Annotated in this window: 59 protein-coding genes (2 of these 59 only partly in view); 18 read left to right on the top strand and 41 right to left on the bottom strand. The window is 64.1% G+C overall.

Annotated elements, in window-relative coordinates; translation table 11 throughout:
- The 13 genes from FCS99_RS00945 to folK all read right to left on the bottom strand — a co-directional run.
- Window positions 1–258: the 5' portion of a hypothetical protein gene (locus tag FCS99_RS00945; RefSeq protein ID WP_138509617.1), read on the bottom strand. 138 nt of this gene lie to the left of the window's left edge; the window shows 258 of its 396 coding nt (coding positions 1–258); its start codon is at window positions 256–258; its stop codon lies off the left edge, out of view.
- Entirely contained in the window at window positions 251–694 is a 444-nt protein-coding gene (locus FCS99_RS00940; protein ID WP_138509615.1) for a helix-turn-helix domain-containing protein, read from the bottom strand. The genes FCS99_RS00945 and FCS99_RS00940 overlap by 8 nt, the downstream gene beginning before the upstream one ends.
- On the bottom strand, window positions 681–1,160 hold the full coding sequence (locus FCS99_RS00935) for a hypothetical protein (RefSeq protein WP_138509613.1): 480 nt from the start codon (window positions 1,158–1,160) through the stop codon (window positions 681–683). The genes FCS99_RS00940 and FCS99_RS00935 overlap by 14 nt, the downstream gene beginning before the upstream one ends.
- Before the next feature lie 150 nt (window positions 1,161–1,310).
- The gene (gene recO, locus FCS99_RS00930) at window positions 1,311–2,039 is read right to left on the bottom strand and encodes a DNA repair protein RecO (protein ID WP_138509611.1); all 729 of its coding nucleotides are present in this window, start codon (window positions 2,037–2,039) and stop codon (window positions 1,311–1,313) included.
- Between the two features lie 206 nt (window positions 2,040–2,245).
- Complete coding sequence (gene era, locus FCS99_RS00925) at window positions 2,246–3,190, bottom strand: GTPase Era (RefSeq protein WP_138509609.1); 945 nt, start codon at window positions 3,188–3,190, stop codon at window positions 2,246–2,248.
- Entirely contained in the window at window positions 3,183–3,869 is a 687-nt protein-coding gene (rnc, locus tag FCS99_RS00920) for a ribonuclease III (RefSeq protein WP_138509607.1), read from the bottom strand. The genes era and rnc overlap by 8 nt, the downstream gene beginning before the upstream one ends.
- Window positions 3,862–4,290 carry a holo-ACP synthase gene (acpS, locus tag FCS99_RS00915; protein WP_138509605.1) on the bottom strand — a complete coding sequence of 143 codons (429 nt, stop codon included), beginning with the start codon at window positions 4,288–4,290 and terminating at the stop codon, window positions 3,862–3,864. The genes rnc and acpS overlap by 8 nt, the downstream gene beginning before the upstream one ends.
- Complete coding sequence (locus FCS99_RS00910; protein ID WP_138509603.1) at window positions 4,287–4,658, bottom strand: hypothetical protein; 372 nt, start codon at window positions 4,656–4,658, stop codon at window positions 4,287–4,289. Before FCS99_RS00910 ends, acpS begins: the two co-directional genes overlap by 4 nt.
- The gene (locus FCS99_RS00905; protein ID WP_138509601.1) at window positions 4,658–5,422 is read right to left on the bottom strand and encodes a pyridoxine 5'-phosphate synthase; all 765 of its coding nucleotides are present in this window, start codon (window positions 5,420–5,422) and stop codon (window positions 4,658–4,660) included. Before FCS99_RS00905 ends, FCS99_RS00910 begins: the two co-directional genes overlap by 1 nt.
- The gene (gene pyrE / locus FCS99_RS00900) at window positions 5,419–6,003 is read right to left on the bottom strand and encodes an orotate phosphoribosyltransferase (RefSeq protein WP_138509599.1); all 585 of its coding nucleotides are present in this window, start codon (window positions 6,001–6,003) and stop codon (window positions 5,419–5,421) included. Before pyrE ends, FCS99_RS00905 begins: the two co-directional genes overlap by 4 nt.
- Window positions 6,004–8,235 (bottom strand): RelA/SpoT family protein, encoded by a 2,232-nt coding sequence (locus FCS99_RS00895; RefSeq protein WP_138509597.1) that lies wholly within the window; start codon window positions 8,233–8,235, stop codon window positions 6,004–6,006.
- A 6-nt stretch (window positions 8,236–8,241) separates the two neighbouring features.
- A complete protein-coding gene (gene rpoZ / locus FCS99_RS00890; protein WP_138509595.1) occupies window positions 8,242–8,613 on the bottom strand; it encodes a DNA-directed RNA polymerase subunit omega in 372 nt (123 codons plus the stop codon).
- 45 nt (window positions 8,614–8,658) lie between these two features.
- Window positions 8,659–9,219, bottom strand: coding sequence for a 2-amino-4-hydroxy-6-hydroxymethyldihydropteridine diphosphokinase (gene folK / locus FCS99_RS00885; protein ID WP_138509593.1), 561 nt, complete (start codon window positions 9,217–9,219; stop codon window positions 8,659–8,661).
- 33 nt (window positions 9,220–9,252) lie between these two features.
- Between folK and FCS99_RS00880 the strand changes: the two genes are divergently transcribed.
- Together FCS99_RS00880 and FCS99_RS00875 are read left to right on the top strand one after the other, a co-directional pair.
- Window positions 9,253–9,792, top strand: a complete 540-nt coding sequence (locus FCS99_RS00880) for a LabA-like NYN domain-containing protein (RefSeq protein ID WP_138509591.1) — start codon at window positions 9,253–9,255, stop codon at window positions 9,790–9,792.
- Between the two features lie 8 nt (window positions 9,793–9,800).
- The gene (locus FCS99_RS00875; RefSeq protein WP_138509589.1) at window positions 9,801–10,463 is read left to right on the top strand and encodes a uracil-DNA glycosylase; all 663 of its coding nucleotides are present in this window, start codon (window positions 9,801–9,803) and stop codon (window positions 10,461–10,463) included.
- A gap of 135 nt (window positions 10,464–10,598) precedes the next feature.
- Here the strand turns inward: FCS99_RS00875 and FCS99_RS16365 are convergent, their stop codons facing one another.
- On the bottom strand, window positions 10,599–10,808 hold the full coding sequence (locus FCS99_RS16365) for a glutathione S-transferase (RefSeq protein WP_138509587.1): 210 nt from the start codon (window positions 10,806–10,808) through the stop codon (window positions 10,599–10,601).
- A gap of 67 nt (window positions 10,809–10,875) precedes the next feature.
- Here FCS99_RS16365 and FCS99_RS00865 point away from each other — a divergent pair, with 67 nt between their 5' ends.
- Window positions 10,876–11,901, top strand: coding sequence for a GlxA family transcriptional regulator (locus FCS99_RS00865; protein ID WP_138509585.1), 1,026 nt, complete (start codon window positions 10,876–10,878; stop codon window positions 11,899–11,901).
- On the opposite strand, the gene smpB is transcribed toward FCS99_RS00865, so the two are convergent.
- Entirely contained in the window at window positions 11,902–12,372 is a 471-nt protein-coding gene (gene smpB, locus FCS99_RS00860) for an SsrA-binding protein SmpB (protein ID WP_138509583.1), read from the bottom strand. It lies immediately after the preceding gene.
- A gap of 6 nt (window positions 12,373–12,378) precedes the next feature.
- On the bottom strand, window positions 12,379–13,266 hold the full coding sequence (gene dapA, locus FCS99_RS00855; RefSeq protein ID WP_138509581.1) for a 4-hydroxy-tetrahydrodipicolinate synthase: 888 nt from the start codon (window positions 13,264–13,266) through the stop codon (window positions 12,379–12,381).
- 145 nt (window positions 13,267–13,411) lie between these two features.
- Between dapA and FCS99_RS00850 the strand changes: the two genes are divergently transcribed.
- Window positions 13,412–15,472 (top strand): lytic transglycosylase domain-containing protein, encoded by a 2,061-nt coding sequence (locus FCS99_RS00850; RefSeq protein ID WP_138509579.1) that lies wholly within the window; start codon window positions 13,412–13,414, stop codon window positions 15,470–15,472.
- 3 nt (window positions 15,473–15,475) lie between these two features.
- On the opposite strand, the gene FCS99_RS00845 is transcribed toward FCS99_RS00850, so the two are convergent.
- Complete coding sequence (locus FCS99_RS00845; RefSeq protein WP_138509577.1) at window positions 15,476–16,468, bottom strand: threonine ammonia-lyase; 993 nt, start codon at window positions 16,466–16,468, stop codon at window positions 15,476–15,478.
- Between the two features lie 181 nt (window positions 16,469–16,649).
- On the opposite strand from FCS99_RS00845, the gene FCS99_RS00840 reads away from it, so the two are divergent.
- Complete coding sequence (locus FCS99_RS00840) at window positions 16,650–18,293, top strand: long-chain-fatty-acid--CoA ligase (RefSeq protein WP_138509575.1); 1,644 nt, start codon at window positions 16,650–16,652, stop codon at window positions 18,291–18,293.
- A gap of 63 nt (window positions 18,294–18,356) precedes the next feature.
- Here the strand turns inward: FCS99_RS00840 and FCS99_RS00835 are convergent, their stop codons facing one another.
- Window positions 18,357–19,124, bottom strand: coding sequence for an SDR family NAD(P)-dependent oxidoreductase (locus FCS99_RS00835; RefSeq protein WP_138509573.1), 768 nt, complete (start codon window positions 19,122–19,124; stop codon window positions 18,357–18,359).
- A 155-nt stretch (window positions 19,125–19,279) separates the two neighbouring features.
- On the opposite strand from FCS99_RS00835, the gene FCS99_RS00830 reads away from it, so the two are divergent.
- From FCS99_RS00830 to FCS99_RS00820, 3 genes are all read left to right on the top strand, one after another.
- Window positions 19,280–20,164: an AraC family transcriptional regulator gene (locus FCS99_RS00830; RefSeq protein ID WP_171036191.1), complete on the top strand. Its 885-nt coding sequence runs from the start codon at window positions 19,280–19,282 to the stop codon at window positions 20,162–20,164.
- Between the two features lie 129 nt (window positions 20,165–20,293).
- Window positions 20,294–20,488, top strand: a complete 195-nt coding sequence (locus FCS99_RS00825; protein WP_233352611.1) for a superinfection immunity protein — start codon at window positions 20,294–20,296, stop codon at window positions 20,486–20,488.
- A gap of 332 nt (window positions 20,489–20,820) precedes the next feature.
- Window positions 20,821–22,554 (top strand): alpha/beta hydrolase family protein, encoded by a 1,734-nt coding sequence (locus FCS99_RS00820; protein WP_233352610.1) that lies wholly within the window; start codon window positions 20,821–20,823, stop codon window positions 22,552–22,554.
- Window positions 22,555–22,622: 68 nt separating this feature from the next.
- Here FCS99_RS00820 and FCS99_RS00815 read toward each other — a convergent pair whose 3' ends face one another.
- From FCS99_RS00815 to hutI, 13 genes are all read right to left on the bottom strand, one after another.
- Complete coding sequence (locus FCS99_RS00815) at window positions 22,623–23,105, bottom strand: hypothetical protein (RefSeq protein WP_138509567.1); 483 nt, start codon at window positions 23,103–23,105, stop codon at window positions 22,623–22,625.
- Between the two features lie 67 nt (window positions 23,106–23,172).
- Window positions 23,173–23,847, bottom strand: a complete 675-nt coding sequence (locus FCS99_RS00810) for a nitroreductase family protein (protein WP_233352609.1) — start codon at window positions 23,845–23,847, stop codon at window positions 23,173–23,175.
- Between the two features lie 2 nt (window positions 23,848–23,849).
- On the bottom strand, window positions 23,850–24,878 hold the full coding sequence (gene tdh, locus FCS99_RS00805; protein ID WP_138509565.1) for an L-threonine 3-dehydrogenase: 1,029 nt from the start codon (window positions 24,876–24,878) through the stop codon (window positions 23,850–23,852).
- Between the two features lie 32 nt (window positions 24,879–24,910).
- Entirely contained in the window at window positions 24,911–25,741 is an 831-nt protein-coding gene (locus tag FCS99_RS00800; protein WP_138509563.1) for a hypothetical protein, read from the bottom strand.
- A gap of 71 nt (window positions 25,742–25,812) precedes the next feature.
- Window positions 25,813–26,991, bottom strand: coding sequence for a hypothetical protein (locus FCS99_RS00795; protein ID WP_138509561.1), 1,179 nt, complete (start codon window positions 26,989–26,991; stop codon window positions 25,813–25,815).
- Window positions 26,992–27,189: 198 nt separating this feature from the next.
- Window positions 27,190–27,576, bottom strand: a complete 387-nt coding sequence (locus FCS99_RS00790; protein ID WP_138509559.1) for a membrane protease subunit — start codon at window positions 27,574–27,576, stop codon at window positions 27,190–27,192.
- A gap of 145 nt (window positions 27,577–27,721) precedes the next feature.
- Window positions 27,722–28,846, bottom strand: a complete 1,125-nt coding sequence (locus tag FCS99_RS00785; protein ID WP_138509557.1) for an NAD(P)/FAD-dependent oxidoreductase — start codon at window positions 28,844–28,846, stop codon at window positions 27,722–27,724.
- Window positions 28,847–28,899: 53 nt separating this feature from the next.
- Window positions 28,900–30,102, bottom strand: coding sequence for a glycine C-acetyltransferase (gene kbl, locus FCS99_RS00780; RefSeq protein ID WP_138509555.1), 1,203 nt, complete (start codon window positions 30,100–30,102; stop codon window positions 28,900–28,902).
- A 131-nt stretch (window positions 30,103–30,233) separates the two neighbouring features.
- The gene (locus tag FCS99_RS00775) at window positions 30,234–30,656 is read right to left on the bottom strand and encodes a hypothetical protein (RefSeq protein ID WP_138509553.1); all 423 of its coding nucleotides are present in this window, start codon (window positions 30,654–30,656) and stop codon (window positions 30,234–30,236) included.
- A 646-nt stretch (window positions 30,657–31,302) separates the two neighbouring features.
- Window positions 31,303–32,970 carry a urocanate hydratase gene (hutU, locus tag FCS99_RS00770; protein WP_138509551.1) on the bottom strand — a complete coding sequence of 556 codons (1,668 nt, stop codon included), beginning with the start codon at window positions 32,968–32,970 and terminating at the stop codon, window positions 31,303–31,305.
- Entirely contained in the window at window positions 32,970–33,785 is an 816-nt protein-coding gene (hutG, locus tag FCS99_RS00765) for an N-formylglutamate deformylase (RefSeq protein ID WP_138509549.1), read from the bottom strand. Before hutG ends, hutU begins: the two co-directional genes overlap by 1 nt.
- The gene (hutH, locus tag FCS99_RS00760; protein ID WP_138509547.1) at window positions 33,785–35,308 is read right to left on the bottom strand and encodes a histidine ammonia-lyase; all 1,524 of its coding nucleotides are present in this window, start codon (window positions 35,306–35,308) and stop codon (window positions 33,785–33,787) included. Before hutH ends, hutG begins: the two co-directional genes overlap by 1 nt.
- Window positions 35,305–36,513, bottom strand: a complete 1,209-nt coding sequence (hutI, locus tag FCS99_RS00755; RefSeq protein ID WP_138509545.1) for an imidazolonepropionase — start codon at window positions 36,511–36,513, stop codon at window positions 35,305–35,307. The genes hutH and hutI overlap by 4 nt, the downstream gene beginning before the upstream one ends.
- Before the next feature lie 80 nt (window positions 36,514–36,593).
- On the opposite strand from hutI, the gene FCS99_RS00750 reads away from it, so the two are divergent.
- Complete coding sequence (locus tag FCS99_RS00750) at window positions 36,594–37,958, top strand: formimidoylglutamate deiminase (protein WP_138509543.1); 1,365 nt, start codon at window positions 36,594–36,596, stop codon at window positions 37,956–37,958.
- Complete coding sequence (hutC, locus tag FCS99_RS00745) at window positions 37,958–38,698, top strand: histidine utilization repressor (protein WP_171036190.1); 741 nt, start codon at window positions 37,958–37,960, stop codon at window positions 38,696–38,698. The genes FCS99_RS00750 and hutC overlap by 1 nt, the downstream gene beginning before the upstream one ends.
- 6 nt (window positions 38,699–38,704) lie before the next feature.
- Here hutC and FCS99_RS00740 read toward each other — a convergent pair whose 3' ends face one another.
- From FCS99_RS00740 to FCS99_RS00700, 9 genes are all read right to left on the bottom strand, one after another.
- Entirely contained in the window at window positions 38,705–39,637 is a 933-nt protein-coding gene (locus FCS99_RS00740; protein WP_138509539.1) for a hypothetical protein, read from the bottom strand.
- A 149-nt stretch (window positions 39,638–39,786) separates the two neighbouring features.
- A complete protein-coding gene (locus FCS99_RS00735; protein WP_233352608.1) occupies window positions 39,787–40,983 on the bottom strand; it encodes a serine hydrolase domain-containing protein in 1,197 nt (398 codons plus the stop codon).
- A gap of 4 nt (window positions 40,984–40,987) precedes the next feature.
- Window positions 40,988–41,626 (bottom strand): bifunctional phosphoribosyl-AMP cyclohydrolase/phosphoribosyl-ATP diphosphatase HisIE, encoded by a 639-nt coding sequence (gene hisIE / locus FCS99_RS00730; RefSeq protein ID WP_138509537.1) that lies wholly within the window; start codon window positions 41,624–41,626, stop codon window positions 40,988–40,990.
- Window positions 41,623–42,390 carry an imidazole glycerol phosphate synthase subunit HisF gene (hisF, locus tag FCS99_RS00725; protein ID WP_138509535.1) on the bottom strand — a complete coding sequence of 256 codons (768 nt, stop codon included), beginning with the start codon at window positions 42,388–42,390 and terminating at the stop codon, window positions 41,623–41,625. Before hisF ends, hisIE begins: the two co-directional genes overlap by 4 nt.
- Entirely contained in the window at window positions 42,372–43,106 is a 735-nt protein-coding gene (gene hisA / locus FCS99_RS00720; RefSeq protein WP_138509533.1) for a 1-(5-phosphoribosyl)-5-[(5-phosphoribosylamino)methylideneamino]imidazole-4-carboxamide isomerase, read from the bottom strand. Before hisA ends, hisF begins: the two co-directional genes overlap by 19 nt.
- 4 nt (window positions 43,107–43,110) lie before the next feature.
- Window positions 43,111–43,704, bottom strand: coding sequence for an imidazole glycerol phosphate synthase subunit HisH (gene hisH / locus FCS99_RS00715; RefSeq protein ID WP_138509531.1), 594 nt, complete (start codon window positions 43,702–43,704; stop codon window positions 43,111–43,113).
- Window positions 43,701–45,608, bottom strand: coding sequence for a histidinol dehydrogenase (gene hisD, locus FCS99_RS00710; RefSeq protein ID WP_199288117.1), 1,908 nt, complete (start codon window positions 45,606–45,608; stop codon window positions 43,701–43,703). Before hisD ends, hisH begins: the two co-directional genes overlap by 4 nt.
- Before the next feature lie 4 nt (window positions 45,609–45,612).
- Window positions 45,613–46,497 carry an ATP phosphoribosyltransferase gene (gene hisG, locus FCS99_RS00705; RefSeq protein ID WP_138509529.1) on the bottom strand — a complete coding sequence of 295 codons (885 nt, stop codon included), beginning with the start codon at window positions 46,495–46,497 and terminating at the stop codon, window positions 45,613–45,615.
- Entirely contained in the window at window positions 46,494–46,811 is a 318-nt protein-coding gene (locus tag FCS99_RS00700; RefSeq protein WP_171036189.1) for a YerC/YecD family TrpR-related protein, read from the bottom strand. The genes hisG and FCS99_RS00700 overlap by 4 nt, the downstream gene beginning before the upstream one ends.
- A 144-nt stretch (window positions 46,812–46,955) precedes the next feature.
- Here FCS99_RS00700 and FCS99_RS00695 point away from each other — a divergent pair, with 144 nt between their 5' ends.
- Window positions 46,956–47,252: an ArsR/SmtB family transcription factor gene (locus tag FCS99_RS00695; protein ID WP_233352607.1), complete on the top strand. Its 297-nt coding sequence runs from the start codon at window positions 46,956–46,958 to the stop codon at window positions 47,250–47,252.
- Here the strand turns inward: FCS99_RS00695 and FCS99_RS00690 are convergent.
- Window positions 47,249–47,659 (bottom strand): rhodanese-like domain-containing protein, encoded by a 411-nt coding sequence (locus FCS99_RS00690; RefSeq protein ID WP_138509527.1) that lies wholly within the window; start codon window positions 47,657–47,659, stop codon window positions 47,249–47,251. The genes FCS99_RS00695 and FCS99_RS00690 overlap by 4 nt on opposite strands.
- Before the next feature lie 137 nt (window positions 47,660–47,796).
- Here FCS99_RS00690 and FCS99_RS00685 point away from each other — a divergent pair, with 137 nt between their 5' ends.
- The 7 genes from FCS99_RS00685 to FCS99_RS00655 form a co-directional block, all read left to right on the top strand.
- Complete coding sequence (locus FCS99_RS00685) at window positions 47,797–48,666, top strand: MBL fold metallo-hydrolase (RefSeq protein ID WP_138509525.1); 870 nt, start codon at window positions 47,797–47,799, stop codon at window positions 48,664–48,666.
- Window positions 48,656–50,422, top strand: coding sequence for a SulP family inorganic anion transporter (locus FCS99_RS00680; protein WP_138509523.1), 1,767 nt, complete (start codon window positions 48,656–48,658; stop codon window positions 50,420–50,422). The genes FCS99_RS00685 and FCS99_RS00680 overlap by 11 nt, the downstream gene beginning before the upstream one ends.
- Before the next feature lie 61 nt (window positions 50,423–50,483).
- Window positions 50,484–51,446: a GAF domain-containing protein gene (locus FCS99_RS00675; protein ID WP_138509521.1), complete on the top strand. Its 963-nt coding sequence runs from the start codon at window positions 50,484–50,486 to the stop codon at window positions 51,444–51,446.
- A 143-nt stretch (window positions 51,447–51,589) separates the two neighbouring features.
- Window positions 51,590–53,110 (top strand): aldehyde dehydrogenase, encoded by a 1,521-nt coding sequence (gene adh, locus FCS99_RS00670; protein WP_138509519.1) that lies wholly within the window; start codon window positions 51,590–51,592, stop codon window positions 53,108–53,110.
- A gap of 74 nt (window positions 53,111–53,184) precedes the next feature.
- Entirely contained in the window at window positions 53,185–53,547 is a 363-nt protein-coding gene (locus FCS99_RS00665) for a DUF779 domain-containing protein (RefSeq protein ID WP_138509517.1), read from the top strand.
- 59 nt (window positions 53,548–53,606) lie between these two features.
- Complete coding sequence (gene acs, locus FCS99_RS00660; RefSeq protein ID WP_138509515.1) at window positions 53,607–55,562, top strand: acetate--CoA ligase; 1,956 nt, start codon at window positions 53,607–53,609, stop codon at window positions 55,560–55,562.
- Window positions 55,559–55,817: the beginning of a hypothetical protein gene (locus tag FCS99_RS00655; RefSeq protein WP_138509513.1), read on the top strand. The gene runs 269 nt beyond the window's last position; the window shows 259 of its 528 coding nt (coding positions 1–259); the start codon lies at window positions 55,559–55,561; its stop codon lies off the right edge, out of view. Before acs ends, FCS99_RS00655 begins: the two co-directional genes overlap by 4 nt.

Below are 55,817 nucleotides of genomic sequence, written 5' to 3'. Positions count from 1 at the left end.
GTTTGCGTGCTCCAACTCCATCTGCCCTTGAGCATGAACTTCTAGCGGGGCATCGTTAATTCGACATCGGAATTTCACCTCAAACTTAGCCTCCACCAACCCCCTAAAAGTTACAAAAGCGCTTAAATTGACCGTTTTAGGCAAACTATCAAACCCAACAGCTTCTGGATAAACTCCAACCAAAACGTGCTTTCCAGACTTCTCCTCACGAATATCATCGCAAAACACTGCATCTTTAAATTCAATACTGCTAGCCATGTTCTGCTCCCAGTTCGCCTTTAAAGAATTTACTAGACGTCATAACGACATCGCTACGACGAACCAAGTCGTCACGATAACTGGTTTTCACAACTACAATTGATCTGGAAGAAACTTCCGTCCATTCTGGCCCTGAATAATTTCGAATAGTCTCATCAAAAATCGACCGAGAATTTGGAACGATTTCTTCAGCGCAAATTCCAAGCAAGAGTTCCTGAATAGTTTCAATAGTCCAGTTCCCAGGCGCACTTAGTATCCTGGAAATCTGCTCAGGCCTCTTCCCAATCCTTCTCGCCAACTCAGCCTTCGTCAGCCCATCAGATTCAGCTTTGGCAAATCGCTCGAGAATATAATTAGACCAAGCATTTCTAGCACGTTGCCCGAAATAAGCTTTGTCCACCTTTGACAGCGTTTCAATTGCTTCATCTTGCGGCATCTAAACACCTAGACAGGAACTCATTGAGTTCCGCTCCCTTTAACTTCTCGTACTGGTGGAAATGCCTAACCCACCACCTCACAGTGCGACGAACTTCATTCCGCCATGAACTGATAAAACCATGTTCTTCCAGAAAATTTCCGAGCCAGTCTCTGGGCACAACATGCAATGCGACAAAAACGTCCACCTTCGCAAATGCTCCAAATATGCGATAGCCGGGACTTGGCGCTAAGCACCTGATGCACCAAACACCATCCCCCTCCGGATAGACCCTCGCAATAAAGCATTCCCGGCTTTTCTTGAGCGGCTTGAGACTTGCCAATACCACGTTGCCGGCCACAAAACCTTCAAGATCAGCCCGCAAACGCGCTCGCTTCTCGAGCTCAAACTCATCAACTTCAGCATTCAAAAATGCTTCAACTTCCGGCGACATTAACAGAGTTCGCTCAACGCGATCATAGGGCATTCTCGGGTCAAGCCGTACAAGTCTCCCTGCTCCGCATTCCTCCGCGATTTGGTCTTCTATTGACATATAAGTCAACTCAATAATTTCAATAGGCTTAACGCTGATGATCTAGGAAAGCGAGCATACCAACCACTTTCAAATCAAGGCAATCTACAACGCCCCTACCCGCTCCAACTCGCTGATCAGCCGCGTCCTGGCTTCCGGCAATTGCTTGTCGACGGGCCATAGCACGCGGCGTTCCAGGAAATACCCCGTCAGCTCCAGACCCATCGCGATATCACCCTTTTCGATCGCTCCGCGCCCGCGCATGAAACCGGGCAGCTCCAGGAGTTTGGCGGCATAGGGCGCGGCTTCCTCGCGGCAGACAGCGCGGCCGGTGCGGGGGGAGACATGGGTGAGGTCCTCGGTCTCGCCGGTGACGACACATTTGGCGAGATCGAGCCCATAGCCCAGATCGGACAACACGCCGGCTTCCCAGCGCACATAGATGGCCGGCCAGAGATCCGGGTCCTCGAAAGCCTGCAGCAGGAGCTGGAAACCGGCATGGACGGCCGGATGGGCCTCGCGTTCCGGCAAAGCCATCACGGCCAGGGCACAGGCGGAATTGAGCCCGGCCAGGGCGGTCCGGTCTTCCATCACGGCACCGGCACCCAGATCATCGGCCTCGATCTGGAACATGCCCAGATGCTCCGACAGGCGCGCCCGCCAGGTCGCCAGCACCTGATTGCCCGGCTGCAGCACCGGTCGCATGGCGCGCGAGCGCGCGCCCTTGACCAGTCCGGCATGCCGGCCCTGCGTCTCGGTCAGGATATCCACGATGGCACTCGTCTCCCCGTGCGGCCGCACCTGGAGGACAATGCCGCGATCACGCCATTCCATGAGGGTGTTATGCCTGAGTCTCGACGGTACTGATATGGGATGTCAGCGGGCTATGAGCGGTGCTTCCCCCCTCTCCCGCCCCTTCGGGGCACCCTCTCCCCAGGGAGAGGGAGTGCCATTAGTGCCGATGGTCGTCCTTCTCCCTTGGGGAGAAGGTGGCCTGAAAGGCCGGATGAGGGGGAAATCCCGGTGTCCGGGATCAGCCTTCAATCCGCATCAAAGTCCAGGCCGACATCCTTGTAGTGCGAGCGGCGCGCCATCCACTTCGCGTCGACTTTCACATTGAGGAAGAGATGGACCTTGCAGCCCAGCACGGCTTCCATCTCCTTGCGGGCCGCCTCGCCGATGGATTTGACGGCGGAACCGCCCTTGCCCAGCACGATCGGTTTTTGCGTGTCGCGTTCCACGATGATGGATTGCTCCACGCGCAGCGAGCCGTCGCGCAGCTTCTTCCAGACCTCGGTCTCGACCATGGAGGAGTAGGGCAATTCCTCGTGCAGGCGCAGATAGACCTTCTCGCGCGTGATCTCGGCCGCCAGGATGCGCGAGGGCAGATCGGCGACCTGGTCTTCGGGATAGTGCCAGACACCTTCCGGCATCTGTTCGGCGAGGAAGCTCTTGAGCTGTTTAACGCCCGAACCGGTCTTGGCGGAAATCATGAAGACATCGGAATAGACGCCGGTTTCGAACAGGGCCTGGGACATGGCCAGAAGCTTGTCGCGGGAGATCAGGTCGACCTTGTTGAGCGCCAGAATCGCCTTGCGGCCGGCCTTTTCCAGGCCCGCTGTGACTCGGTTGTCATCGTCCACCATGAGCCGGTCGCCACTCTTGGGCGTGCCGTCTTCCAGGCGCGAACGCGCGCCGGCATCGATGACATGGATCACCGCATCCGCATCCTCGGCCCCGGCCCACGCAGCGGCGACCATGGACTTGTCCAGGCGGCGCTTGGGCGCGAACACGCCGGGCGTGTCGACGAGGATGATCTGGCTGCCCCCCTCCAACGCCACACCGCGCACGGCAAAGCGCGTGGTCTGGACCTTGTGGGTGACGATGGAGACTTTCTCGCCGACCAGCGCATTGGTCAGGGTGGATTTGCCGGCATTGGGCGAACCGAGAATGGCGGCGAAACCGCACCGGGTTTGATCAGACATGCTGTCCTTCACGTTTCAAAAGCGTCGTGGCGGCGTGGCGTTCGGCCGCCTGTTTGGAACCGCCCTCGCCCACCGCCGGATCGAGCGGAGCGACGAAGACTTCCACCGTGAACACCGGACGATGGTCCGGGCCGGAGCGTTCCGTCAGAGTATAGCGCGGCGCGGCATGGCCGACACGGGCCGCCCATTCCTGCAGCGCGGATTTGGGATCCTTGGGCTTGGCTTTCAGGGCCTCGATCTTCGGCCCCCAAAAGCGGTCATAGAAGGCCTGCACCGCCGGCCGCCCGCCATCCAGATAGATCGCCGCGATCAGCGCCTCACAGGCATCGCCCAGGATGGAGGTCTTGTCACGACCGCCGCCCTTGTCTTCGGACCGGCCCATTTTCAGCGCCTCGCCCAGGCCGATCTCCCGTGAGACATCGGCGCAGGTTTCCTTGCGCACCAGCGAGTTGAGCCGCGGCGCCAGAGCGCCCTCATCGGCCTTGTCGAAGAGTTTGAACAGGGCTTCCGCCGTCATCAGGCCCAGCACACGGTCTCCGAGGAATTCCAAGCGTTCGTAGGAGCGCACACCCTTGCGGCCATCGCCATAGCTGGCATGGGTCAGGGCGCGGTCGAACAGGTCGCGATCCTGGAAGGTGTAGCCGATACGCTGTTCCAGCCGCGCTTTCTCGTCAGCCATGCGCCATTCCGTCCAGATGATGGCCCAGCGGATGGACCTCGATCACCACAAAGGCCTGGGCGTAAGGATGGTCATCCGTGATCGTGATATGGGTGAAGGCCTGATAGCCGGACGGCGTCATCGCCTGCAGGCGTTCCAGCGCCCGGCCCCGGAATTCCAGGGTCGGCTTGCCGCCGGGCAGGTTCACCACGCCGATCTCCTTCCAGGACACGCCGCGCGCAATCCCGGTACCCAGCGCCTTGGCGCCGGCCTCCTTGGCCGCAAACCGTTTGGCATAGCTCGCCGCCCGCATCCGCCGCTTGTCGGACTTGGCCTGTTCGATCTCGGTGAAGACACGCTGCACAAAGCGGTCGCCGAAACGCTCGAGCGATTTCTCGATACGCCGGATATCCATCAGGTCGGAACCGAGGCCGATGATCATGGGATGGCCTCCGCTTCGTAGTCATCGCGATAGAAGATCAAACTGACGAAGCCCATGAAGCTCATATAAGCTGGAGCCCACCAGACGTAGGCGTTCAGACCAAAAAGCATGGCGACTGCGAGTGCATCCGCAGCGAAAAAGACAATCGACCATAGCATGCCCAGCCTTGGTCGTTTGCTGGCCAGCCACCCCCAGGAAAAAACGAACACCAGGTTCACGATCCCCAGTGTCTGAATAAGGACTTCGCCGGTCTGCGCACCAACAACGATGCCAATGATCGCCACGATCGACCACAAGACGGTTCCCGCCTTGTACAGCATGTAGCCCCGCCTTTGCCGCTCCCGGAAACTCGGAAAAAGCCAGCTCATCACCCGCGCTCCGCCCGCGCCTCAAGGATCAATCCGCGCATCGTCTCCACGCTTTCGCGCAGGCCGCGGAAGATCGCTTCACCGATCAGGAAATGGCCGATATTGAGCTCGGCAATCTCGGCGATAGCGGCGATGGGTTTGACGGTGTCATAGGTCAGGCCATGGCCGGCATGGACTTCCAGACCGCGCTCATGGGCGATCTTCGAAGCCTCGATCATGCGCTCCAGCAGGCGTTGCTGTTTGGCGGCATCGCATTCCAGCGCGGCTTCGCAATAGGCGCCCGTATGCAGTTCCACCACGGCGGCGCCCATGGCCTCAGCGACGGCAATCTGGACCGGGTCCGGCTCAATGAAGAGCGAGACGCGGATCCCGGCTTCGCCCAGTTGGCGGACATAGGGCGCGATGTGGTTGTGGCCGGCGGCCACATCCAGACCGCCCTCGGTGGTGCGTTCCTCGCGTTTTTCCGGCACCAGGCAGACCGCATGCGGCTTGTGGCGAAGGGCGATCTCCAGCATTTCCGGCGTCGCGGCCATTTCCAGGTTCAGCGGCAGGTCGATCTCGGCCATCAGCCGGTCGATATCACTGTCCGTGATATGGCGACGGTCTTCACGCAGATGCGCCGTGATCCCGTCCGCCCCGCTCTCGGAGGCCTGGCGCGCTGCGCGCACGGGATCGGGATGCGCACCCCCGCGCGCATTCCGGATCGTCGCCACATGGTCGATATTGACCCCGAGACGGACCGTGGACGGCAGATCCCGGCTCATGCGAGGCCGCGGCTGCCCGGCTTGATGGCCGGAATCGCCTCCAGTTCCGGCGGCAGATTGTCTGCTTCATAGGCCGGAACCTTGTATTCGGTCAGCGCGATCAGCGGCACACCGACATCGGCTTCCCCGCCGGAGCGGTCCACCAGGCAGGCCTCGGCGATCACCGTGGCGCCGGTGGCGTTGATCGCCTCGATGCACTCGCGCGAGCTCAGGCCCGTGGTCACGATGTCCTCGACGACGAGGACCTTGTCGTCCTTGGACAGCTCGAAGCCGCGACGCAGCGTGAACTCGCCGCCCTCGCGCTCGACATAGAGGGCTTTCAGCCCCATCTGGCGCGCGGTCTCATAGCCCGGAACGATCCCGCCCACGGCCGGCGAGACGATCACGGTCGGCGTCTCCTTGAGTTCCGCCGTCACCTTGTCGGCCAGCGCCTTGCACAGCCGGGCCGTGGTTTCCGGGTCGGCGAAGACCTTGGCCTTCTGCAGGAAGACCGGGCTGCGCAGGCCGGAGGACAGGATGAAATGGCCCTCCAAAAGGGCGCCGGCGGCCTTGAACTCGGCCAGAACTTCGTCACGGGTCATTTATTCTTCGCTCTCTTCGTGGTCCGCCCGTTTGCGTTCGGCCGAAACGACCGACGGGCACATGCGCAAGGCGGCCAGGATATTGGCCAGATGGCGCGTATCCATCACCTCGACATCAAACTCCATGTCGAAGAAGTCCGTGGCCCGATTCTTGGTGCGCACGCTGGCAATATTGCCGCGGTTCTCGCTCACCGTCTTGGCAATCTCGGCCAGGACGCCACGACCATTGTGCAGCACGGCGACGATACGGGCGATGGAGACGGCATTCGCCTCGGCCTCGGCCGTCCAGGCCAGGTCGAGCCATTTGTCCATCTCGTCTTCTTCATGCTCGGCAAGGACATTGCAGTCGATCGTGTGCACCTCAATGCCCTTCTCCGGCATCAGGAGACCCACGATCCGGTCGCCCGGCAGGGGCGAGCAGCAATTGGCAAAATGCAGGGTCACACCCGGCGTCAGCCCCCGGCCGCGCACGAAGAGGCGTGCCTTTTCGTCCTCGATCAGTTCACGATCGGACACATCCGCGCCGCGTTCGTCGAGCCGGCCCGGGAAGGCGGCATTGAGCAGATCACCGGTGGATATCCGGCCCCGGCCCAGCGCCTCATACACGTCGTCCATCTCCTTCATGTCGAGCCGGGCCCGCGCATCGGCGAGGTCCTGCTCGATCAGGGCATGGCCCTCCCGGCGGAAGGCGTGCTCGGTCATGATACGGCCGATGCGCTGGAATTCGTCGCGCTCGCTCTCGCGGATCAGGCGGCGGATGGCGGCGCGGGCGCGGCCGGTAATGGCCAGGTTTTCCCAGCCCTGCGGCGGCTGGCGCAGCCCGCCCTTCACGATCTGGACGACATCGCCATTGCGCAATTGCGTGCGCAGCGGACGCTCGCGGCCATTGATCTTGGCGGCCACCGTGGTGTGGCCCAGCTCGGTATGCACCGCATAGGCAAAGTCCAGCGGCGTCGCGCCGGACGGCAGGGAGATGAGATCGCCCTTGGGTGTGAAGCAATAGACCTGGTCGGCGAACATTTCGAGCTTGGCATGCTCGAGGAATTCGTCCGGGTCGCCCCCCTGGTTCAGGATTTCCACGAAGGGCCGCAAGCGTTCCAGCGGATCACCACCGGCCGCCTGGGCTGCATCCGGGTCGTAGGCATAGTTGGAGTTCTTGTAGCGCCAGTGCGCGGCCACGCCGCTCTCGGCCACCGCTTCCATCTCTTCGGTGCGGATTTGCAGCTCGACCCGCACATTGTGCGGCCCGATCACCGTGGTGTGCAGGGAGCGGTAATTGTTCGGTTTGGGCAGGGAGATGAAATCCCGGAAGCGTTCCGGCATGCAGCGCCAAGCCTGGTGGATCACGCCAAGCGCCCGATAGCACTCATCCGGCGTGGCGACGATCAGGCGGAAGGCATAGATGTCGGCGATTTCCTCGAAGGTCAGCCCCTTGCGCTCCAGCTTGCGCCAGATCGAATAGGGCCGCTTCTCGCGACCGAAAATCCGCGCTTCGATGCCGGCGCTTTCCAGATGATCGATCAGCGTGGCCGAGACATCGGCGACTTCATCACTGTGCTCTTCGCGCAGAAGCTTGAGCCGCTTGTTGATCGATTCATGGGCGGCCGGATTGATGTGTTCGAAGGCCAGGTCTTCCAGCTCGACACAGACCCGGTTGATCCCGATCCGGCGGGCCAGCGGGGCGTAGATGTCCAGCGTCTCGCGGGCGATCCGTTCGCGCTTGTCCTGGCGCGAGATGGCATCCAGCGTGCGCATATTGTGCAGCCGGTCGCACAATTTCACGATCAGGACGCGGACATCCGCGGAAATCGCAACGACCAGTTTCTGGAGATTCTCGGCCTGTTTGGTCCGTTTGGAGCGCAGCTCCATCTGGCCCAGCTTGGTGACGCCATCGACCAGGCTGGCCGTTTCCTCGCCGAACTCGCGGACAATGTCCTCATGCGTGGCCGGCGTGTCCTCCACTGTGTCATGGAGCAGGCCGGTGCACACCGTCGCCACATCCATGCGCAGATCCGCCAGGATCATGGCGACAGCGGCGACATGGGCGAAATAGGGTTCGCCGGAGGCCCGGCGCTGCGGCCGGTGGGCCTCTTCGGCAAAATCATAGGCCCGACGCACGAAATCGGCATCGACCTTCGGAAAATACCGATGGATACGGTCGACCAGCTCGTCCGCGCTGGGAATGGCGGGCGGCGGCGAGGCCAGATCGGGTGACGTCGCGCCGAGGGTCACGGCAGTTTAAAGACGGCCGTCGGGCGCGCCATCCCTGTCGTTCTGAAGCGCCTTGAGCATTTCCGCCTCGTCCATCTCGACGGGCGGGGCCGGCAGGGCGTCGAGCTCCTGAGCCGTGTCCTGCTTCGTTGCCTCTTCCTCGTCCTCGCTCGGCAGCACGCGCTGCAGGCCGTGGACCAGGCTTTCCTTCAGGCTGTCCATGTCCAGGGTTTCGTCTGCAATCTCGCGCAGGGCAACCACCGGATTCTTGTCATTGTCCCGGTCAATCGTCAGCGCCGAACCCGCAGAAATATTGCGAGCGCGATGCGCCGCCATCAGGACGAGGCGGAAACGATTGGGGATTTTTTCGATACAATCTTCGACGGTGACGCGAGCCATGCGCGCGATCTCCTTGAAACAGCGCTGGTGTTGGAACCGCGCTAACTACCCTTCCCGACCTGCAAAGGCAAGGCTTTCGGGTGACACGGGACCAAGAGTTTGCAGCTTGGACATGGCGTCGCAATCCGCCTTCGGCAAGTCCGCGATCAAATCCGTGATCGACCGCCCCGTGTCCGGCGCCCGCCAATCCGGCGCGATTTCCTGCAGGGGCAGAAGGACAAAGGCCCGCTGACAGGCCCGCGGATGCGGGATTTCCAGCCCATTCTCTTCGTGCAGGCACTGGCCGGCATGGTCGATCAGATCCAGATCCAGCGGCCGCGGCGCGTTCAGCACGCTGCGCTCGCGTCCGAAGCGGGCCTCGATGGCGTGCAAACAGTCCAGGACGTCGCGTGGCGCAAGCGCGGTCGCGATCTGCGCCACCGCGTTCACATAGGGCGGATCGGACGGGTCCGGCCAGGCCGGGCTGGACCAGGCGGAGGACGCGGACAGCACGGTCAGACCCGCCGCATTCAGAGCGCCCAGAGCGGCCTCGACCGTCTCCAGCGGAGTGCGTCCGCCGGATGGAAGATTGGCGCCGAGCGCGATATATATGGCCGCATCATTCATGTTCAGACCGACATATTTCGAGGATAGATCATCATGGCGTTTTACCCGGACGAGCGCATCGGGCTCTTCATCGATGGGGCCAACCTGTTTTCCACCACGAAGGCTCTCGATTTCGATATCGATTTCAAACGCCTTCTCGAGGAATTCCGCAAGCGTGGCAAGCTGATCCGCGCGAACTACTACACGGCCCTGCTGGAACAGGAAGACTACAACCCGCTTCGGCCCCTGGTGGACTGGCTGGACTATAACGGTTTCTCGGTGATCACGAAGCCCGCCAAGGAATACACCGATGAGAACGGCCGCCGCCGCATCAAGGGCGACATGGATATCGAACTCGCCGTCGACATGATGGAAGCGGCCGCCTACCTGGATCATGTCATCCTGTTTTCCGGCGATGGCGATTTCCGCCGGGCGGTACAGGCCGCCCAGGGCAAGGGGGCTCGGGTCAGTGTCGTGTCTTCCCTGAAAACCCAGCCGTCCATGATTTCCGATGATCTGCGCCGGGTGGCCGACACCTTCATCGAGCTGGCCGATCTGGAGACCATGATCGGTCGCGCCGGCGGGTCGAACTGAGCCGCACCATGGCTGTCGCAAAAACCCATCCGGCGGAAGCCCCGCTGGACTGCCCGCTTTGCCCGCGCCTGGTCGCCTTCCGCGAGGCCATCGCCGTGGATCATCCCGACTGGCACAACGCGCCTGTCGAGAGCTTCGGCCCGGACAATGCGCGTCTCCTGGTCATCGGTCTGGCGCCCGGCCTGCGCGGCGCCAACCGCACCGGCCGCCCCTTCACCGGCGACTGGGCCGGCGATCTCCTCTACGCGACCATGGGCAAGTTCGGCTTCACGCGTGGCACCTATGCCAGCCATGCCGGAGACGGCCTGGAACTCGTCGATGCCATGATCACCAATGCCGTGCGTTGCGTGCCGCCGGAGAACAAGCCGGTGGGAGCCGAGGCCAATGCCTGCCGGCCCTTCCTCACCAGCCGCATCGCCGCCCTGCCCCGTCTGGAAGCCGTGCTCTGCCTGGGCAAAATCTCCCACGACAACACGCTCCGGGCGCTCGGCCTGCGCGTGAAGGATGCGACCTTCGGACATGGGGCGCAGGCAGAATTGGCGGGGCCGAACGGAAAGATCCGGCTCTTCGACAGCTATCACTGCTCCCGCTACAACACGAATACCGGGCGCCTGACCGAGGCCATGTTCGACGCGGTCTTTTCCGATATCCGGGATTTCCTGGACCGCTGAAACCGGGTCGGAATCGTATTAACCATGGCAGAAAAAGTGGGGCCTGCCCACGCCTGCCCCGCTTGGAGCCTTCATGCCAAGCCGCATGAAACAAGGTTAATGCAGCCACCCGTTAAATTCTCCACACCTGGCAGATCAGAGGCTCTCCGGATATTCGGCCATCGTGGTTTCACCATCAATGAGCCGGTCAAAACACGCCAGGGCACGCTCGAATTTGTCGCGGCATCCCGGATTGCAGAATCCGACCACATGACCGCGATAGCGGGTCAGACTGTCCGCCCGAACGGGGTTTCCTGACCACGGACAGCTTGCATTTTTTGATACATGGCTCTCTAGTGCGCTCATCACGAATTAACCTTTTTGAAACACCAACCCTTTGCTAGGACAGGCTTCGGCTGGCATAAATGACATAATGTCTACTTTTTCTGCCAAACCTGCCGCGCCCACGCGCCACGTCGCTTTCCTGATTTTCGACGGGGTGAAACTGCTCGACGTGACGGGACCGCTGCAGGTGTTTGCCGACGCCAATGAGATCCTGGGCTGGCCGGCCTACTCGACCACCCTCGCCTCGCTCTATGGCGGGCCGGTCACGACCGATACCGGCGTCCTGCTCAACACCCGCCGTCTGGCCGGGGTCGGCCTGGACACGTCGGACACGCTGATCGTCTGCGGCGGTCAGGGCGTGGATGCCGCCTGCCGGGATTTGCGCCTTGTCGCATCCCTTCAGAAGGCCTCGGAAAAATGCGGGCGCCTGGCCTCGGTCTGCACCGGGGCCTTCCTGCTCGGTGCGGCCGGCTTTCTCGACGGCCGCACGTGCGTCACCCACTGGAAACAATGCGATCGCCTGGCCCGGACCTGTCCGAACACCCAGGTGGATCCGGACCCCATCTTCATCGAGGAAGACGGGGTTTGGACCTCGGCCGGTGTCACGGCTGGGGTGGATATGGCCCTTGCCATGGTGGAGGCGGATTTCAACCGCGAGGTCGCGCTGGAACTGGCCCGCAGCCTTCTGGTCTATGTGAAACGGCCCGGCGGCCAGTCGCAATTCTCCGAAGCGCTCAAGCAGCAGACCCAGTCCAGCTCGGGCCGCTTCGATGCCCTGCACATGTGGATGCGGGACAATCTGACCGCCAATCTGCGCGTGGATGCGCTGGCGGAGCGCTGCGGGATGAGCCCCCGCAATTTCGCCCGTCTCTATACCGACGAGACCGGCAAGACCCCGGCCCGCGCCGTGGAACATATGCGGGTGGAGGCTGCCCGGGCCATGCTGGAAAACCCCGCCGTCAGCATCAAGACGATCGCGGTGCGGACCGGGTTCGGCAATGACGAACGCATGCGGCGCTCTTTCGCCCGGCAGCTGGGCATCACGCCCCAAGCGTACCGGGACCGGTTTGCCGTCGATGTGGCGGACAGTTTGCGCGAGGACCTGCCGGCCTGATCAGCCATAATTCTTCATCAGGCGGGCCTTCTGCTTGTCCCAGTCGCGCTTCTTGATCGTCTCGCGCTTGTCGACCGTCTTCTTGCCCTTGGCCAGGCCGATCTGGATCTTGGCCAGGCCCCGCCCGTTGAAATAGAGCTTCAGCGGAATGATGGTCCGGCCATCCCGGGTGGCCGCACCGGTCAGCTTTTCGATCTCCTTGCGCTTGAGCAGGAGTTTGCGGTGGCGGCGGGGCTCGTGATTGAAACGGTTGGCGGGCGCATAGGTCGGGATGTCGGCATTGATCAGCCAGATCTCGTCGCGTTCCGGTGAGACATAGCTCTCCGCAATATTGGCGCGGCCTTCGCGCAGGGATTTGACCTCCGAGCCCCGCAGCATCAGGCCGGCCTCGAAGGTTTCCTCGATCTCGTAATCGAACCGGGCCCGCTTGTTGACGGCAACGGTCCCGGTTTCCGTCTTCGGCTTGCTCATCGCGTCCTACGCTTTCGCGCTCTCCAGCAGGCCTGCATGGACCATGGCATAGCGAACGGCCTTCTTCGACGCTTCGTCCGGTTCGGTCAGCGGCAGGCGGAGCTCGGTATTGCCGGCCCCCAGCAGCGACATGGCGTATTTGGTCGGCCCCGGGCTGGACGAGGTGAACAGTGCATGGTGCAGCGGCATCAGACGGTCATTGAGCTGACGCGCTGTTTCCCAGTCGCCGCGCAGGGTCGCCTCCTGGAATTGCGCGCACAATTCCGGTGCCACATTCGAGGTCACCGAGATCGCCCCGACACCGCCCGTCGCGTTGAAGCCGAGCGCAGACGGATCATCACCGGACAGCTGGATGAAATCCGTATCGATCAGGCGGCGATGGGCGCTGACCCGGGCCATGTCGCCGGTCGCATCCTTGATGCCGACAACCCGTTCGAGTGTCGCAATTCGGGCCACCGTATCGGCCGACATGTCGACCACGGTCCGTCCCGGGACATTATAGGCCACGATCGGCAGGTCGACGGCATCGTGAACCGCCTTGAAGTGCTGATACAGACCTTCCGCATTGGGCTTGTTGTAATAGGGCGCGACCACGAGGCCGGCATCGGCGCCCAGCGCCTTGGCCCGGGTCTGGTTCTCAATGGCAACCGCCGTATTATTGGAGCCCGTGCCGGCAATCACGGGCACCCGCCCCGCGGCCGCTTCGATCACTACCGCGACCACGCGCATGTGTTCCTCGAAGGTCAGCGTGGCATTTTCACCCGTCGTGCCGCACGGAACCAGGCCATGCGTGCCGGCCGCGATCTGGCGTTCGGCCAGCGCTGCTGTTGCCTCTTCGTCAACGGCCCCGTTCTTGAACGGTGTGACCAAGGCAGTGATGGACCCTTTGAACATGTTTCAATCCCGGATACGGCAAAATCAGCGCGCGACCATATCGATGGCGGCGGACTCGGCCAAGTCTCATTGTCAAGTCTGGACAGTGGGGTCTGAATGGGACGAATATAAGGGGCCCACTCGATCAGAAAGTGTCCTTGCGTCAATGATCGCACGTTGTCTCAGCCTGCTGGCTCTGCTGGCTATCACCCTGCCCGCTTTCGCGCAGGTCCCGACCCCGCGCCAACGTCCGGAACCGGTGAATTTCTCGCAATACCTGTCCGACGCCGATTTCCAGCGTTTCCGGCGCGGCCTGGACGCGGCCGATGACGAGGAATGGGACCGGGTCCGTGATATCCGTCTGGAACTGACCGACACTTCGGCCCGCAACATCCTGCTCTGGCGCATTGCGCTGGGTGATCCGCGCGCCACCTTCCTGGAACTCGATCTCGCCCTGAGCGAGCTGGACAACTGGCCGCGCGACAGCTTCATCCGCTCCGAGGCGGAGTCCAAGATCAATGATAGCGGACTGACCGCGCCCTTCATCGTCAATTGGTTCGACGTCAACGGCGTCCAGACCGGCCGTGGCCGCGTCAGCTATGCCGAAGCCCTGATCGATGTCGGCCGTGTCGCCGAGGGCGAGCAGATGCTGCGCGACACCTGGCGCGGCGAATTCCTGCCGCTCAGCGTCCAGCGTGACACCTACCGCGCCCATGGCGACTTCTTCACGGAAGAGGATCACATGGCCCGGATCGACTATCTGATCTGGTCCAACCAGCGCACGGCCGCCCGCCGTGTCCTGCCGCTCCTGTCCGGCACCAATCACGACCTGGCCGATGCGCGTCTGCGCCTGGCCGGGCGTCAGAGCGGGGTCGACCGGGCCGTGGACCGGATCCCGGCCTCCATGTCCAATGACCCCGGCCTGGTCTTCGAGCGCGCCCGCTGGCGCCGCCGCTCCGGCCTGCGCGACACGGTCCTGCCACTGCTGCTGCAATTGCCCGACGCCCATGGCGATGTGAATGCGCTGGAATTGATGTGGACCGAGCGCAAGCTGATGATCCTCAACCTGATCCGGGATCAGGACTTCATCACCGCCTATGACCTGGCCCGCGCCCACGGCCTGTCCTCCGGTGCCGATTTCGCCGATGCCGAATTCATGGCCGGCTGGCTGGCCCTGATCCATCTGGACCGGCCGGATGCCGCCCTCGCCCACTTCACCCGCCTGCGCGACAATGTCACCACGCCGGTGTCGCAATCCCGCGGCAGCTATTGGATGGCTCGCGCCAATGACGCCTTGGGCCGCGCCGATACCGCTGCAGCGCTCTATGCCGAAGCCGGGTCGCACTCGACGGCCTATTACGGCCAGCTGGCCCTGACGCAGTTGGATGAAGGCAATCCGATCCTGGCACTGGAACAGGACCCGGAACCGGATGATGCGACACGCGTCCTGTTCGAGAGCCGCCCCCTGGTCCGCGCCATGCGTCTGCTGGCCGAACAGGGCGAGGAATACTATTTCCGCCTCTTCTCCTACCGGCTGGACGACCAGCTGACCGATCCGGCCGAAGCCGTGCTCCTGTCAGAACTGGCCCGCGACTATCTCTTCATGCGTCAGTCGGTCCGCGCCGCCAAGGCCGCCCGCCTGCGCGGGATCATCCTGCCGCAATCGGCCTATCCGACGATCAATCTGCCGTCGGCCAGCGCGGCCGCACTGCGCCCGGAGGAAGCCCTGGTACACTCCGTGATCCGGCAGGAAACCGAGTTCGGCCAGCACGCCGTCTCCGGTGCCGGCGCACGCGGCATGATGCAAATGATGCCGGCCACGGCCCGGTCCACCGCCCGCTCCATCGGCGAACCCTACCGCTTCAACTGGCTGACGGATGATCTGGACTACAATCTGACCCTGGGCATGCACCACCTCGCCGAAGTCGTGGACGAGTTCGACGGATCCTATGTCCTCGCCCTCGCCGCCTATAATGCCGGCGCGCATCGCGCCCGGCGCTGGATCGAGGATTATGGCGACCCGCGCGACCCGGATGTCGATCCGATCGACTGGGTGGAAAGCATTCCCTTCTCGGAAACCCGCAATTACGTCCAACGCGTCCTGGAAAACCTGCAAGTCTACCGCTCGCGCCTGAATGCGGATGCGGAAGTCCCGCTGGAGATCGAAACCGACCTGCAGCGCGGGACCGGCCCGGTGATCATTCTGGCGGATGATGAGGGTAATTGAGCGCTAGAGCCGCTCCAGCGCCCGGCTGAAAATCTCGCGATCCACATTGCCGCCCGTGACCAGGACGCACACCGTGCGGCCTTCGACCGGGATTTGACCGGTGAGGACCGCGGCTAGCGCCGCCACACCGCCGGGTTCGACCACGATCTTGAGATGCCGCCAGGCGAAGGCCATCGCGTCCAGCGCATCTTCGTCCGTGATCGCCGCGCCGCCGGTCAGTTGGGTTGAATTCAGCGCCCAGGTCATCTCACCCGGCGTCGGGGTGATGATGGCGTCACAGATCGAGCCGGTCAGACGTTCATTCCGCTCCCGGCGGCCACTGGCCAGGGAGCGTTTGTGATCGTCGAAGCCGGCCGGTTCCGCCGACCAGATTTCCGTGCCGGGATGGGCGGCCTGAAAGGCCATGCCGACACCGGCAATCAGTCCGCCACCCCCGGCGCAGCACACCACGGCATCCGCCTTGGCACCGGCTTCGGCCAATTGCCCGACAGCTTCCAGCCCGGCCGTGCCCTGACCGGCGATGATATAGGGGTCTTCATAGGGCGGCACGAGGACCCGGCCTTCTTCCTCGGCCATGGCCCGGCCGATTTCCTCGCGGCTCTGCGTGGCGCGATCATAGCCGACCACTTCCCCGCCCCAGAACTTCACGCCTTCGACCTTGGCGCGCGGTGCATCCAGCGGCATCAGGATCTTGGCGGTCGTGCCATTGAGGCGCGCCGCCGCGGCCACGCCCTGGGCATGATTGCCGGAGGAATAGGCGATGACGCCGCGCCGGCGTTCGTCCTCATTCAGGCAGGAAATCCGGTTGAACGCCCCGCGGAATTTGAACGAGCCCGTCCGCTGCAGGCATTCCGCCTTGATGAAGACCCGTCCGCCCAGCCGTTCATCGAGCACATCACTGCGCAAAAGCGGGGTTTTGACAGCCTGGCCCTTGAGGCGCTCCGCCGCCCTGTCAATATCACGAGGGGTCGGAAGCGTGAGCCGGGGCTGATTCATGGGCGATTGGTCTTTCAGTCTGGAGACGGATCCGGCGTGTCCGAATCCATCGGCGGGCGCCGTCCATAACGCTTATGCAATACAGCGGGATTGAGCAAAGGGATTGCGCTGCCGCGAGTTAAGCCCTTTCATGGGCCAAAATACCAAAACGTCGAATGGTCGATCAGATTAGGGGAGAAACATGACCTTGCGCGCACATATGATGGATTGTCCGCTGATGATTTCGGACATCCTTGTCCATGCAGCCAAGTGCCATGGCGATCAGGAAATCGTGTCCCGCCTGCCCGAGAGCGGCGCCATCCACCGCGAAACCTATGCCCAGGCCCACGAGCGCACCAAGCAGCTCGCCAATGCCCTGCAGAAGAAGCTGAAGATCAAGGAAGGCGACCGCGTTGCCACGATCGCCTGGAATTCGCACCGGCATTTCGAGCTCTATTACGGCATTTCCGGTATCGGCGCCGTCGTCCACACGGTGAACCCGCGTCTCGATCCCAAGCAGATCGTCTGGATGCTGGAGCATGCCCAGGCCAAGGCCGTCTTCTTCGACAAGACATTTGCGCCGATCGTCAATGCGATCGCCAAGTCCTGCAAGTCGGTGAAGAACTGGGTGTTGATGACGGACAAGTCGCACGCCGACGCCGTCACCACCAAATGCAAGACCTATGAAGAACTGATCGGCGAACAATCGACCGATTTCGACTGGCCGGTCTTCGACGAACACGCGGCGGCCGGGCTTTGCTACACGTCCGGCACGACGGGGGATCCCAAGGGCGTGCTCTACTCCCACCGTTCCAACGTGCTGCACGCCATGGCCTGCAATGCCTCGGACGTGATCGGGGTCGGCGCCCGCGGCAATCTCATGCCGGTCGTGCCGATGTTCCACGTCAATGCCTGGGGCATTCCCTATGCCGCGCCGATGAGTGGCGCCAAACTGGTCATGCCCGGCGCCCAGATGGACGGGGCCAGCATTCACGAACTGATCGAGGCGGAAGGCGTCAGCTATGTCGCCGGCGTGCCGACGGTCTGGCTCGGCCTGCTCAACTATCTGGAGCAGGAAGGCAAGCGGATCGACACGGTCGAGCGCGTGCTGATCGGCGGCTCCGCCCTGCCGGAAGCCCTGCTCCGCGCCTATGAAGACAAGTATGGCGTCACCATGCAGCAAGGCTGGGGCATGACCGAGATGAGCCCTCTGGGCACGGTCAACGCCCTCCTGCCCAAGCATGAAGGCCTCGATCGCGAAGAGATCATCAAGATCAAGCTGAAACAGGGCCGTCTCGTCTTCGGTGTCGGCATGCGCGTGGTCGATGATGAGGGCAAGGAACTGCCCTGGGACGGCAAATCCTCCGGCCATGTCCAGGTGCGCGGCCCCTGGATTGCCTCCTCCTATTACCGCGGCGCCGGCGCGGAGAGCTTCACCGATGATGGCTGGTTCTCGACCGGCGACGTCGCCCATCTGGACGGCAATGGCTTCATGACCATCACCGACCGCTCCAAGGACGTGATCAAGACCGGTGGCGAGTGGATTTCCTCCATCGATCTGGAAAACGCCGCCATGGGTCATCCCGATGTCGCCATGGCCGCTGCCGTCGGCATGCCGCACCCGAAATGGCAGGAACGCCCGCTCCTCATCGTCCAGGTGCGCGAGGGCGCGGAGAAGAATGCCGAGAGCATTCTGGAATATCTGCGTGGTGAAGTGCCCAAATGGTGGGTGCCGGATGCCGTTGAGTTCATCGACGAAATGCCGATCGGCGCCACCGGCAAGATCCTCAAGACCAAGCTGCGGGAAATCTACAAGGACTATGAATTCCCGAGCGTCGAGGCCTGACGCCGACACGACAGAAAGCACGAAAAAGCCCCGGTCTTCCGACCGGGGCTTTCTTGTTTGCGGCTAGAGGCCCTGCCCGCCGGACACTTCGATCCGTTGCGCGGTCATCCAGCGGGTATCGCCCATCAGGAGGCTCGACAGCGCGCCGCCGATATCATCCGGCTGACCGACACGACCCAGGGCCGTGACTGCCGCAATCTGGGCATTCATTTCGGCATTGTCCCGAACCATGCCGCCGCCGAAATCCGTCTCGATGGCTCCGGGAGCCAGCACATTCACCGTGATGCCGCGCTCGCCCAGTTCCAGGGCGAGATAGCGCGTCAGCACCTCGACCGCGCCCTTCATCGTGGCATAGGCCGCAAAGCCCGGCAGGGTGATACGGGTCAGCCCGGACGAGACATTCACGATCCGGCCGCCATCGATGATCAGCGGCAAGAGCGCCTGGGTCAGGAAGAACACGCCCTTGAGGTGAACATCGACCAGGCTGTCAAACTCGGCCTCGCTCGTCTGCTCGAAACGCTGATAGACGCCCTGCCCGGCATTGTTGACGAGGAAGTCCAGCCGGGACCGTTTCCAGACATCCTGTAAACGCTGGCGGACCCGGGCGGCAAAGTCCGGAAAGTCCGAAACGCGGCCTGTGTCGAGCTGCAGGATCTCCGCTTTCTGGCCGATGGCCTCGATCTCGGCGCGGGTGGCCTCGGCGGCCTCCCGGTTTGAGTGATAGGTCAGGATCACATCGGCGCCCTTGCGGGCCAGCCAGAGTGCCGTGGCCCGGCCGAGGCCGCGGCTGCCGCCGGTGATGAGGGCGATGGGGGTATGGGTATCGGTCATGACAGTCTCCATTCGTGTCGCCTCCCATCTGGGACGGATAGGCCGCCACGACCTGCCCCATCCTCCGTCAAACCTGCCTGATCCTCCGGAAAGTGCCCGCGGGTCGCTTGCCGGTCCGCCTTGCCCGTCCTAGGTGGATGACAGGAGATTCTGCCATGCCCCTGCCCGCTGACAGCCTGCGCGACCTGATCGACTATGCCGACCGCAACAGCTTTGACGACTGGCCGCATGAGACCGTGATTCCGGGCCTCTCCCTGGTCCGCAGCCGCCGCACCACCGAATTTACCTGCGTGCGCTATGAGCCGATCTTCTGCCTTGTTCTCCAGGGCGCCAAGCAGAGCTTCATCGGCGACAAGGCCCTGACCTTCGAGCGCGGCCACGCCCTGATTGTGAGCATCGACCTGCCGACCACCGCACGCGTCGTGGAAGCCTCGCCGCAAGCCCCCTATCTGGCGCTGGCCCTGCAGCTCGATACGCGACTGCTCCGTGAACTGGTCAGCGAACATCCGGAACCGGCTGCAGCAGACCCGTCCGCATCCCGCAGCGGCATGCGGGTCCAGTCGGTGGCCGAGCCCCTGACCGAGGCCATGCTGCGCCTTTTCCGCCTGAACGAAACGCCGCAGGACATCACCGCCCTCGCCCCGCTTCTGGTCCGGGAGATTCATTACCGCCTCTTGCGGGGCCCCGATGGCGAACTCCTGCGCAATCTCGTGCAACCCGACACCCACACCGCGCGTCTCTCCCGCGCGATCAGCCGGATCCGCCGGGACTACACCGCCACGCTCACCGTGCAGGACCTCGCCCGCGAAGCGGGGATGAGCGCGTCCTCCTTCCACGAGCATTTCCGCGCCCTGACCGGCACCAGTCCGCTGCAATTCCAGAAATCCATGCGCCTGCTGGAGGCCCAGCGCCGTCTGCTCGATGGCGAGGGCAGCGTGTCGGCCGTGGCCTTCGCCGTCGGTTATGAAAGCCCGACCCAGTTCTCCCGCGAATACAGCCGCAAATTCGGCCGCCCACCCCGCGCAGACCGTGCGGCTTGAACCGAGCTGACTCCCCGGGGGGACAAATCCCGTTCCATTCCCCCCTGCCTCTGTCTTGTGCCGCTCTGCATCCGCTCATACATTCATATCGAAATTCGATAATACGGAGCAATCGAGATGGAGATCATCATGTTGGGCGGAGTGGAGACGGGAATTGCGGCGCTGGTCGTCTTCTTCCTGCCGGTACTCATCGCGCTGCTGCGCGGACACGACAACACGTTCGCGATCTTCCTGACGAATCTGCTTCTGGGCTGGACCGGTATCGGTTGGATCATTGCCCTGATCTGGTCCTTCACAGCCATCCGCAGACGCGTGCGGGCCTAGGGGTCGCCCCACCCTGACGAGGAACCGGTCCCTGCCTCACTCCCGGTTCTTCATGGCATACGCGTTCCGATCCAAGACACGGTTGGTCGGACAACAAGCGCCCGGATCTCCCTGATCCGGGCGTTCTTTTTGCGTGCCAGCGCGTATTTCAGCCCAATCAATTAGATAAATGACAAAATGACACTTGCTTTCAATTCGATATTTAGCTAATTTTCAATTCATGAACTGATCCGCGCAACCTTTGCGCCTGAACCTGCCATCCTGTCATCCTGACCAGGAGACCGCCCCCAACGGGCGAACGAGACCGGCTGGCCTGAAGACAGGAGACCCAGATGGGAAGAATGCGAAACCTGGCGATTGCGATGACGCAATCCGCCCTCATGCTTTGCCTTGGCCTGACCGCCCCGGCCCTGGCCGATGACCACCTGGCCGGCGACTGGCTGGGCACCCTCTCCACACCCAATGGCGCGCTGCGGCTGATGGTGCATGCCATCGAAACCGGGGATGGCGGGCTGACCGCCACGCTGGAGAGCCTGGACCAGGCCCCCGGCCAGCGCATTCCGATGAGCGAGTTCTTCATCGATGACACCGAAATGCGCTTCGAAATCAGCGCACTCGGCGCCAGCTACCAGGGCGAATGGGACGCCCAAGCCGGTCATTATGATGGCGAATTCACCCAGGGCGCGACGCTGGAACTCGACTTCGCCCGCGCCGAAGCCGCGCCTGTCATCGTGATCGACGGCCTGGACGGCAGCTGGACGGGCCAACTCGACCGCGACGCCATCCAGCTGGAATTCACGCTGAATGTCGAAACCGGGAATGATGGCACATGGGCCAGCCTGGATTCGGTCACCCAGGGCGCCTACGGCATCCCTGTCGCCGGGCTGGAGCGCGAAGGCGATACGATCCGCTTCCGCGTCCCGGCGGCCAATGTCACCTATGAGGGGCAACTGGACGCGGACGGAAGCGTCCTGACCGGCAATTGGCAGCGCCCGGGCTTTGATGATGCTGTTGTGCGCTTTGAGCGCCAATCCATCGAGGTGGCACACCCCAACCGCCCGCAAACGCCGGTCGCGCCCTTTCCCTATCGTGAGATCGACGTGCGGATCGATAATCCGGTTGCCGAGGGTGTCACCCTGGCCGGCACCCTGACCCTGCCGCAGGGCGAAGGCCCCTTCCCGGCGGCCGTCCTGATTTCCGGCTCCGGTCCGCAGGACCGCAATGAAACCGTCTGGACCCACCAGCCCTTCGCCGTCCTGGCCGATCACCTGACCCGCAATGGCATTGCCGTGCTGCGTTATGATGATCGTGGCTATGCTGACTCCACCGGCGATTTCGCGTCATCGACCTCGATGGATTTCGCCAGTGACGCGCAGGCCGTCACCGAATGGCTGCGCACCCAGCCCGCGATCAATGCCAACGCGGTCGGCCTGATCGGCCATTCCGAGGGCGGGCTGATCGCACCGGTGCTCGCCGCGTACAATCGTGAGATCGCCTATATCGTCCTGCTGGCCGGGCCCGGCACGGATGGCCAGGAGATCATCCTCGACCAATCCATCGCCGCCGCCCGCGCCGCGGGCCGCAGCGAGGCGGATCTGGAGCGTTTGCACGGCCTTGTCCTAGAGATCACAGACGCCGCCTGTTCGGCACCGGATGAAGCCGCCGCCCGCACCGCGCTGGACGAGATCCTGACGCCCGAGGTGTTGACCTTCCTGGGCGCCACGCCGGACCAGAAATCCCTCTTCATCGGCCAGAATGTGCGGGCCTGGCAGCGCGCCTTCCTCAACCACGATCCGGCTGAGTATCTGGTCGATGTGGATCAACCCGTCCTGGCGCTCAATGGTTCCCTCGACTTGCAGGTCGTACCGGGCCCGAATCTGGCCGGTCTCGAGACCGGCCTCGCCCACAATGATGATGTCACGCTGATGGAGCTGCCCGGCCTCAACCACATGTTCCAGACCGCCCAAACCGGCACCATCCCGGAATACGCGCAGATCGAGGAGACCTTCAATCCGCAGGCCCTCGCCCTGATCGAAGACTGGATCAATACGCGCTTCGGGCAATAGCAAACCGCCCGGGCCTCCCCAGGTCCGGGCGATTTTTTCGCGACTTAGCCAGGATGGTCAGTCCTGCATCAGGGCTGCGGCTTGCCGCCGATGGCCTGCATTTCCTGTTCAAGGCGCCGACGCTCCTGTTCCATGTCGCGGATGCGCTGGTTCTCTTGCTCAATCCGGGCATTCTCGGCCGCGACCCGGGCGCGCTCGGCCTGCAAGGCCTCGTCACGCCCCGCGCCCGTGCGGCCATTCCCGGCCGGATCAGCTTGCGGACCGGAATCTGCATCGGTCACACCAGACAAGGAACGCCGCTGATTGCCGCGTCCCTGCCCAGCCGGATCCGCGTTCGGTCCGCCATCCGTGTCGATGAACCTGGAGGGCGAGATACCGCTCCGCCCGTAACCGGCCCGGTCTGCCTGGGTCCCGCCATCGCTGTCGCTCACTCCGGTCCAGGCCTGGCCGAAGGCATAACCGCTCCCGATAGAGACAAGACTGCCCAGGGCCACACCCCCGGTCACGCGGTGCAAAAAGGAACGGCGACTGAAACGCTGAAACAGAGCCATGACTTCCCCCGATACAAGGCACGCCGGACCACTGGCCCGCATGCCCGTCATTATTGTCGGGATCAGTCTACAGCCAAGAGGTGATGTCGCTCAGCGATTTCTTGATCAGCGCATGTTCCGGCACGGTCGCGTCCTTGGCCGGATAGCCGCCGACGATCAGCATGTAGGGCTTCTCGTCGACCGGGCGTTCGCAGACCTCATTGAGGAAGCGCATCGGATTGGGCGTGTGGGTCAGGGTGACCAGACCGGCCTCGTGCAGGGCTGCCAGCAGGAAGCCGCAGGCGATCCCGACGCTTTCATTGATGTAGTAATTCTTCTTGGACTGGCCGGCCTTTTCGCCCCCGCGCTTCTGGGCGAAAACGGCAATCAGGACGGGCGCATGCTCCAGGAAGGGCTTGTTCGCATCCGTGCCCAGCGGGGCCAGGGCTTCCAGCCACTCCTCCGACGCCTTGCCCTCATAGAAGGCCCGCTCTTCGGTCTCGGCGGCCTCACGCAAGGCCTTGCGCTTGGCCGGGTCCTGGATGACGGCGAAATGCCAGGGCTGGTGATTGGCGCCGGACGGGGCCGAACCGGCGGCCAGGATGGCCTGTTCGATGATGGACTTGTCCACCGGCCGGTCATCGAAATCGCGCACGGTGCGGCGACGGCGCAGGTTTTCGGAGAATTCCGTCACCCGCGCCGACATCTCGTCCGGTGCGTATTCCACAAAGCCTTCCAGAGGCACGCGTTTTTCCGCCGACATGATCAACTCCAGTCCAGCACGACCTTGCCGGACTTGCCTGAGCGCATGGCCTCGAAACCCTTGGCAAATTCATCGGCCTTGTAGTGGTGGGTGATGATGCGGGAGACATCCAGACCGCTCTCCAGCATGGCGATCATCTTATACCAGGTCTCAAACATTTCCCGTCCATAGACGCCCTTCAGCGTGATCGCCTTGAGGACAAGCTGGCCGAAATCCACTTCGATCGGCTTGGAGGGCAGGCCCAGCATCGCGATCTTTCCGCCCATCACCATATTGTCGAGCATGGAGCCGAAGGCCATCGGCGCGCCGGACATTTCCAGTCCCACATCAAAGCCTTCCGTCATTTTCAGCTCATGGCGGACATCGTGCAGGTCCTCCTTGGAGACATCCACGGTGCGGATGTTCGGGGCGACCTGGCTGGCGAGGTGGAGCCGGTGGGTATTGATATCGGTCAGAACGACATGGCGGGCGCCGACATGGCGGGCAATGGCGGCGGCCATGATGCCGATCGGACCGGCGCCGGTGATCAAAACATCCTCGCCGATCAGGTCGAATTGCAGCGCCGTATGCACGGCATTGCCGAGCGGATCGAGGATCGCGCCCATTTCATCCGATACTTCAGGTGGCAGCGGTACGACGTTGAAAGCCGGGAGTTTCATGTATTCGGCAAAGGCACCGGGGATGTTCACACCCACGCCCATCGTGTCGGGATCCAGGTGAAAACGTCCCGCCCGTGCGGCGCGGCTGGTGGCGCCCACGACATGGCCTTCACCGGAGACGCGCTGGCCGACCTTCACGCGGGTGACATTGCCGCCGACCTCGACGATCTCGCCGGAATATTCATGGCCGACGACCATCGGCGTCGGGACGTTTTTCGCGGCCCAGTCATCCCAATTGTAGATATGGATATCCGTGCCGCAGATGGCGGTCTTGTTGATGCGGATGAGCACGTCGTCCGGACCGATTTTCGGCGCATCGACATCCTCCATCCAGATGCCTTCTTCCGGTTTGGCTTTGACAAGCGCTTTCATGGACTTCCTCGGGATTGGGGTGGCGGCCGCGTCTATCGGCGGCGCTTTTTGTGCCCCAGAACATACATCACCGCGGCGACGGGAAAAGTGAGCATGAAGGGGATCAGCACAAGGGACATCAGTTCCGCCATTATCTCCGCCCCCAGACCGGTGCTGACCGCAATCCAGCAGGCCGCCACGGACAGCGCGGCGAGCGCTGGCGGGATGGCGAGAAGACGGCGTTTGGCGAGGAAAAACAGGATCGCCAGCCAGGCGGCATAGGCGCCGATCAGGCCCCATTTGATCCAGGTATCAATGCGCAGGATTTCCACCTTCACGGGGATGAGACTATCCAGCGCAAAGGAGACAAGCTCGTACTCCGGCGCGGCATCCGCGAACGCGTCCTCGCCCAGGCAATCGCGCAGGACATAATCCTCACGCCGCTCCGGGGGAATATTGCTCTCATTGCAGATCGGATTCTCGAACTCGTCGAGAATGGCGTTCATCGCCGCATTCTCCTGCCAGTCGGCGGGAATCGTCGCCAGCGCCAGGCCGACCCCGATCAGGGCCAGGAAATTGCCGCGCAGGGCCATGCCCATGAAGAAGCTGGCGGCCATGCCCGCATAGGCGACCGGGAAGAACCAGTCGAGAAACTGGACATGGCGCATATGGGCCCGCATCTCCGCACCGGCCTCACCCTGCAGGAAGGCCAGATCGCTCGCCCTCGTGGCGAATTCAAAGGCCAGGATCGGCGTGCGAAACCCGTCCGCCAGGGGCACGGCCGGCTCCGGCGGCTGTCCGAACAGGGCCAGCGGAAAGGCCAGTGTCACCACGGCCAGAAGGATGGTGAGCCCGAAGGTCCACTGGCTTGCCTTGATACGCATGCGGCCCCATTCCCCCAACGAACATGTCCGGGGGAATGAGGCCGCAAGCCAGGGTTCAGGTCAAGCGGGACCTATCCCACCGCGCCATTGGCCGGCGGGAAAATCCGGGCCAGCGGACCCTCGCTCGGCAGCGGTGTCAGCAGGATCTTGCGGACCGGGTTCCAGGCCGCGCCCAGCAGGACCACGACAGCGCCCAGGACCAGCAGGGTCACGGCGACCACGGCGCCCACACCCAGGCCGGACGCGCTGACCAGGACGCTGATCGCGATGCCGGCCGTCAGCAGGCCCGAGACGATCAGGGCGCGCCGGTTGATCAGCAGGGAGATCAGGGCGAACACACCGATTACGGCCAGGGCGATGGCGGCCAGGCCGGTCGCTTCGGCGCTGTTCGTGGCCATCGCCGACAACAGGCTGAAGGCTTCCGGATTGGCGAAATCGGCTTCCGAGAAGGTCCAGCCCAGCTGGGTCACGTTCAGCACGGCGGTCAGCAGCATCGGCGCGGCGAAGAAGTGCAGCCAGAAGGCGGTGCCGGAGATGCGGGTGTTGCGGTCCGGATCACGGCTGTCGAAAATGATCCCTGCCAGCAGCAAGGCCGCACCGGCGACCACATTCACGGCCGGCATCCAGACGATCGTCGTATAGGGATCAATGGTGAACAGGGTCGCGACGACCAGACCCACCAGGCCGACCCCGGTCAGACCACCCGCAAACGGCAGGCGGAAATTCAGGTAATAGGCGATCATCGGGGCCAGAGCCGCCAGGGCGGCGACCATTGGCAGGATACGCACCCAGACCGGCAGGGCATTGGCCAGGGCCATCACCGCATCACGGCCGAACTCCATGTCGTCAACCGGTGCCACAGCGGCTTCCAGCGAGGCTTCCGTGATGCCCACACCATGGATCAGGAACTGGACATAGGCCCAGACCAGAACGATGGCCGAGGCCACGGCGAAGGCACCGCTCAAGACGATGCCGGGCAGGATGCGGCGTTGCTTGCCGACCAGCAGGGCGGACAGCGCCCAGATGATCACGGCAATGCCGCCGATCAGGCCCATCAGCACGGCCTGCCAGCCCTGCTCGCCTTCCGGCAGGGCCAGTCCGTCGAGCACCTGTACCGCACCGGCACCCAGGCCGGCCAGCAGGATCACCACACCGATCGTGGTGAAGATGTCATGGAAATTGTTCAGGAAAGGCAGCATTTCGTCCTGGGGACGTGCTGTCAGGGTTTCGTTTGCATTGGTGTCCGTCATGGCTCCCCTCCAACAGGTTACCGTTGTGATGCCCCCAAGCGATCAAACGGATGCAAATTCGCCTGCGTGGCGAACCGCTCACCCTGTCTGAATACGCCGCTTTGGCGCCAGGGTCACCGGGATTGCGACGAACGCCATCCCCTGAAACGGGGACGGCCGGCCCCTGGGGGGACCGGCCGAGCCAGTTTTTTCACTCGCCTATTGGGCGATATGTCGGCTGGCTTCCAGGATGGGAAGACCGGCCTCGGTCGGGATGTAGATGACATCCTGTCCGTTTTCGCCGAGCGACTGGATCCACAGGTAGCGCAGATAGCCTTCCGGCCCGCCCAGCCCTTCGGCGACAATGGCATTGGCCTCGGCCACACCATGGGCGCGGGCGATCTCGGCCTGGGCATTGAGCTCCTCAGCCTCCAGGCGCGCCTGGGCTTCCAGCACGGCGATGCGGCGGTTCTGTTCGGCGCGCACGAGTTCGGCGCGGCCGGCCAGTTCCTGCTGCCAGACCCCGTATTGGGGCAGACCCCACATCAGTCCGGCGATGAAGACGGCGGCCAACGCGGCGCCGGTCACAAGAATACCAATTCTCATGGACGTCCCTCCTTTGAAAAACCTCATGAACACAAACAGATTACCCTGTGCATGCAGGTCATTTCAGAGGGAATGGAAGCATCCGAATCCGGGAGGGATTGGACAGTCGGGAATCCGGGGTCGTGCGGGAAGCCCCGCCCCGGGTTCAGCCCTGCGGCCGCGCCTGGGTCAGTTCACCCGCCACGGCTTCGCCGATGGCCAGCGATCCGGTCAGGCCCGGGCTCTCAATCCCGAACAGGGTGATCAGGCCGTGCAGGCCATGCACCGCCGGCGTATCGATCCGCCAATCCGGCATCGCTTCGCCGGGACCGTGGAGTTTCGGGCGGATGCCGGCATAGTCGGGCACCAGGGCGTCATCGGGCAGGTCCGGCCAGAAGCGGCGGATCGTGTCATAGAAGGCCCCGGCCCGCGCCGGATCGACGCTGTAGTCTTCCGTCTCGACGAATTCCAGATCCGGACCGAACCGCCCCTGCCCGCCCAGATCCCGGCGGTAATGCGTGCCCAGCGCGCCCGGGATCGGCAGCGGATACACCAGATGCGAGAACGGCGCCTTGCCGGTCAGGGCAAAATAGACGCCCTTGCCGTAATGGAGTTTGGGGATCTGCGCCGCCGGATAGCCCTCAATGGCCGCCGCAGCCATCTGAGCGCCGAGGCCGGCCGCGATCACCAGATAGCGCGTCGTGACTTCCGTCGTCTGGTCACCGCCCGTGCGAACGACAAACCCGCCCTCCGGACGCGGTGTGGCCCCGGCAAAGGGCGTGTTCAGGGCAATCGCGCCGCCCCGGGCGCTCAGCTCGCCGGCCAGGGCTTCCATATAGCCATGACTGTCCATCACCCCGCTTTCCGGCGAGACCAGCGCGGCCTCGGCGCGCAGATTGGGTTCCAGCGCGCGGGCTTCCTCGCCGGAGATCAGGCGCATGCCCGGCACGCCATTGGCTCCGGCCTGGTCGAGGATGGCCTGGAGACGCGGCACCTCGTCCTTTTCGGTAGCCACGACCAGCTTGCCGCACTTGGCGTGATCGACCTTGTGCAGGTCGAGGAAGGAATACATCAATCCCCGCCCGATCGAACAGAAGCGCGCCTTCAGGGAGCCGGTGGGATAGTAGAGACCGCCATGGATGACCTCGGAATTGCGCGAGGACACGCCCTGGCCAATCCCCGCCTCGCGTTCAAGGACAATCGTCTCGAAACCCCGCGCCGCAAACGCCCGCGCACAGGCCAGTCCGACCGCTCCGGCTCCGACTATGATGACATCCGTTTCAAACGCCATGAGGTCTCATTCCATGCGCAAACACCGCGCATTTTAATGTAACGGGGCGAAAATCAGATCACACCCAGTTCCTTCCCCACCTTGGTGAAGGCCGCCACGGCGCGGTCGATCATCTCCGGCGTGTGGGCGGCGGACATCTGGGTGCGGATACGCGCCTGGCCCTTGGGCACGACCGGGAAGAAGAAGCCGATCACATAGACGCCCTCATCCATCAGTTTCGCCGCCATGTCCTGGGCCAGTTTGGCATCGCCCAGCATGACCGGAATGATCGGATGCTCGCCCGGCAGGAGGTCGAAACCGGCCTCGGACATGCCCTTGCGGAAGCGCTCCGCATTGGCGGTCAGGCGGGCGCGCAGATCATCACCCTCGGCGACCATCTCCAGCGCTTTCAGCGAAGCCCCGGCAATCGCCGGAGCGATGGAGTTGGAGAAGAGATAGGGGCGCGAGCGCTGGCGCAGCATGTCGATGATTTCCTTGCGCGCCGCGGTGAACCCACCCATCGCGCCACCCAGCGCCTTGCCCAGCGTGCCGGTGATGATGTCGATCTCGCCCATCACGCCGCAATGCTCCGGCGTGCCGCGGCCCTTGGCGCCCATGAAACCGTGGGCGTGGCAGTCATCCACCATGGTCATCGCGTCATAGCGCTTGGCCAGGGCGACGATCTCGGGAAGCTTGGCAATATAGCCATCCATCGAGAACACACCATCGGTGACGATCAGGATATGGCGCGCGCCATCGGCCCGGGCCTGTTTCAGCTGGGTCTCCAGATCATCCATGTCCGAATTGGCGTAGCGATAGCGCTTCGCCTTGCACAGGCGCACGCCATCAATAATGGAGGCATGATTGAGCGCGTCGGAGATGATCGCATCCTCCGGCCCCAGCAGCGGTTCGAACACACCGCCATTGGCGTCAAAGGCGGCAGCATAAAGGATGGCATCCTCTTGGCCGGTGAACTCCGCGATCTTCGCTTCCAGCGCCTTGTGCAGATCCTGCGTGCCACAGATGAAGCGCACCGAGGCCATGCCGAAACCATGGCTGTCCAGCGTATCCTTGGCCACCTGGATCAGGGCCGGATGATTGGCCAGGCCGAGATAATTATTGGCGCAGAAATTGATGACATGGCTCTCGCGCCCGTCCGCCGTCACATCGATCTCGGAGAACTGTTCCGAGGTGATGATCCGCTCGCGCTTGTACAGCCCGTCCGCCTCGATCTGGGCAAGTTCGGCTTTGAGATCGGAGAAAAACGCGTCGGACATGAAGTACTCCTGCGGATGAGTCGGGGTTTGGAGGTTTTGTATGGGCGCAGCCAGCACTTGTCATCCCTGCCACCCGCTGTCGCGGGCGCACCACCACCTCTCCCCCACCGGGGAGACGGTAAAATGCGCATCTATCCCACCCCCGGCGGCCTCGCCCGTCCATGGGCGTCCACCTCGTGACCCAGCCATTGAACCGCGAGATTGTGCCGCAGCAGGATGAATTGCAGCACGAACACTTCGACGAAAATCGCTGCCACCCAGCGCGTCTCCTCCTGCTCCGCCAAGGCGCGGAACAGACCGGCACGCAGCTCCGCCTCGCCCAGATGGAAGCCTCCGATCACAATCCAGACCACACAGCCCAGCACCAGAAAACGGGCCATGAAACGCGCCCTATCCCGGTAACGGGCTGTCAGGGCCACCAGCCCGCAAAGCAGACAATTACCGGCAAAAACCGCGACATCGATCCAGAGCGGATGGGACTGGATGAGGATGACATACAGGCTGACCAGAAGGATCAGCTGAATGGTCATCAATTGGCGCCAGAACTGAAACATTCATCCCTCCCCAAAGACTGCCATCCTAAGCTGGATCCTGTGGCGGCAAAGTGGGACTGGCGACAAGGAAATCTCAGGGTCACACCCTCGCTCGCCATCCCTGCGAACCCATTTTTGCCGGACAGCGCTGACGCACTTCCGACAAAAATGGAGCTATGCTCTGAAAGTTGTCATCCCTGACGGATGGCCTGCGAAAGCAGGCCGCAGATCAGGGACCCATATCCGCAAGCTTGGCCCGAAAGCAGGCTCGGCGTGTCCGCGTAAAAATCTCGGAAACCGGGAGTATGGGTCCCGGATCTCCGCCCGGCTCGAGGCCGGGCATTCGTCCGGGATGACAAATGGGTGGTGGATTGGGAGGACTGGAGCCCTCCCCCGACCCCAAAAACCACCGTCATCCCCCGGCTTGTCCGGGGGACCTGCGCTAACCTGCCGGCAGGATGGATGAGGTCCCCCCGGGTGCCCTGCGGGCACCGTGGGCTGACGGGTGAAACTCGGGAACAATGAAGAGCTTTCTTCCCCATTTCATGGGGAAGTGGGCCGATGCGCAGCATCGGGTCGAAGGGGCGGCGCGAAGCGCCGTAATTCCGGCTTCGCCGGCCCCTCCGTCCCTGCGGGACACCTCCCCATGGAATGGGGAGGAAAGCGCCTAGAGGCTCGGCAAATCCAGCCCCTGCTCCTTCGCGCAGTCCTTCGCGATCTCATACCCGGCATCGGCATGCCGCATCACGCCGGTGCCCGGGTCGTTCCAGAGCACACGCCCCACGCGCTCGGCGGCTTCCGGGGTGCCGTCGGCCATGACGACCTGGCCGGAGTGCATGGAATAGCCCATGCCGACGCCGCCGCCATGATGGAGGGAGACCCAGGTGGCGCCGGACGCGGTGTTCAGCAAAGCGTTCAGCAAGGGCCAGTCGGCGACCGCGTCGGAGCCGTCCATCATGCCTTCGGTTTCGCGGTTGGGGCTGGCGACGGAGCCTGAGTCCAGATGGTCGCGGCCGATCACGACGGGAGCCTTGAGCTCGCCGTTTGCGACCATCTCGTTGAAGGCCAGGCCCAGCTTGTGGCGTTCGCCCAGGCCGACCCAGCAGATGCGCGCCGGCAGGCCCTGGAACTGGATGCGCTCGCGCGCCATGTCGAGCCAGCGGTGCAGGTGCGGATTGTCCGGGATGAGTTCCTTCACCTTGGCGTCGGTCTTGTAGATGTCCTCCGGATCGCCGGACAGGGCGGCCCAGCGGAAGGGACCGATGCCGCGGCAGAAGAGTGGGCGGATATAGGCCGGCACGAAACCCGGGAAATCGAAGGCATTGTCCACGCCCATGTCCTGGGCCATCTGGCGGATATTGTTTCCGTAATCCAGTGTCGGAATGCCCTGTTCCCAGAAGGCGAGCATGGCTTTGACCTGCTCGGCCATGGAGGCCTTGGCGGCGGCTTCGACGGCGGCGGGATCGCTCTCGCGCTTCTCATCCCATTCCGCCAGCGTCCAGCCGGCGGGCAGATAGCCATTCACCGGGTCATGGGCGGAGGTCTGGTCGGTGACCATGTCCGGACGCACGCCGCGCTTGACCAGTTCCGGGAAAATCTCGGCCGCATTGCCCAGCAGGCCGACAGAGACCGCCTCCCCCTTGGCGCAGGCTTCATTGATCATGTCCAGCGCTTCGTCGAGCGTGGTGGCGCTCTTGTCGAGATAGCCGGTCTTCAGGCGCATCTCGATCCGGCTGGGCTGGCATTCCACGGCCAGCATGCTGGCGCCCGCCATGGTCGCGGCGAGCGGCTGGGCCCCGCCCATTCCGCCCAGACCACCGGTCAGGATCCACTTGCCGGTCAGATCGCCCCCATAGTGCTGACGGCCGGCCTCGACGAAGGTCTCATAGGTGCCCTGAACGATGCCCTGGCTGCCGATATAGATCCAGGACCCGGCCGTCATCTGGCCGTACATCATCAGGCCCTTCTTATCGAGCTCGCGGAAATGGTCCCAATTGGCCCAGTGCGGCACGAGATTGGAGTTTGCGATCAGGACCCGCGGCGCATCCTTGTGGGTGCGGAAGACGCCGACCGGCTTGCCCGACTGGACCAGCAGGGTCTCGTCTTCCTTGAGGCGTTTCAGGGTCGCGACGATGCGGTCAAAGCTTTCCCAGTCCCGGGCGGCGCGGCCGATCCCGCCATAGACCACGAGTTCTTCCGGCTTCTCGGCCACTTGCGGGTCGAGATTGTTCATCAGCATGCGCAGCGGCGCTTCGGCGGCCCAGTGCGTGGCGTCGAGCTCGGTGCCGTGCTTGGCGCGGATGATGCGGGAATTGTCGCGGCGGGTCTGGGTCACTACTTCACCTCTCCGGAATAAAGCATCGCAGCAGCATCCAGCGCCGCCTTGATCGTGTCTGTCAGGGCCGCGCGCAGGGCGTCGGCCTTGGTCTCGTCGAAGGCCCAGGGGGCGGCTTCGGTTTTCATGTAGGCGGACTGGGCCAGTTCCATTTGCAGGGCATGGACATTCTGGCTGGGCCGGCCATAGGCCCGCGTGATCCAGCCACCCTTGAAACGCCCATTGACGATCGAGGCATAATCCTCGTGATCCATCATGGCCTTCACGGCCCAGCGCTCGATCGTGCGGTCACAGCTCTCACCGCCATTCGTGCCCAGATTGAGATCCGGCAACACGCCCTCGAACAGGCGCGGCACTTCGGAGGCGATGGAGTGCGCATCCCAGAGCACGACATAGCCATGCTCCATCCGCGTCTGCATGATCAGCTCGGTCAGGGCGCGGTGATAGGGATCGTAATACTCGGTCCGGCGCTGTTCGATCTCGTCCTCGTCCGGCGCCTCGCCATCCTTGTAGATTGGCGTGCCGTCGAACAGCGTGGTCGGGACCAGCTCCGTGGTCGCCTGGCCGGGATAGAGGGAATGTCCGGTCGGATCACGATTGAGATCAATCACATAGCGCGAGAAGTTCGCCTTGATGGTGGAGGCCTTGAATCCGGTCAGGAAATTGTAGAGCTGCGGCACATGCCAGTCCGTGTCCGGCAGGCCGCGCCCCTTGCTGGAGAGGCGCGCCTCCAGGCCCGGCGACAGGGCCGTACCCGAATGCGGCATGGAAACGATCAACGGGGATGATCCCCGGTGCAGCTCATAAACGTCCATCAGACGATCCCCGGAACCTCGCCCGCCGCCGCCACCAGCCCACCGCTGGCGACCAGATCGCGGGCCGCTTCGATATCGCTGGCAAAATAGCGGTCATCGCCATAGGCGGGAACGGCCTCGCGTAGCGTTTTCCGCGCTTTTTCAAGACGCGGCGAGGATTGCAGGCCGAGATGGAAATCCATCCCCTGCACGGCACTGATCGCCTCGATACCGACGACGGCATGGAGGTTCTCGGCCATTTTCAGCAGGCGGAACGCGCCATGCGTGGCCATGGAGACATGGTCTTCCTGGTTGGCCGAGGTGGGAATGCTGTCGACCGAGGCCGGATAGGCTTTCTGCTTGTTCTCCGACACCAGGGCGGCCGCGGTGACATGGGCGATCATGAAACCGGAATTGATGCCCGGATTGGGCGTCAGGAAAGCCGGCAGGCCCGACACGGCCGGGTCGGTCAGAAGCGCGATGCGGCGTTCGGAGATCGATCCGATCTCGCAGGCCGCCATGGCGATCTGGTCAGCGGCAAAGGCGACCGGCTCGGCGTGGAAATTGCCGCCGGAAATGGCTTCGCCCGTATCGGTGAAGACCAGCGGATTGTCGGTCACCGCATTGGCTTCCCGTTCCAGAACCTGACCGGCCTGGCCCAGCAGATCCATCACCGCGCCCATGACCTGGGGCTGGCAGCGCAGGCAGTACGGGTCCTGGATCTTGTCGCAATTCTCATGGCTGGCGAGGATGTTGGACCCGGCGAGCAGATCGCGCAGGCTGGCCGCCACGGCGATCTGGCCGGGATGGCCCCGCAGGCTGTGAATGCGCGGATCAAAGGGCGCGACCGAGCCCTTGGCGGCTTCCACCGAGAAAGCGCCGGAAACCTGGGCCGCGCGGAAACCGGCCTCCACCTCGAACAGGCCGGCCAGGGCCAACGCCGTGGAGGTCTGGGTGCCATTGAGCAGGGCGAGGCCTTCCTTGGGACCCAGCTGCAGCGGTTTCAGACCCGCTTTCTTCAGGCCTTCGGCGGCGGGCAGGCGTTCGCCCTTGAACACCACCTCCCCGGCCCCGATCAGGGCGGCGGACATGTGGGCCAGCGGAGCGAGGTCACCGGACGCGCCGACCGAGCCCTGGGACGGGATCAGCGGCAGGCAGTCCGCATCCAGCATCGCCTGGATGCCCTCGATCGTGGTCCAGCGCACACCGGAGGCACCCCGGCCCAGCGAGGCCATTTTCAGCGCCAGAATCAGGCGGACGATGCGCGCGGGCAGCGGCTCACCGATGCCGGCGGCGTGGGACAGGACCAGGCGTTCCTGCAGCGTGGCCAGTTCATCATCGGCAATGCGGGTCTGGGCCAGCTTGCCGAACCCGGTATTCAGGCCGTAGACGGCCCGGCCCGAGGCGATGAGATCATCCACCGTCTGCGCGGCCGCATCGACGGCCGGCTTGGCCCCGCCATCGATTTTCGGCGCCGCGCCGCGATAGATTTCCGCCCAATCGGCCAGGCGCATTTCGCCCGGTGTGACGACCACAGAACTCACAGCCATTCTCCTCCGAGGATGCGGCCATGCAGGGGCCGTTTTCCCATCCATTGAACCAGTTCCGCCGGACGCTCGATGTCCCAGATCGCCAGATCCGCGACCTTGCCCGGCTCGATCGTGCCGATCTCGTCCAGCTTGCCCAGCGCCCGCGCCGCTTCGCGCGTGATGCCGGCAAAGGCTTCCTCCACGGTGAGATGGAAGAGCGTGCAGGCCATGTTGGCCGCCATCAGCAGGGAGACCAGGGGCGAGGTGCCCGGATTGGCATCCGTGGCCACCGCCATTTTCACCCCTGCCGCGCGCATCGCCTCGACCGGCGGACGCTGGGTCTCCCGGAGGGCATAGAAAGCCCCCGGCAGGAGGACCCCGACCGTGCCGGCCTTGGCCATGGCCGCGATCCCGGCCTCATTCGTGTATTCGATATGGTCCGCCGAGAGGCCGCCGAACTCGGCGACCAGCTGGGCGCCGCCCGTATCGGACAATTGGTCGGCATGGAGTTTCACCGGCAAATCGGCCGCCTTGGCGGCGATGAAGAGACGCCGCGTCTCTTCCGGGCTGAAGCCGATGCCTTCGCAATAGGCATCCACCGCCTCGGCCAGTCCGGTCCGGGCCACTTCGCGAACCAGCGGAATGCAGACCTCATCGATATAATCGCCCGAGCGCCCCTCATATTCCGGCGGTACGGTGTGGGCGGCCAAAAGCGTCGGGACAATCCGCATGCCCGATGCCAGCCCCATACCACGCGCGGCCTTCAGCTGCGCCAGTTCGGCCTCCATCGTGAGGCCGTAGCCCGACTTGATCTCAATCGTGCCGACCCCTTCCGCCGCATAGGCATCCAGACGCCCCAGGGCCAGCGCAGCCAGTTCGGCGGCTCCGGCCTGGCGGGTCGCGGTCATCGTCTTGCGGATTCCGCCGCCTTCGCGGGCGATGACTTCATAGCTTTCGCCGGCCAGCTTGCGCTCATACTCGTCCGACCGGTCCCCGGCGAAGACGAGATGGGTGTGGCAATCGATCAGGGCCGGCGTCACCCAGCGGCCTTCCAGGCTCTCGGTGACATCCGCCGAACCGGGGATATCGTCCATCGACCCGACCCAGGCGATCCGGTCGCCGGAAATCCCGATCGCGCCATGGGCGATCTCGCCATAGGGGGTTCCGGTCTCGGACATGGTCGCGATCCGGGCCTCGGTCAGCAATCTGTCGAAATGCATCGGCCAAACCCTTTGCAAGCGGCTAATTGTCTATACAATAAAAACCCGGAAGTGAGTCTGTCCAGCCGGGTTGAACCGTGATGACTGAATTTTTCGCCGAGACCGCACTCCTGCCGGAGGGTTGGGCTGATCGTGTCGCGATCACGGTCGACACGCATGGCGATATCATTTCAGTCCGCTCCCAGGCCGATCCTGAACCCGATTCAGTGCTGTTGCGATGCTGTGTGCCCGGCATGGCGAACCTGCATTCGCACAGTTTCCAGCGCGCAATGGCCGGTCTGACCGAGCGCCGTGGCCCCGGTTCGGACAGTTTCTGGTCCTGGCGCCAGCTCATGTACGCCTTCAATGAACGGCTGACGCCCGACCATGTCGAGGCGATTGCCGGCTGGGTGCAGGTGGAAATGCTCGAGGCCGGTTTCACCAGCGTCGGGGAATTCCACTATCTCCACCACGCCCCGGACGGATCGCCCTATGACGATCCTGCCGAAATGGCGGCGCGGATTTGCGCAGCCTCGGCCCGGACCGGGATCGCCCTCACCCTCCTGCCCGTCTTCTATCGCTGGGCCGGTTTCGACTGCCAGTCGCCGAGCGAGGGCCAGCGCCGTTTCCTCAATGATCCGGACAGTTACGCCGAACTCCACACCGCCTCCGCGCGCCATGTCGCCCGGCTCGATCACGCCAATATCGGCATCGCCCCGCACTCCCTGCGGGCGGCCGACCTGGCGGATATCGACGCGATCCGGCCGCTGGCAAAGGCCGGCCCGGTCCATATCCATATCGCCGAACAGGTCCGCGAAGTGGAGGATTGCCTGGCCTCGACCGGCGCGCGTCCGGTGCGGCATCTGCTCGACAACCAGCCGGTCGATGCGACCTGGTGCCTGGTCCACGCCACCCATATGGACGCCAGCGAAACCCGCGACCTGGCCCGCTCCGGCGCCGTTGCCGGCCTGTGTCCGCTGACCGAGGCCAATCTGGGCGACGGGCTGTTTCCGGCCGTGGATTACCTGGCCGAGGGCGGTGTGATCGGGATCGGCTCGGACAGCCATATCCGGATCGATCTGGCCGAGGAAATCCGCTTGCTGGAATATGGACAGCGCCTCACCCGCCGCGAACGCAATGTACTCGCCGGGGCCGGCCAGAGCACAGGCCGCCGCCTTTTCGAGGCGAGCCTGTCCGGGGGGGGCCGGGCCTTGCAGCACAGGCAGGGGCAGCTGTCGCCGGGCATGCGGGCCGACCTGGTGGAGCTGGACACGCATCATCCCGGCCTGACCGGCCGGCGCGGCGATGCGCTGCTGGACAGCTGGCTGTTCTGCGGCGAGCGCAGCCTGGTGCGTTCGGTCCATGTCGGCGGCCGCGAATGTGTCCGCGAGGGCCGGGCCCTAGCCCGCGAGACCATGGACAAGGCCTGGCGGACCACGCTGTCCGACATCCTGGAGGCCGTCTGATGCGCGGGGGTATGGACGACATCCAGCTCGATGGCGAAGGCCCGGTCTATGACCAGATCAAGCGCGCCATCTCCGGCCTGATCCGGTCGGGACACTGGAAACCCGGCCACCGTCTGCCCTCGGAATCGGAGTTCACCGAGCACATGTCCATTGCCCGCATGACCGTGAACCGGGCCCTGAAGGAATTGACCGAGGACGGGCTTCTGGTGCGCAAGCGCCGGGCCGGCACCTTTGTCGCCCAGCCGGATGCCCCGGCGGCGATCCTGCAGATTGTCGACATGGCCAGCGCCATTCCCGCCCGCGGCGAGGTCTATGGCTATCGCTGTGAAATCAACGAAACCATTCCCGCGCCCGACGCGATTGCCCGCCATATGCGCCTGCCCTTCGGGACCCGGCTGCAGCATGTGGAATGCCTGCACACGGCGGATGGCAAGATCGTCGAATACGAGCAGCGCTGGATCAATCTCAACCTCCTTCCGGAGGCGGCCCATGCCGATTTCTCCACCGTGGGACCGGGCAGCTGGCTGCTGCGCGCCGCCCCCTGGACGGAGGCGGAACACACCGTGTCCGCCATCAATGCCTCGCCGGAGCAGGCCCGCCGACTGGGCACGGCGCCGGGTGATGCCCTGCTCGTGCTGGAGCGGCGGACCTTCCAGGGCGATGATGTCGTCACCTATGCCCGTCTGGTCCATCCGGGCAGCCGCCATTCCATGACGGAACGCTTCGGCCCCGGCGCCTGAGGCGGATCAGTCGCCCGGCGTGACCGGCGTGCTCATATTGTTGAGCGCCGCCGACCAGACATTCGGCGAGATATCACACTGCACTTGCGGCGCATCGGGATTCGACGGTGTCTGCGGCGGATATTCCTGACCGACCTGATAGGGCCCGGCATAGGTCGGACAGGTACAGGTGGTCAGCCCGTTCTCGTCCGCTTCTGTACAGGGCGCCGTCATGCAGCCGGCATAGAGCGGCTCCGCCTGGTCGCTGCAATCGGTGGAGCCGAAATACATCACGTCCTGATAGGCCATGGAGAAGGTCGAGATCAGGGCCACATCGGGCTGTTCGGGATAGAGCGTCTGCGTCGTTCCCGTCGCCACATCGCCGAGATAGTCACAGACCGGAGCAGGCTGGCACTCTTCCAGCGCGGCGATCACCGGATTGTCGCTGTACTCGCAGATGCCGCTGGCCAGATTGACCATGTTGAGGCAGTTCGAGCCATCCTCATGGCACACAGCCATGGTTTCCGCCCGGACCTCCGGATTCAGGATCGAGCCGATCTCCACGAAATTGAAGATCAGCGGATCGCCATCCTCGACATAGACGCCATTGGTGACCGCAAAACAGGTGCAGTCGGCCGCCGTCTCGGTGGCGTTGGGATTGCAGGGCAAGGGCGTGGAACTGCCATCCATCGTCGGCTGCGCACCCTCCGGCCCGGAATAGTAGCAAAGGGCATAGGGATTGCCGGTACAGGCGAGGAAATTGGTGACTTCCTCGAAGGCATCCGCGCGCGGCGGCGGATCATCATTGGTCACAAGATCAGCGGCCGGTTCCGAGAGTTCCGCCGGTACGGTCTCCGCCTCAGGCGCCGGTGCCGCCTCGTCAGCCGCCGGCGAACAGGCCGCCAGCCACACAGCCCCCAGACACATCACACTCCACACACGCAGATCCAGCATTTGCATGCCACCCTCCTCGGTCTGCCGCGACACCCGGTCCGGGCTCGCCCCTGAGGCGTATTCTGAAGCGATTGAGGCTGGTTAGCAATTTCAAATTGAAATCAGGAGCGCGGTAACCAGCGCGCGAACCGGGCCGCGAACCGGGGCGGGTCGCCTTACTCCTCGATCGCCGCCATCAACTGCCGGATGAATTCATTGCGCTGGGCGGAGTCGATCCAACGGACCACGGCCACAATGTCGTGTTCGGGATCGATATAGATCATGTTCGCCCCCGCTCCGAGATAGGCGAAGCTGGACGACGGCGCTTCCTCGACGGCAATCGCGGCCCGCTCATCGCCCGGCACGTTGAGGAAGAAATTCATATAGCCATAGGACGGCATGACATCGGTCGGCGTGGTCGCAGCGGTGTAGAAGTCTTCCGGCACGAGCTGCTCCCCGCCCCAATTGCCGCGGCGCAGGCCGAGCAGGCCGAACCGGGCCTGGTCATAGGCCGACAGCATCATGCCGCCGCCCCAGTGACCGCCGCCGGAGACGGACCACATCTCTTCGCCATTGAGCGTGACATGGCTATTCTCATAGCCATGCCATTCCCAGGTCCCGGACGAGCCGATCGGGTCCATGATCCGTTCGGCCAGGACATCCGGCAGCTCGCGCTCCCAGACATGCAGCCCGGCCAGGGCCAGGGCGTTCACGCGGACATCATTGTATTCCCAGGCCGACCCCGGTTCCGGCGGACCGGCCACAAGATCGCGCGCCGGATTGTCGCGCGCCGGTCGGTCGGCCCAGGCCGGCTTGTCCCAGAGCGTGCCCCACCAGCCCGAGGTCTGGCGCAGCATCTGGTCCCAGGTGATCGGCGTATTGTGCTCGGTATGGAAGAGCGGATCGGCGACATCGGATGAGACCGGGTCATTCACGTCCGCGATCAGCCCGTCCGCCAGGGCGAGACCGATCGTGTGGGAGAGGAAGGTCTTGGAGATGGAGAAGGTCATGTCGACCCGCTCCAGCTCACCCCAGGACGCCACGATATAGCCGTCGCGCAGGATGAGGCCGGACGGCTCACCGCGCGGACGCAATTCACCCAGCGGGCTGGAATGCGGCTCAAAGGCCCAGGTCAGCGGCACCATGAGGGAGAGATCGCGCACATCAATCCCCTCCCAGCCTTCCGGCGGGGAAGTCTCGTTCGCGATGGCAAAATCGATCGCCGCCTGAAGCGCATCCGGATCCAGACCCATATCGGCCGGATCACGCGCTTCCCAGTTCGCATCACCCCGCGGCGGGACATAGTCCTGGGCACAGGCGGGGAGCGTGACGAGAAGCAGAGCCGAAATTCCCAGCGCGGCCGATTTCATCATGGAACTATTCCTGTTTGTTACCCGGTTTCGCAGCCCGCACCGCGTGGCGCTTGCGCAGGACATTGACGACATCATCCAGGCTGAGGTCGCGGGATTCCAGCAGGACCATGAGGTGGAAAAGCAGATCCGCCGCCTCGCCCTTGAGCGCCGCCTTGCTTTCGGACACCGCCGCCATGGCAACCTCGACGCCCTCCTCGCCGACCTTCTGGGCCGGACGTTTCGGCGCGCGGGCCATCAACCCGCCGACATAGGAGCCTTTGGGCTTGTCCTTCTTGCGCTTGCGGATGATCGCCCGCAAATGCGCCAGGAAGCCCAGGCCCGGTGCCGGGTCATCCCCGAAACAGGAGACCGTGCCGGTATGACAGGCCGGGCCCTTCGGCTTCACCTCGACCAGCAGCGTGTCCTTGTCGCAATCGGCCGCCAGGGAGACGAGCTTGAACGTATTCCCCGAGGTCTCGCCCTTCTTCCAGAGTTCCTGGCGCGAGCGGGAGAAGAAATGCACCTTGCCGCTCTCGATGGTCTTCGCGAGCGCGTCTTCATTCATGTAACCCAGCATGAGGACCTGGCGCGTGGCCGCGTCCTGGATAATGGCCGGGATGAGCCCGTCGGACTTTTTCCAGTCCAGGCTTTTGGCATCAATCATGGTCTGACTCTGATTCCCTCATCACCGAGATAGGCTTTCAAATCGCCGATTTCGATGACCCCCTTGTGAAACACGCTGGCGGCCAGCGCCCCGTCGACATTGGCCAATTCGAACACGGATTTGAAGTGCTCTTTCCGTCCGGCCCCGCCGGAGGCGATCAAAGGTGTGGAACACACCGCCCGGACGGCGGCCAATTGCTCGATGTCATAGCCATCGCGCACGCCATCCATGTCCATGCAGTTCAGCACGACCTCACCGACGCCGCGATCAATGGCTTCACGCACCCAGTCCAGCGTCTTGCGGTGATCGGTCAGTGTCTTGTCCGGATCGCCGGTGAACTGGTGCACGCGCCAGGCGCCATCGATGACGCGGCTGTCCACGCCCAGGACGATGCATTGGCTGCCGAACTCCCGGGCCAGCGTGTCGATCAGCGCCGGATGGGCCAGCGCCGGTGTGTTGACGGAGATCTTGTCCGCACCGGCAAACAGGCGGGCACGGGCATCATCGACGGAACGTATTCCGCCGGCGACGCAGAAGGGAATATCGATCTCGCGCGCAACCCGGCTGACCCATTCCGGTTCCACCGTGGCGCCGCGGGCCGAGGCGGCAATGTCGTAGAAGACCAGCTCGTCCGCCCCTTCACGGGCATAGCGGCGGGCCAGGTCGACAATATCGCCGACATCCTCGTGATCGCGGAATTTCACGCCTTTCACGACGCGGCCATCGCGCACGTCCAGGCAGGGAATTATTCGCCTTGCGAGCATGCCAGGGCCTCTTGGATGCTGAAGCGGTTTTCATAGATCGCCTTGCCGGAAATCGCCCCGGCCACACCGGTTTCGCGCGCCGCCTTGATGTCTTCCAGCGAGGCAATGCCGCCAGAGGCCTGCCATTGCACCTCGGGGAAGCGCTCGACGAGACCGCGATACAGGGCGAGGTTCGGACCGGACAGATCGCCATCCCGGCCGATATCGGTGACCAGGGCATGGGCCAGACCTGCACCGTCATAGGCTTTCACGACATCATCCAGCGTCGTCATCATCAGATCGGTCCAGCCGGACAGGGCCGGCCGGTACTGGCCGCCCGTGCGTTTCACATCCAGGGCCAGCGTGATGTGGTCGGGACCATAGCGCTCCAGCCATCGCGAAACCTGTTCCGGTTCGGTGACGGCGAGCGAACCGACAATGACGCGCTCCACGCCGATCGCCAGCAGGCTCTCCACATCTTCCGCGGAGCGCACACCGCCACCCGTCTGCACGCGCAGCCCGGTACGGCACAACTCGCGGATCGTATCGCTCTGGCGGCGCTTGCCGTCGCGCGCGCCGGACAGGTCGACGACATGCACCCAGCTGGCCCCGGCTTCGCCGAAGCGTTCGGCGACCGCGACCGGGTCGTCGCCATAATCGGTGACCGCGTCAAAGGCGCCCTTGTGCAGGCGCACGACACGGCCGTCGAGCAGATCGATTGCAGGATAGAGGATCACAGGACTACTGACTCGCGAAGTTGGACAGGATACGGGCACCGACACGACCGGAGCGTTCCGGGTGGAACTGGCAGCCGGCAATGTGTCCGGCACGGACAATGGCGGAGACTTCTGCGCCGTAGTCGGCCTGGGCCACGGTGTGGGCGCCGACCGGGGCGTAGAAGCCGTGGACGAAATAGGCGTACTCGCCGAGCGAGACAGCGCGCAGGAGCGGCTCGTCCTGGCCGAAGGCCTGAAGCGCATTCCAGCCCATGTGCGGCCAGACCAGGCTCTCGGAGAGGGGCAGTTTCTCCACCCGGCCCGGGATCAGGCCGAGCGTATCGACCTCGCCTTCGGCGGAGTGGTCGAACAGGAGCTGCATGCCCAGGCAAATGCCCAGAAGCGGACGATCATCCTGGCGGAAAGCGTCCGGCCAGCCCCGGTCCTGCAGACGCGCCATGGCAGCCCCTGCCGCGCCCACGCCCGGCAGGATCAGCCGGTCGCAATCGCCGGTCTCGGAAGGGTCGCGCACGACGACATGCTCCAGCCCGGCCCGTTCCAGGGCAAAGCGGACCGAGGCGATATTGGCGCAGCCGGTATCGATGAGACCGATCGTCATGCCAGCATGCCCTTGGTGGACGGCAGCGCGTCACCCTCGATACGGACCGCGCCGCGCAGGGCCCGGCCAAACGCCTTGAAACAACCTTCCACCATGTGGTGGGCGTTCTCGCCCTCCACCTTGACGTGAATGGCCGCGCCGAGACTTTCCGCAATCGAGCGGAAGGCGTGCGAGGTCATTTCGACGGGGAAACCGCCGACCATTTCGCCGGGAATTTCGCCCTCGAACTTGGCAAAGGGACGCCCGGACAGATCGATCCAGACCGAGGCCAGGGTTTCGTCCATGGGCAGTTCAAAGCCGAACCGCGCAATGCCGCGCTTGTCACCCAGGGCTTCACGCAGGGCTTCCCCGAAAGTCAGGCAGACATCCTCGATCGTGTGGTGGGCGTCGATGTGGAGGTCACCCTCCACCGCCACGTCCAGTGCAATCCCGCCATGGCGGGCGATCTGGTCGAGCATGTGATCGAAATAGCCGACGCCGGTCTCGATGCGGTTCGGGCCATTGCGGTCCAGATTGACCGTGACCGTGACATCGGTCTCGCCCGTCTTGCGGCGTTTTGTGCCGGCCCGGGGACCAGAGGCCGCTGCGGTTTCCAATTTCAGCGCTTCAGCCTTCTCGCGGCGCAGACGCATGGCCGTTGCGTGGGCCTCCAGCCCTTCCAGCGCGGCCAGGCGTTCCACGGTCGGAGCCAGACCCGCCGCGCCTTCGGCACTGGCGCGCAGAATGGTGGTGGTCTTCTGGAAGCTTTCCACGGAGACGCCGCCATAGGCCCGCCCGGCCCCGCTCGTCGGCAGGGTGTGATTGGGACCGGCGGCATAATCGCCCGCCGCTTCCGGCGTCCAGGCACCGACAAAGATCGACCCGGCATGACGAACGAGCCCGACCAGGCGTTCCGCACTGTCCGCCTGCAGGATCAGGTGTTCCGGCGCATAGGCATTGGCGACCTCTGCCGCGGCCTCCAGGCTGTCGCAGATCACGGTACGGGAGTTTTCCAGCGCCGCCCGGGCAATCTCGGCCCGCGGCAGGTCGGCCAGCTGGGCTTGCGTCGCGGCAAGCACGCGGTCACGCGTGGCGGTGTCGAAACAGACCAGGACGACCTGGGCCGACGGATCGTGTTCGGCCTGGCTCAGGAGATCGCTGGCCACGAAATCGGCATCGGCCTCGCCATCGGCGATCACCATCACCTCGCTGGGTCCGGCCGGCAGATCGATGGCGGGACCGCCCGGCAGACCTGCGACATAGGATTTGGCGGCGGCGACATAGGCATTGCCCGGACCGAAAATCTTGTCGGCGCGCGGCAGGCCGGCACTCCCCGTTGCCAGGGCGGCGACCGCTTGGGCGCCACCAAGGGCATAGACTTCGTCCAGACCGAGAATCTCCGCCGTCGCCAGCAGGGCCGGGTTCACCCCGCCCTCCCCGTTCGGCGGTGCGACCACGACGATGCGCGGCACACCGGCCAGCTGGGCGGGTACGGCCAGCATGATCAGGGTGGAGACGAGTGGCGCGCTGCCAGCCGGCACATAGAGCGCGGCGACATCAACCGGCGTCGCCCGGCGCGAGGCCTGCACGCCGGACCAGGTCTCCACGGAATAGGCGGAATAACCCTGTTTGATGTGGAAACGGCGCACGGCATCGGCCGCCGCCTTGATGGCCTCGACATCGGCCGCGTCCATGGCGGCGCGGGCCTGCGTCAGGGCATCAGCGGGAACGCGGAAATCATCCGGCGCGTAACCGTCCAGCCGCGAGGCATAGGCGCGCACGGCGGTATCGCCCTGCGCCCGGACCGCATCGACGATCTCGCGCGCCGCGGCGTCCGCGGTCCCGGTTTCCACCGGCCGGGCCAGCGCCCGGCGGCGTTCGGCTTCGGAGGCCTCGTTCCAGATCAGGGTTTCAAGCATGCTCATGGGATCAGGCCAGCATTTTCTCGATGGGCAGGACGAGGATGGCGCGGGCGCCCTCCTTTTCAAGCGCTTCCAGGGTCTCCCAGAAGACGCGTTCACGGCAGACCGCATGCAGGGCGACGACATCCTCGCGGCCGGCAATCTGGGCCACGGTGGGTGCATCGGCCCCGGGCAGGAGCGAGCGGATGGCGTCGAGCCGGTCCACCGGTGCGTTCAGCATGATGTATTTGGTCTGGGCGCAATCGATGACGCCGCGCGCGCGCCGCATCAGGATATTGGCAATCTCGTCGGCGGTTTCGTTGCGGCCCGACTTGCGGCGGATCAGGACGGCCTCACTCTCCAGCACCGTCTCGAAAGCCTTGAGGCCATTGGCCTGCAGGGTCGCGCCGGACGAGACGAGATCACAGATCGCATCGGCAATGCGCAGGCGCGGCGCCACTTCCACGGAACCGCGCATCTCGACGATCTCGGCCTTCACACCATTGTCGGCCAGGTATTTGGCCGTCAGGGCCGGATAGGAGGTGGCCACCGCCTTGCCGTCCAGGTCCTTGGCGGACCTGATGTCCCCGCCCTCGGATGCGGCGAGTTTCAGCGTGCAGCCGGCAAAGCCCAGACGCAGGGCAATCTCCAGCTCCTGGGCGCGGCCGCCGGCCGCCTGTTCCTCGGCCAGGACATTCTCACCGACAATGCCGTAATCGCAGGCGCCGGACGCGACAAAATTCGGGATGTCGTCATCGCGGACCAGCATCAGATCGACATCCATGTTCTCGGCCCGCTGGTGCAGCTTGTCGCGACCATAGGCGAAGCGCAGACCACAGCGCTTGAGCAGATCCATGCCGCCCTCGGCGAGGCGGCCCTTGCTTTGAACGGCAATACGCAGACGCGAACTCACGAGTCCTGCTCCTTCAATCGGTTGAGAATAGTGCGATAGCCCTGCCAGGGCTCCTGGCTGAGAAAACGGGCAACCCGGGTGACCGTGGTGGTGGAGGCGCCGGTCTTCTCAGCGATCTCGCGATAGGAAATCCCGCCCTCATCCAGCAGGCGCGCCACGCGCCAGCGTTCGGTGAGGGTCTTGATCTCGCCCGGCGTCAGCAGGTCCCGCAGGAAGCGCTCGGCTTCCACACGGTCCTCGATCAGCAGGATCGCGTCGCAGAGCGGTCCCAGATCGGGCTGGGCGGAACGGGTATCGGCAGTGATGTCGGCCATGGGTGTTACTCCTTGACCGCCGATATAGCGTGTTAGCGCGCTAACACAATAACAAATTTCAGTCCGCCCCTGCCCGCCGCGTCTGGACGCCGGGGCAAAGCCTGCTTACATACTTGCAGACTTCTGAAACTTCTCAGGTACGCCGTGCAATTCGAAGACATGCAGCCCGTGGCCGATGATGTGGCCGAACTGATGAAGACGCTCGCGCATTCCGGGCGGCTGATGGCGCTGTGTGCGCTGACGGAAGAGGAACGCTCGGTCGGCGAGCTGGCCGAGCAGCTCGACCTGACCACCCAGGCCATGTCCCAGCAATTGGCGATCCTGCGGAACAAGGGGCTGGTGAAGACGCGCAAGTCCGGCCAGACCGTCTATTACGCCCTGGCCGACGAGAAGCTGCGCAAGGTGATGTCCGCGCTCTACGAGACCTATTGCCAGGCCTAGCCGGCCCAATTGCCGATCAGCCGGGCCAGGATGATCACGACCAGGCCTCCCAGGATCCAGGGCAGACCCGGCAGGCTGAACCCGCCACCCTTGCCCTCCACAGGCAGACCGGCCGCTTTCCAGGCCATGATCCCGCCCTTCATGTGACCGGCCGGCTTGAGCCCGGTCGCACGCAGGCGCTGGAAGGCCGTGCGCGAGCGCATGCCGGACTGGCAGTGCAGAATGAGATCGCGGCCCCCGGCCTCGGGCAGGCTGGACGGGTCCAGCTCCGGTAGAGGGCACAGTACGGCCCCGGGAATGCGGGCCCGCGCATGTTCGCCCGGATTGCGGACATCAATGAGAAGACAGCGCCCGGCTTCCAGTTCCGCCTGCACTTCTGCCGGTTCAAATTCCCGAAGGTCTGTCATAGTCCTGTCTCTCCCGGACGCGTCCGGCTTTGCCGGTCGCGCCATCCATCAATCGCATACTTGCATAACTCTGCAAGTACACTATATCAAGCGTGAGACGCGGCTCCGTCCGCACAACGGCCAGAAGAAGAGACGACATGACCCAGAAGCCCGGCATCAAGGCGTTTTTCGACACGGACACATTCACGGTGAGCTATGTCGTCAGCGACCCGGAAACGCGCCGGGCCGCGATCGTCGATTCGGTGCTGGATTTCGACCAGGCCTCCGGCCGGACCTCCACCCGCTCTGCTGACCAGCTGATCCGCTTCATCAAGGATGAAGACCTGACGGTCGACTGGATCCTGGAAACCCATGTCCATGCCGACCATTTGTCAGCCGCCCCCTATCTGCACAAGCAGCTGGGCGGCAAGATCGGCATTGGCGACCATGTCACCGATGTCCAGAAAGTCTTCGGCGACCTGTTCGACGCCGAGCCCGGCTTTGCCCGCGACGGCTCCCAGTTCGGTCATCTGTTCAAGGATGGCGAGACCTTCAGGATCGGCAATCTGGAGGCCGAGGCGATCTGGACGCCGGGCCATACGCCGGCCTGCATGGTCTATCACATCGCCGATGCCGCCTTTGTCGGCGACACGCTCTTCATGCCGGATTTCGGCACTGCGCGCTGCGACTTCCCGGGCGGCGATGCGGCCACGCTCTACCAGTCCGTCCAGAAAATCTACGCCCTGCCCGACGAGACCCGCCTCTTCATGTGCCATGATTACAAGGCGCCGGGCCGCGACTATTTCGCCTGGGAGACCACGGTCGCCGAGGAAAAGGCGAAGAATATCCACCTCAATGCCGAAACCACCCAGGATGCGTTCGTGAAAATGCGCACGGAACGGGATGCCACCCTGTCCATGCCGCGACTCATCCTGCCCTCGGTCCAGGTCAATATGCGCGCGGGCAATCTGCCGGAGCCGGCCGAAAACGGCGTGCGCTATCTCAAACTGCCGATCGATGCTGTCTGATCTGAAATTCAGCCGCTACCTACCCCTGCTGGGATGGCTGCGGACCTATGACCGCAGGACGCTGGGATCGGATGCGCTGGCCAGCCTGATCACGGCCATCCTGCTGATCCCGCAAAGTCTCGCCTATGCTCTGCTGGCCGGACTGCCACCGCAGGCCGGCCTCTACGCCTCCACCACGCCGCTGATCGCCTATGCCCTGTTCGGCTCGAGCCGCGTGCTCGCCGTGGGACCGGTCGCCGTGGTTTCGCTGATGACAGCCGCCGCGATCGGATCGCTCGGCCTGGACAATCCGGCCGACATCATGGCCGCCGCAGGCACGCTGGCCCTGCTCTCCAGCGGCTTCCTCTTCCTGTTCGCCATCTTCCGGCTGGGCAGTGTGGCCAATTTCCTGTCCCGCCCCGTCGTGCACGCCTTCATCACCGCCTCAACCCTGCTGATCATCGGCAGCCAGCTGCGCCATATCCTGGGCCTGGACATGCATGGTGCCACCATTCCGGAACTGGCCCATTCCCTGTTCGAGACCGGTTTTTCCCTGCACTGGGTTCCGCTCCTGGTGGGCGGGACCAGCCTCATTTTCCTTCTGGGATCGCGTGAGGTCCTGCCCGGCCTGCTCAAGAAAGCCGGACTGCCGCCGGCAATCGCGGACGGGTTGGTCCGGGCGGCCCCGGCCCTGCTGGTCGCAGCCTCGACAGTCCTGGCCTGGCAGCTGGATCTGCACGAAACCACAGGCCTGGCGATTGTCGGTACGCTGCCGACCGGCCTGCCGCCGCTCGCCTTTCCTCTGGTCGACCTGGCCACTCTGCGCGCCCTGGTCGGCCCCGCCGCCCTGATCTCGCTGATCGGCTTTGTCGAGAGTGTCTCGGTCGGTCAGTCCCTGGCCGCGCGCAACCGCGAACACATCCTGCCCAATCGCGAGCTGATCGGTCTGGGGGCGGCCAATGCGGCCGCCGCCCTGTCCGGCGGTTATCCGGTGACCGGCGGTTTTGCCCGCTCTGTGGTCAATGACGCGGCCGGCGCCCGCACCCCGATCGCCGGGATCTTCACCGCCCTCATCATCCTCGCCGTCGCGATCTTCCTCACCCCGGCCTTTCATCACCTGCCCAAGGCCGTGCTGGCCGCGACCATCCTGGCGGCGATCTGGAAACTGGCGGATTTCAAGGAGACCTGGCACGCCTGGCAATATGCCCGTGCCGACGGGGCCGCAGCCTTCCTCACCCTGTTCGGCGTGCTGTTCCTGGGCGTGGAATTCGGCCTCACCCTGGGCGTTGCCGTCTCGGTCGGCCTGATCCTGCAGCGGACCATGGCGCCGCACTGGGCCCGGCTGGGCCAGGTGCCCGGCTCGCACCATTTCCGCAATGTGGACCGGCACGATGTCGTCGTCTCACCGCATGTCTATTCCCTGCGGGTGGACAGCGCGCTCTACTTCGCCAATGCCCGCTTCCTGGAAGACCTGGTCGCCCGGCTCATGACGGAAAGCCCGGACACCACGGACCTTGTCCTGATGTTCCCGGCCGTGAATTTTGTTGATGCCAGTGCCCTGGGGTCCCTGCGCGAGATCAATGACCGCCTCAAGGATGCCGGCGTGCGACTGCACCTGTCAGAAGTGAAGGGCCCCGTGGCCGACGGGCTGATCAAGGCCGGCCTGTTCGACGACCTGACCGGCGATGTCTTCCTGTCCCACTATGCCGCCCTGCGCAGCCTCGACCCGGAGACCACGCTCCGGGCCGAGGGCATTGCACCGGACGAAGACGCCTGACCATCGCATTTCGTTCCGTTCGGTTTCTGTGTCATCCTGCAACCGGAAAACAAGGAAGCTGATGGCCCGTCCCGACCACAAAGACACGGTGCACAAGACGGTGGAGTCCGCGACAGCGGCGGCCTCATCGCTTGTGGCGGCGTCCTGGACCCGGTCCATTCGCTATCACGGACTTGATCCGGAAATGCGCCAGGCCGCCGAACGGGTCGAGGTGCAACAGCTCGCCGAGGCCCGACAGGCGGCCGAACAGCTTCTTCTCGTCGCCCGCCCCACCCTGCAGCGCCTTCTGCGCATGGTCGGTGATGATGGCTGCTGCGTGCTGCTGACCAATGCCCAGGGCGTGATTCTGGAACGCCATGGCAGTGCCAGCCTTGCCGGGGATTTCGATCACTGGGGACTGGGCGAAGGCGCGGTCTGGAGCGAGGCGGCCGAAGGCACGAACGGGATCGGCACCTGCCTGGTCGAGAAACGCCCCGTCACCATCCATCGTGACCAGCATTTCTATGCCCGCAATACCGGACTGGCCTGCATGGATGCGCCCATTTTCGATCATCAGGGCCGGCTGGCTGCGGCGTTGGATCTGTCTTCCTGCCGCCGGGACCAGAATGAAGCCATGTCCAACCTGCTGGGCGGGGTAATCACGGATGCGGCCCGGCGAATCGAGGCCGATCATTTCCAGGCTGCCTTCCCGGGCAAGCGGATCATTGTCGGCCAGACCGACCCCAACGGTGCGCCCGTCCTGCTGGCGGTCGACAAGGATGACCTGGTCGTCGGGGCCACGCGGGCGGCCCGCCAGGTCTTCGGGCTGGATGATGCCGCCCTCGCCTCACCGCGACCAGCGACGGACATCCTCAACACGGCCGGCGATTCCCACGGGCTGGATCAGGCCCTGGCCGGTGAAATCCGTCGCGCCCTGGCCCGGGCCGGCGGCAATGCCAGCGCGGCGGCCCGCGCGCTGGGCATTGGCCGGGCCACGCTGTACCGCCGCATGAAACAGTTGGGAATCGACCCGTCCGGGGACTGACATCTCCGAAACTGTCGGGCGAGTGTCTCACCATTGAGACAGTTTTCTCCGTCCCACCCGGACCCCCGCTCCCGCGGCTCCGGAACGCCGCCTAGCCTCCCGGTCAGATGCCCGCAAAAGGGCACACGCAATGGGAGGTTTCCATGAATGTACTGACTGATCCGAAATCCACGATGAAAGCGCCGTTCAAGCCGCGCTATGAGAATTTCATCGGCGGCGAATGGCGGGCGCCGGCCGCCGGTCGCTATTTCACCAATGTTTCACCCATCCATGGCGGTCCGGTGGGCGAGATCGCCCGCTCCGACGCACAGGACATCGAGGCGGCGCTGGATGCGGCTCATGCGGCCAAGGACGCCTGGGGCCATACCCCGGCCGCCGAGCGTGCCGCCTGCCTGATGGCCGTTGCCGACCGGATGGAAAACAATCTTGAATCCCTCGCCCTGGCCGAGACCTGGGACAATGGCAAGCCGATCCGCGAAACCATGGCGGCCGACCTGCCGCTCGCGATCGACCATTTCCGCTATTTCGCCAGCTGTATCCGGTCCCAGGAAGGCTCGCTGGCCGAACTGGATTCGGACACGGTCGCCTATCACTTCCATGAACCGCTGGGCGTGGTCGGCCAGATCATCCCGTGGAATTTCCCGCTCCTGATGGCGGCCTGGAAGCTGGCTCCGGCCCTGGCAGCCGGCAATTGCGTGGTGCTGAAGCCCGCCGAACAGACCCCGGCCAGCATTCTGGTCTGGATCGATCTGGTCGGCGATCTCTTGCCGCCGGGCGTTCTGAACATCGTCAGTGGGTTCGGCCTGGAAGCGGGCAAGCCGCTCGCCTCCTCCAACCGGATCGCCAAGATCGCCTTCACCGGCGAGACCACGACCGGCCGGCTGATCATGCAGTACGCGTCGGAAAACCTGATCCCGGTGACACTGGAACTGGGCGGCAAGTCGCCGAACATCTTCTTCAAGGATGTCGCCGACTCCGATGACGACTATTTCGACAAGGCCCTGGAAGGCTTTGCCATGTTCGCCCTCAACCAGGGCGAGGTCTGCACCTGTCCGTCACGCGCGCTCATTCATGAAGACATCTATGACCGCTTCATGGAGCGCGCCCTCAAACGCGTCGCGGCGATCAAGCAGGGCAGCCCGCTCGATCCGGAAACGATGATTGGCGCCCAGGCCTCGTCCGAGCAGAAGGAGAAAATCCTCTCCTATTTCGATATCGGCCGCCAGGAAGGCGCCGAGATCCTGACCGGCGGCAAGGCCGCCAGCCTGCCGGGCGAGCTGGGCAATGGCTATTATGTCGAACCGACCGTGCTGAAGGGCCACAACAGGATGCGGGTCTTCCAGGAGGAAATCTTCGGCCCGGTCGTTTCCGTGACCACGTTCAAGGACGAGGAAGAAGCCCTGGCGATTGCCAATGACACGCTCTACGGCCTCGGCGCCGGTGTGTGGAGCCGCAATGCCAATACCTGCTACCGCTTCGGCCGTGGCATCCAGGCCGGACGGGTCTGGACGAATTGCTACCACGCCTATCCGGCCCATGCGGCCTTCGGCGGCTACAAGCAGTCCGGTGTCGGCCGGGAAAACCACAAGATGATGCTGGACCACTACCAGCAGACCAAGAACATGCTGGTCAGCTACAGCCCGAAAAAGCTGGGCTTCTTCTAGGTCCTCCCCGGGGATCGGGCCGCGCTTGCCAGCCAGGCATGCTCCCCACCCTTTCTTGCAGAACGGCCAACCCCATGACTGAACCTTCAACCCCGAACATGCGCCGGGTGATCGCCACCGAAGCGGCGATGGACCTTTTGGCGGAGATCCGCCGCGACGTGCCCGACATCCTCATCCACCAGTCCGGCGGCTGCTGCGACGGCTCCTCCCCCATGTGCTATCCGGCCGGCGATTTCCGGGTCGGCGAGCGCGATGTCCTGCTGGGCTATATCGGGGCCGTGCCGGTCTATATCGGCGGCCAGCAATATGAAGCCTGGAAGCACACCCAGCTGATCCTGGACGTCGTCCCCGGCCGGGGCGGCATGTTCTCGCTGGATAATGGGCGGGAGCGCCGTTTCCTCGTCCGCTCCCGGGTCCTGACGGACGGCCCGGCCTGATTGCCAGTCCCGATTGAATCAGTATCGTGCCTTCTCCCCGGCGACCCACGGAGCTTGCCATGACCCATCACGATCCGAACGCAATCTATCCCGTGCCGGCCGATCGCGCGGAAACGACGCTGATCGACAAGGCCCGCTATGCGGAGAAATACCGCCAGTCGATCGAGGAACCGGATGCGTTCTGGCGTGAGGAAGCCCGCCGGATCGACTGGATCACGCCCTTCACGGAAATCTCTGATGTCAGCTGGGACAAGGACGATCTCCATATCCGCTGGTTCGGCGATGGCCGGCTGAATGCCTCGGCCAATTGCATCGACCGCCACCTGCCGGAGAAGGCGGATGACACCGCCATCATCTGGGAGGGCGATGATCCGGATGTGTCGGAAACCATCACCTATGGCGCGCTGCACGAGCAGGTCTGCCGCCTCGCCAACGGGCTGAAGTCCATCGGGGTCCAGAAGGGCGACCGGGTCACGATCTACATGCCGATGATCCCCGAGGCTGCCTATGCCATGCTGGCCTGCGCGCGGATCGGGGCTGTCCACTCGGTCGTCTTCGGCGGCTTCTCGCCGGACGCGCTGGCGGGCCGCATCAGTGATTGCGAAAGCCGTTTCGTGATCACCGCCGATGAAGGCGTGCGCGGCGGCAAGCCGATCCCGCTGAAAGCCAATGTCGACAAAGCGATTGCCTCGGCTGGCGATGTCGACCGTGTGGTCGTGGTGCGCCATACCGGTGGCGATGTCGCCTGGGACGCCACGCGCGATGTGGATTATGCCGAGCTGACCGCGGCGCAAGAGGCCGCGTGCGAACCGGAAGTGATGAGCGCGGAGGACCCGCTCTTCATTCTCTACACCTCGGGCTCGACCGGAAAGCCGAAAGGCGTCCTGCACACGACCGGCGGCTACATGGTCTGGGCCTCGATGACCCATGAATACGTGTTCGACTACAAGCCGGGGGATATCTACTGGTGCACGGCCGATGTCGGCTGGGTGACCGGCCACACCTACATCGTCTACGGACCGCTCGCGAACGGCGCGATCACGCTGATGTTCGAGGGTGTGCCGACCTGGCCGGGACCGGACCGGTTCTGGCAGGTGATCGACAAACACAAGGTCAACACCTTCTACACCGCCCCGACCGCGATCCGCGCCTTGATGCGCGAAGGCGATGAGCCGGTGAAGAAGCATTCGCGCGCCTCCCTGCGCCTGCTGGGCACGGTGGGCGAGCCGATCAATCCGGAAGCCTGGACCTGGTATCACAGGACAGTGGGCGATGAGCGCTGCCCGATCGTGGATACCTGGTGGCAGACGGAGACGGGCGGTGCCCTGATCACCCCCCTGCCCGGCGCCACGGACCTCAAGCCCGGTTCCGCCACAACGCCCATGTTCGGTGTCGCACCGGCCCTGGTCGATGCAGAAGGTCAATTCCTTCCGGAGACCGGAGCGGCCGAGGGCAATCTGGTGATCACGCGCTCCTGGCCGGGCCAGATGCGCACCGTCTATGGCGATCACCAGCGCTTCTTCGAGACCTATTTCTCCACGTATCCGGGCTTTTACTTCACCGGCGATGGCGCACGCCGGGACGCCGATGGCTATTGGTGGATCACGGGCCGCGTCGATGATGTGCTCAACGTGTCCGGCCACCGCCTGGGCACGGCCGAGATCGAGAGCGCGCTGGTCGCCCATGACGATGTCGCCGAGGCCGCCGTGGTCGGCTATCCGCATGATGTGAAAGGTCAGGGCATTTATTGCTATGTCACCCTGATGGGCGGCCGCAAACCCGAGGACGAGGATGTCGCCGCGCTGAAAGCCTGGGTCCGTCAGGAGATCGGACCGGTCGCCACACCGGACCTGATCCAGTTCGCGCCCAGCCTGCCCAAGACCCGTTCCGGCAAGATCATGCGGCGCATCCTGCGCAAGATTGCCGAAAATGAGTTCAGCAATCTGGGTGACACGTCTACACTGGCCGACCCGAGTGTCGTCGATGACCTGATCGAAAACCGGAAGAACCGATGAAGCGTGTCCTGTTTGCCTCTTTTGCCGCCGCCGCGATCCTGTCCGGCTGCGCCACCGAAACCGTACCGGCCTGCCGGGCGCCCGCAGCGCATGAGATGGCCGCGTTCCGCGCCATCATGAGCCATGACCGTCAGGCCCTGGTGAATGCGACCGTGCCCGGCGCGCTGCAAAACGCCGTGTCGAGTGCCGACCCGGCCGTCTCCAGCCATGTCTGGGGCTCGCAGGGCATCACCCAGGGTTCGGTGATCGGCCTCC

It is taken from the genome of Maricaulis alexandrii (assembly GCF_005871165.1).
Taxonomy (GTDB): Bacteria; Pseudomonadota; Alphaproteobacteria; order Caulobacterales; family Maricaulaceae; genus Maricaulis; species Maricaulis alexandrii.
Note: the sequence above shows the minus strand (reverse complement) of the source record. Positions and strands in the feature narration are given on the sequence as shown.

Coding starts and splice junctions, on each gene's coding strand:
- FCS99_RS00800 (WP_138509563.1), bottom strand. CDS start 25,741: ATGCGTATCAAGGCAAGCCAGTGGACCTTCGGGCTCACCATCCTTCTG.
- FCS99_RS00820 (WP_233352610.1), top strand. CDS start 20,821: ATGGGAAGAATGCGAAACCTGGCGATTGCGATGACGCAATCCGCCCTC.
- FCS99_RS00665 (WP_138509517.1), top strand. CDS start 53,185: ATGACTGAACCTTCAACCCCGAACATGCGCCGGGTGATCGCCACCGAA.
- hisD (WP_199288117.1), bottom strand. CDS start 45,608: ATGAGCATGCTTGAAACCCTGATCTGGAACGAGGCCTCCGAAGCCGAA.
- FCS99_RS00875 (WP_138509589.1), top strand. CDS start 9,801: ATGGCTGTCGCAAAAACCCATCCGGCGGAAGCCCCGCTGGACTGCCCG.
- FCS99_RS00940 (WP_138509615.1), bottom strand. CDS start 694: ATGCCGCAAGATGAAGCAATTGAAACGCTGTCAAAGGTGGACAAAGCT.
- folK (WP_138509593.1), bottom strand. CDS start 9,219: ATGAATGATGCGGCCATATATATCGCGCTCGGCGCCAATCTTCCATCC.
- FCS99_RS00830 (WP_171036191.1), top strand. CDS start 19,280: ATGCCCCTGCCCGCTGACAGCCTGCGCGACCTGATCGACTATGCCGAC.
- hisIE (WP_138509537.1), bottom strand. CDS start 41,626: ATGATTGATGCCAAAAGCCTGGACTGGAAAAAGTCCGACGGGCTCATC.
- FCS99_RS00675 (WP_138509521.1), top strand. CDS start 50,484: ATGGCCCGTCCCGACCACAAAGACACGGTGCACAAGACGGTGGAGTCC.
- FCS99_RS00810 (WP_233352609.1), bottom strand. CDS start 23,847: ATGTCGGCGGAAAAACGCGTGCCTCTGGAAGGCTTTGTGGAATACGCA.
- hisF (WP_138509535.1), bottom strand. CDS start 42,390: ATGCTCGCAAGGCGAATAATTCCCTGCCTGGACGTGCGCGATGGCCGC.
- acpS (WP_138509605.1), bottom strand. CDS start 4,290: ATGATCATCGGCCTCGGTTCCGACCTGATGGATATCCGGCGTATCGAG.
- FCS99_RS00845 (WP_138509577.1), bottom strand. CDS start 16,468: ATGAATCAGCCCCGGCTCACGCTTCCGACCCCTCGTGATATTGACAGG.
- FCS99_RS00935 (WP_138509613.1), bottom strand. CDS start 1,160: ATGCCCTATGATCGCGTTGAGCGAACTCTGTTAATGTCGCCGGAAGTT.
- hisH (WP_138509531.1), bottom strand. CDS start 43,704: ATGACGATCGGTCTCATCGATACCGGCTGCGCCAATATCGCCTCGGTC.
- FCS99_RS00795 (WP_138509561.1), bottom strand. CDS start 26,991: ATGACGGACACCAATGCAAACGAAACCCTGACAGCACGTCCCCAGGAC.
- kbl (WP_138509555.1), bottom strand. CDS start 30,102: ATGTCCGACGCGTTTTTCTCCGATCTCAAAGCCGAACTTGCCCAGATC.
- FCS99_RS00840 (WP_138509575.1), top strand. CDS start 16,650: ATGACCTTGCGCGCACATATGATGGATTGTCCGCTGATGATTTCGGAC.
- tdh (WP_138509565.1), bottom strand. CDS start 24,878: ATGAAAGCGCTTGTCAAAGCCAAACCGGAAGAAGGCATCTGGATGGAG.
- FCS99_RS00910 (WP_138509603.1), bottom strand. CDS start 4,658: ATGAGCTGGCTTTTTCCGAGTTTCCGGGAGCGGCAAAGGCGGGGCTAC.
- FCS99_RS00880 (WP_138509591.1), top strand. CDS start 9,253: ATGGCGTTTTACCCGGACGAGCGCATCGGGCTCTTCATCGATGGGGCC.
- FCS99_RS00680 (WP_138509523.1), top strand. CDS start 48,656: ATGCTGTCTGATCTGAAATTCAGCCGCTACCTACCCCTGCTGGGATGG.
- rnc (WP_138509607.1), bottom strand. CDS start 3,869: ATGGCTGACGAGAAAGCGCGGCTGGAACAGCGTATCGGCTACACCTTC.
- pyrE (WP_138509599.1), bottom strand. CDS start 6,003: ATGACCCGTGACGAAGTTCTGGCCGAGTTCAAGGCCGCCGGCGCCCTT.
- smpB (WP_138509583.1), bottom strand. CDS start 12,372: ATGAGCAAGCCGAAGACGGAAACCGGGACCGTTGCCGTCAACAAGCGG.
- dapA (WP_138509581.1), bottom strand. CDS start 13,266: ATGTTCAAAGGGTCCATCACTGCCTTGGTCACACCGTTCAAGAACGGG.
- FCS99_RS00825 (WP_233352611.1), top strand. CDS start 20,294: ATGTTGGGCGGAGTGGAGACGGGAATTGCGGCGCTGGTCGTCTTCTTC.
- FCS99_RS00785 (WP_138509557.1), bottom strand. CDS start 28,846: ATGGCGTTTGAAACGGATGTCATCATAGTCGGAGCCGGAGCGGTCGGA.
- FCS99_RS00775 (WP_138509553.1), bottom strand. CDS start 30,656: ATGTTTCAGTTCTGGCGCCAATTGATGACCATTCAGCTGATCCTTCTG.
- hutG (WP_138509549.1), bottom strand. CDS start 33,785: ATGGACGTTTATGAGCTGCACCGGGGATCATCCCCGTTGATCGTTTCC.
- FCS99_RS00865 (WP_138509585.1), top strand. CDS start 10,876: ATGTCTACTTTTTCTGCCAAACCTGCCGCGCCCACGCGCCACGTCGCT.
- FCS99_RS00735 (WP_233352608.1), bottom strand. CDS start 40,983: ATGATGAAATCGGCCGCGCTGGGAATTTCGGCTCTGCTTCTCGTCACG.
- adh (WP_138509519.1), top strand. CDS start 51,590: ATGAATGTACTGACTGATCCGAAATCCACGATGAAAGCGCCGTTCAAG.
- hutI (WP_138509545.1), bottom strand. CDS start 36,513: ATGCATTTCGACAGATTGCTGACCGAGGCCCGGATCGCGACCATGTCC.
- FCS99_RS00700 (WP_171036189.1), bottom strand. CDS start 46,811: ATGGCCGACATCACTGCCGATACCCGTTCCGCCCAGCCCGATCTGGGA.
- acs (WP_138509515.1), top strand. CDS start 53,607: ATGACCCATCACGATCCGAACGCAATCTATCCCGTGCCGGCCGATCGC.
- FCS99_RS00685 (WP_138509525.1), top strand. CDS start 47,797: ATGACCCAGAAGCCCGGCATCAAGGCGTTTTTCGACACGGACACATTC.
- recO (WP_138509611.1), bottom strand. CDS start 2,039: ATGGAATGGCGTGATCGCGGCATTGTCCTCCAGGTGCGGCCGCACGGG.
- hutC (WP_171036190.1), top strand. CDS start 37,958: ATGCGCGGGGGTATGGACGACATCCAGCTCGATGGCGAAGGCCCGGTC.
- FCS99_RS00690 (WP_138509527.1), bottom strand. CDS start 47,659: ATGACAGACCTTCGGGAATTTGAACCGGCAGAAGTGCAGGCGGAACTG.
- FCS99_RS00835 (WP_138509573.1), bottom strand. CDS start 19,124: ATGACCGATACCCATACCCCCATCGCCCTCATCACCGGCGGCAGCCGC.
- FCS99_RS00750 (WP_138509543.1), top strand. CDS start 36,594: ATGACTGAATTTTTCGCCGAGACCGCACTCCTGCCGGAGGGTTGGGCT.
- FCS99_RS00815 (WP_138509567.1), bottom strand. CDS start 23,105: ATGGCTCTGTTTCAGCGTTTCAGTCGCCGTTCCTTTTTGCACCGCGTG.
- era (WP_138509609.1), bottom strand. CDS start 3,190: ATGTCTGATCAAACCCGGTGCGGTTTCGCCGCCATTCTCGGTTCGCCC.
- FCS99_RS16365 (WP_138509587.1), bottom strand. CDS start 10,808: ATGAGCGCACTAGAGAGCCATGTATCAAAAAATGCAAGCTGTCCGTGG.
- FCS99_RS00740 (WP_138509539.1), bottom strand. CDS start 39,637: ATGCAAATGCTGGATCTGCGTGTGTGGAGTGTGATGTGTCTGGGGGCT.
- FCS99_RS00790 (WP_138509559.1), bottom strand. CDS start 27,576: ATGAGAATTGGTATTCTTGTGACCGGCGCCGCGTTGGCCGCCGTCTTC.
- FCS99_RS00905 (WP_138509601.1), bottom strand. CDS start 5,422: ATGAGCCGGGATCTGCCGTCCACGGTCCGTCTCGGGGTCAATATCGAC.
- FCS99_RS00850 (WP_138509579.1), top strand. CDS start 13,412: ATGATCGCACGTTGTCTCAGCCTGCTGGCTCTGCTGGCTATCACCCTG.
- rpoZ (WP_138509595.1), bottom strand. CDS start 8,613: ATGGCTCGCGTCACCGTCGAAGATTGTATCGAAAAAATCCCCAATCGT.